The organism is Clostridioides sp. ES-S-0006-03 (genome assembly GCF_020662275.1).
Lineage (GTDB): Bacteria > Bacillota > Clostridia > Peptostreptococcales > Peptostreptococcaceae > Clostridioides.
Genome location: NZ_JADGMM010000005.1, coordinates 173,015 through 230,685 on the forward strand (window position 1 = coordinate 173,015; position 57,671 = coordinate 230,685).

The following is a 57,671-nucleotide window of genomic DNA, read 5'->3' on the forward strand; positions in this document are numbered from 1 at the left end:
TAAAGAGTTCATAGAAAATCAAGGTGGAAATAAAGATATAGTTGATGATTATTCTCTATTTAAAGAATCAAAGTATAAGTATCCAATCAAATCAGATAAATCTGGGTATATAAGTAAGATTAAGGCAGAAGATATAGGCATATCAGCTATGATTCTTGGAGCTGGTAGAGAAACTAAAGATGATATTTTAGATTTATCAGCAGGAATAATTTTAGAAAAAAAAGTTGGAGATTATGTAAAAAAGGGTGAAGTTTTAGCACATATGCACTATGATGATGAGAAAAAACTTACATTAGCAAAGGATAGATTCGTCAATTCATATTCTATTGTAGATGAAGAAATAGAAAAAAATAAATTAGTATATGGTATTGTAACTAAAGATGAAATTAAAAAATTTTAGAAAAAGTGATTATAAAAAGCCTAACATGTTAAAAATAGTGTTAGGTTTTTTATTTTTTTGAAAAGTTTGAGAAGTATTAAATATATAATAATAAAAATATATTTTAAAGTATTTTTTTATAATATAAATAAGTTTATTCGACAAGATGATTGAAAATTACAGTGCTTAGTTTTATAATAGAAAATGGACAAATATACATAAGGAGTAGATTATATTATGAATTTTAAAAAAAATAGATTGAAAATAGTAGCATTAATAGTTGTTATTTTAATTGTTGTGGTAGGTATATTTGTGTCTATGCAAATAGGTCCTTATGACAAAAATAACAAAGAAGATGTAATTATTGACATTCCAAGTGGAGCATCAGTTGGAAAAATATCTGACACACTATATGAAAATAAATTAATAAAAAATGAATTATTGTTTAAATTGATAGTAAAAATAAGTAATAAGGCACCATCTATAAAATCAGGAACATATTTACTTAATCAATCGTATTCAAATAATGATATAATAAGCCTTTTAGCTTCAGGAAAAATATATCATGATGGTGTAAAAGTAACTATTCCAGAAGGGTCTACATCTAAAGAAATTATATCAATATTAGTAAATAAAAACTTAGGAGATAAAACTACCTTTGAAAATCTAATAAAAAAACCTCAAGAGTTTTATGACAAGTTTACATTCTTAAAAGAAGATGGAATAACTTCTTTAGAGGGATTTTTGTATCCAGAAACATATTATTTTAATTCAAAGAAACAATCAGAGGAAGATATTTTAAATGAAATGTTAAACGTATTTGATAGTAAATATACAGACAAATTTAAAAAGAAACAAAAAGAATCAAAGATGACTCTTCAAGAAGTAATGGAGATGGCTTCAATAATTGAAAAAGAAGCTGTACTTGATAAAGATAGACCAATAATTGCAAGTGTATTTTACAATAGACTTAAAGTAGGTATGCCTCTTCAATCAGATGCAACAATACAATATATATTTGAAGAAAGAAAGAAAATTGTAACTTATAATGATTTAAAAATTGATTCACCATATAATAGTTACAAAAATAAAGGATTACCTCCTACACCAATATCAAATCCTGGTATAAAATCTATTGAGGCAGCACTTTATCCAGATAAAACAGATTACTTGTATTTTGTAGCAAAGATTGATGGAGGAAATAACTATAGTACAAACTATCAAGACCATTTAAAATATGTTAAAGAGTACAAGGAAGCGAGAGATAAACAAGGTAAAGATACAAAAACAACAAATAATGAAAATACCACAAAATAAACAATGATTATAAAAAGTCTAACAGGGTAAGAATAATGTTGGGCTTTTTTATTGAAAATTGTTATTCTTAGATTTATAATAAAGAAAGTGTAAATATACAGAGCAATATGAATTTAAAAAATAATAAATTAAGACAAAATTTTGATGTTTATTATTTTAGGGAGTGTTTTTATGAGTAATATAGTTAATGACTTGGTTGAAGATTATATAAGAGTAACATTAAAAGAAAAAGAAGGACTTTTAAAAGATTTGGAAATTTATGCTGAAGAAAATAGTGTTCCTATAATACACAAAGAAGTTTCAGACTTGTTAAAAGTTTTATTAAAGATTCAAAAGCCGAAAAGAGTTTTAGAAGTAGGATGTGCAATTGGTTATTCTTCTATTTTCTTTGCAACAATCATAGGAAAAGGTGCAGATATAATAACTGTTGAAAGAAGCGAAAAAATGATAGAAAAAGCAAAAGAAAATATAAAATTAGCTGGATTTGAAAATAACATAACTATACTAGAAGGAGATGCAGAAGAAAAATTGAGTCAAATCCAAGGTGAATTTGACCTTATATTTATAGATGCAGCAAAAGGTCAATACAAGCTATTTTTTGATTTAGTTATAGATAAGCTAAAAGATGGTGGACTATTAGTTTCTGATAATATTTTATATAAAGGAATGGTTGCACATGATGATTTTGTTGTAAGAAGAAAGAAAACCATAGTAAAAAGAATGAGAAATTATTTAGATTATATATGTAATTGTGATTATTTGAGTACATCATTGATACCAATCGGAGATGGTGTGGCATTAAGTTATAAAGAAAGTAAAAGAGGTGACGTAGATGGAATTAAATAAAGTTGAACTTTTAGCTCCAGCAGGTGATTTGGAGAGATTAAAAATAGCTATAACATATGGAGCAGACGCTGTCTATATAGGTGGAGAAATCTTTGGAATGAGGTCTGCTGCAAAAAACTTTAGTAAAGAAGATATGGCAGAAGGTGTAGCTTTTGCACATGAGAGAGGGAAGAAAGTCTTTGTAACAGTAAATATAATACCTCACAATGAAGATTTCCTACAATTAGAAGCTTATTTATTGGAGTTAGAAGAGATAGGAATAGATGCAGTTATAATAGCTGACCCAGGTGTTCTTAGTGTAATTAAAAAAGTAATTCCAAATATGGAAATACATTTAAGTACACAAGCAAATACAACTAATTATCTTAGTGCCAATTTTTGGTATGAACATGGAATAAAAAGAGTTGTAGTGGCAAGAGAATTATCATTTGATGAAATATCTGAAATAAGAGCTAAAACACCTTTAGATATGGATATAGAAGCTTTTATGCATGGAGCTATGTGTATCTCTTACTCAGGAAGATGTTTGATAAGTAATTATATGACTGGAAGAGATGCAAACAAAGGTTCTTGTGCTCAATCTTGCAGATGGCAATATCATTTAGTTGAAGAAAAAAGACCTGGTGAATATTTCCCTATATATGAGGATGAAAGAGGTACATTCTTTTTTAACTCAAAAGATTTGTGTATGATAGAATACATACCAGAATTAATTAAATCTGGTATAACAAGCTTAAAAATAGAAGGAAGAATGAAGACATCGTATTACGTAGCAACAGTTGTAAGAGCATATAGAATGGCAATAGATGAATTTTATAAGGACCCTGAGAACTGGAAATTTAATCCTATGTGGATGGAAGAGTTGAAGAAAGGGAGTCATAGACATTTCACATCAGGTTTTTACTTGAATAAGCCAACAACAGAAGACCAAAATTATCAATCAGCATCATATGTTAGAAACTATGATTTTATAGGTATAGTTAGAGAGACAGAGGATGAAAATGGGCTTATTGTAGTTGAACAGAGAAATAAAATGTGTGTTGGTGATGAAATAGAAGTTATGGGACCTTATAAAGAAACTATGTTTACTAAAATAGAAAAAATGTACAACGAAGAAGGAGAGCCTATAGAATCAGCTCCTCACCCTAGACAGATAGTTAAGTTAAAACTATCTGTAAAAGTTGAGAAAGATTATATGCTTAGAAAAGTTATAGAAGAAAAAGTTGAAGAGTAATAAAATTTAATAAAAATAGTATTAGCCCCTTAGAAATTGTCAATAATGAAATTATCTAAGGGGTGATTTCATGTCAAAAAAAAAGACTCCATTTTTTAAAAAAGTGGGAAAGAGAAGCTGGTATATATTTACTATAATTTTAATAATTTATAGTGGTTTAATATATAGGCTAGTTGATATACAGGTATTAAAAGGTGATAAGTACAAAAAAAATGTTGAATCTCAGAGTGTTGAGAAAGTAGAGTTAAATAGTGGACGAGGCATAATTTATGATAGAAATAATAAGAAACTTACAGATACAAGTAAAGTTCAGATTTTAGTTGTTGAGAAAGAAAAATTAAATAACAACTATAAAATACTGGAACTTGTTAAGAAGGCTACGAAGATGGATGATTTGGAAATATATAAAATTATACAAGAACAATTGGCACATCCTATAATACAAATTCAGACCGAAAATATTGATAAGAGCATGAAAAAACAACTTGAGAAGAATGGTATAATGTTAGAAGAAAAGACTATGCGATATTCACAGGATGGTTTATTATCACATACAATAGGTTATATAAAAGATGATGATAAATCAGGTCAATTGGGGATAGAAAAAAGTATGGATAGTGTGCTTAGAAACTCAAATGAAAAATATATAAGTGCCTTTAAAGCAGGAGATGCGGGAAACGAAAAATCTCTAAATATTTTAAAGGGAAGTGTAAAAACAATTGATGAAAAAGATAAAGATAAACATTTAAAAACTACTATTGATTATGATATTCAAAAAAATTTAGAGCAAATACTAAATAAAGAAGAAAATCCAACAGCAGCAGTGATTTCAGACGTATCTACAGGTGAAATTCTTGCTATGTGTTCTAGACCTAATTTTGACCAAAATAACATAGCAAAGAGTTTAAAGAGTAAAAATGGAGAATTTGAGAATAGAGTCATAAAATCGACATATCCGCCAGGTTCTGTGTTTAAGATGGTAGTGCTATTTTCTGCGCTTGAAAATGGAGTTGTAGATGAGAATTATACCTATAATTGCAAAGGTAAAACTAAAGTTGGAAATAGTAATGAAATATTGCGATGCAATAAACTAGATGGACATGGTCTTCAATCCTTACAGCAAACTTTTTCTAATTCATGTAATCCAGCATTTTTAGATATAGCAATGAAAGTTGGTAAAGAGAAGATATTAAAATCTGCTGAAAAATTACATTTATTTGAAAAGGTTGATATTGGTCTTGATGAAGAACGAATTAGAGAAGCTCCAAAAAATATATCAATACGTAATTTAGCTATAGGTCAAGAAAATATAGAATTTACACCACTCCAAATAAATCAAATGACCCAGATAATAGCTAATAATGGAACATTTGAACCATTATATTTATATAAAAGTCTTGTAAATAATGATATGGAGACAGTAAAAACCTATAAGTCTTCAAAAAAAGAAGAAATTATTTCTCCTTATGTATGCACACAAGTAAAAGAAATTATGAAATCTGTTTCTAAAGTTGGAACAGCTAAAGTCCTAAAGGATTTAGAAGGAGGATGTGGGGTAAAAACTGGTACAGCTCAAAGTAGTCTGAATAAAAAGCCAATAGATCATGGTTGGATAACTGGATTTTATCCAGAGAAAAGACCTAAGTATGTAATAACTGTGCTAGTAGAAGGAACTCAAAAGGAAAGTAAATCAGCAATACCTATATTTAAAGAAATATGTGAAAGTATAAAATAAAGTCATGTATTATAAAATTTAAGGATATATCGTAATTTTAATTTTTAGGCAAGTTGTTTTGTCTAATGTTATACGATATATCCTTCTAAAAATATAATATTAATTTTCTTGAACAAGCTCTTTTTCTAGTTTTTTAAGAGCTTTTTTTTCGATTCTGGACACATATGATCTAGAGATATCAAGTCTTTGTGCTATTTCTCTTTGAGTTTTATACCCATAAGGAGTTAACCCGTATCTTAACTGGACAATTTCTCTTTCTCTAGGAGTAAGGATTTTGTTAAGTTGTTCATATAGTTTTCCAACTTGAACTTTTAACTCAACTTCGTCAAGAACATAGTTGACATCTGTACCAAGTATATCCAAAAGACTTATTTCATTACCTTCTTTATCTGTTCCGATAGGGTCTTGTAGAGATACTTGTGATTTGTTTTTTTTGTTAGATCTGATATTCATTAAAATTTCATTTTCAATACATCTAGAAGCGTATGTTGCCAATCGAGTTCCTTTATCTATATTATAAGTTTCTATAGCTTTTATTAATCCTATTGTACCTATAGATATTAAATCATCTTGATCCTCTGTCGAATTGTTATATTTTTTTGCGATATAAGCTACTAATCTCATGTTTCTTTCAATCAATATATCTTTTGCACTTTTATCATTTTCTATTTTAAATTTAGTTAAATACTCAATCTCTTCTTCAGGGGTTAAGGGTTTTTCAAAAGATTTAAGCGCTGCCAATAAGTCACCCCCCTTTTTAACGGTCACTTTAAATTATATGAAGGAGACTTATCCAAGTTGACTGTTATTCAATAAAATAATATGTATACTGTTAGAATTTAAAACATATATTTACAAACTTTTGGCTGTAATATAACATTAAAAAGAAGAATTTAAGTTTGATTTTTTGTTGAATATATAAAAAATAAGACGGATAAATTATTAGTTTATTTGGTATAAATTGAATTTTAGATGTCAATAAATAAAAGGGAGAAAGATATGATTATAAATAGCGAAACAAAGCTTATATGTCTTTTAGGACATCCAGTGAAACAAAGTTTTTCACCAATCATGCATAATTACTTATTTGAAAAATACAAACAAAATAATGTTTATGTATGCTTTGATGTAGAGTCAAAAGACTTATGGAAAACAGTAGAGTCCATAAAAAGTATGGGTGTAGAGGGTTGTAATGTGACAATACCTCATAAGGTAAATATAATTAAATACTTGGATTATATTGATTACAAAGCAAAATTAGTTGGAGCAGTTAATACGATTAAGAATGAAGGAGGTAGATTAAAAGGATATAATACTGATGGAGTTGGATTTGTAAAAGCTGTAATTGAAAATGGGTTTGACCTAAAAGACAAAAAGGTCATGATATTAGGTTGTGGAGGTTCGTGTAGAAGTATTGCTATTGAACTTGCATTTAACAATGTAAAATCTATAGAAATAAGAAATAGAAGTATAGATAAAGCAAGGGAAATATCAAATATAATAAAATCCAGTTTTAAATTAGATGTAGTCTATAGCACTAAAGAAGTTGATAAAAATGATTTAAGCAAAATTGATATACTTATAAATACTACACCAATAGGTATGGGGAATAACTTATGTCCAATAGATGAATCATTGATTCCAAGCAAAAAAATACTAGTATGTGATATAGTATACAAGCCTCATGAAACAAGCCTTATAAAATGGGCGAGAAAATACAATTTAGATGTTATATTTGGAATTGATATGTTAATAAATCAAGGTCTAAGTGCATTTTGTATATGGACTGGAATAAAGTTAGATAGTAATGAAAATAGTTGTATAAAAGAGCTTTATGAAAAGAATTTATAACTAAATCCTTAAGATTTAATCTATAGAATAAAAATATTAATGAGAGGTTTTTTATTATTGAAAACGAAAAAGAATGGTTTTATATCAATTGAATGTATAATGAGTATCGCCATATTATATGTAGCTGTGTATTTGGTATCTACATCTTTATATAACTGCTATAGTTTTATTAGTAAAAATGTATCCAATAGAGAAATGTTAAATATTGCAAAGAAATACTTGGAAGATGAGAAATATAAAATAAAAAATAATGAATATCAATTGACTGAGGATGAAATAAATAAAAACTACATAAAAGGTTATGAGATAAATAGCACAGTGAAACAAATTTTAAACTATTATCAATGTTATGAGATAAATATGGAAATTAAGAGTGATTTAAAACAATTAAGATTTAAGAGTTATGTTACGAAATAATAAAGGTTCTATATTAATAATAACATTGATAATATTTTCTATTATAAGCACTGTATGTATTATGTGTATAGGTTTAATTTATAGTAATGATAACTTATTTGAATTAGAATATAAAGATGCTAAGTTAAGGGAAGTTTCTTTAAGTGGTATAGAAATATCAATAAGTAATGTTCTTTGCTGTGTGGAAGAAGCTATTAATATATCTAATAATGAAGAAGAATTTAGAGACTATTTCTTAGGAAATAATATGATTGATTGTATAAAAAAAATAAAAGATATATCTTATAGTAATTTAGAAGAAGTTCATTTAAAAATAGAAAACAATACTATATATGACAAAGGAGATTTTTTTGAATTTGACATAACAAGTACAGCTAGAGAGAAAGACTTTTTAAAAGTAATAAAAGTGAGCGTGAAAATTAAAAATCCATGGGTAGGAGTTGATATTAAAGATTATACAGAGGCTGATTATAGTGATAAAGATTTTATTGAAACATCTGATGAGTCTAAATCGTTTGACCAAATAGAACTTTCAACTATATTTGAGACTGACAGTAAAGATTTTGATAATCAAAACACTAATGGAGAAGAAGAAATCGACCAAGAGATAATAGAAAATATAAAAAAGAACTTTGATGAAAAAAACTTAGTATATATATATAAGTATAGGGGTGTATAACTTTGAAAAAAGAAGGAATGTGACTGTAATAGAATTAGTAGTATCCATAAGTATAATACTATTGATAACTACAATATGTTTTCCAAAAGATAATCTTGAAAATCATAAAATAAATTTATTTGCACGTCAACTTTGTTCAGATATAAGGTATGTTAGACGAATTAATATGTTTAGCAACTACAATACATATATATACTATATAAAACAAAAGGAACAAGAAGGATATGTATTGAGAAAAGATGGCAAAGATGTTAAATCCATAGTACTGCCTAGAAATGTAAGAATCGCAAGAAGTATTGAAACTATAAAATTTAAATCTGATGGCTCACCTCAAAGAGCAACTACAATAGAGATATATAATGGTAGATTAAATAAAACTATAACAATAACACCTGTAAGTGGAAGAGTACTTTTGAAAGAGGGAAAATATGAAACGTAAATGTGGATATTTACTTTTAGAAAGTGCAGTATCTTTAACTGTAATTGTAGTACTGGTGATAACTTTATATTCTATATTTATACTTACAATGAATTTAAAAGTTAAAATAGAAGATAAAATGGAGTTACAACAACAAAGTATTGAAATTACAAAATCTATAGAAGGAATCATTGGTAATTCTAAGGGTATAATAAACTTATCTTCTAATGATGAAGGTTTAAAAAAAATGACATCCATAAAATGTAGATATATAGATGAAAATACAACTTATAATGAAGCATATACAAGCAACAAAGAAATTATATTAAATGAGAGACGAAATAAGTTGTTTGTAAATTCTTTAAATGGTGAAAGTAGTCAAGCTGGTGGATATGAAATTGGTGATTATGTAGATGAAATGTATGTCTCAATGTCTAATAATGGAGAATATATTAATATAATCTTGAAATTATCAAAACGTAATCAAAGATATGAAACTGAGTTTAAAGTAAAAATATGGAATTTTATTAAAAATGTATAATTTTAAGTAACAGTATAATTTTTAGGTAACAGTATTATTAATGAAGAAAAATGTTTTAAATTTTCATAAAAGTTATTCTGTAAAAATCTAAAAAATTATGTTTATCCATTGTTTTTAAATAAAAAGTAATGAGTAATAGTGGAAAGTATAGTTGTAGAGATAAATAATATCAACATATAAAATGTATAAAGTGTGATTATAGATGTAAATAATAAAAATATAGGATAAGTAATCTGCCAAATACTTGTTTATATTGTATAACTTATGATATTATGATATTAGTAAAAATTTGTAATCCTGACTTGACAGAATTCAAGTAAGAGATATAATTTTAAAGGCATAGTAATGTAAAATTTACTAAAAAATAAGAAATTTATTTTAATATGGAGGAACAAAAAATGGTATCAGCAGGTGATTTTAGAAAAGGTGTTACATTTGAAAAAGATGGACAACCATGTTTAGTAGTTGATTTTCAACACGTTAAGCCAGGTAAAGGAGCTGCTTTCGTTAGAACTAAATACAGAAATTTAAAAACAGGAGCTATAAGAGAAGAAAGTTTTAATCCAAGTGAAAAATTCCCTAAAGCTGTAATAGATACAAGACAAATGCAATATCTATACAATGATGGTGAGTTATATTATTTTATGGACCAAGAAAATTTTGAACAAATACCATTAAACTATGATCAAGTTGAAGATGCAATTAAATTCTTAAAAGAAAATGAAGTTGCTACAATAAGATTTTATCAAGGACAACCATTCCAAGTGGAAGCTCCGAACTTTGCAGAGTTAGAAGTTGTAGATACAGAGCCAGGAATAAAGGGTGATACAGCAAGTAATGTAACTAAAGCAGCTACAGTTGAAACTGGTGCAGTTGTTCAAGTTCCATTATTTATAAATACTGGAGATAAAGTAAAGATAGATACTAGAACAGGTGAATATTTATCAAGAGTATAAAAATTTATGTATATAAAAGCTTATATGTCTTAATAATATAAGATATATGAGCTTTTAGTTTATATATTAAAAAGAAAGCGAGGGGTGTTACATGAAACATTTATATGAAGAAGTTGCATACTTAAAAGGTTTAGCAGAAGGTTTAGAAATAAGCACTGAAAGTAAAGAAGGGAAAATGATACATAAAATAGTTGATGCATTAGAAGTATTTGCAGAAGCTATTGTAACATTGGATGAAGAACAGGAAGAACTTCAAGATTTTGTTGAATCTATAGACGAAGATTTAGCAGATTTAGAAGAAGATATTGCTGACATGGAAGATGACCTTTACGAAGAAGATGAAGAAAATGATGACGATGAGGACTTCAGCTATATAGAAATGGAATGCCCAAATTGTGGAGAATTAGTAGAAATAGACGAAGATTTATTATATGATGATGACGTAGATGTTGTTTGTCCTGATTGTAAGGCTGTAATATTATCATCAGAAGATGATTATGATGATGATGATTGTACATGTGGTGGTTGTTCGAATTGTGATGATAGAGAATAAAAATTCATAAGAAATAAAACTGCCTATGATGCCTATGAGATATTTTGTTTCATAGGTAGTTTTATTTTTATGAGGACAAGTATTTTAGATTTTGGTTTTGCAATAGTTGCACAAAAATAGTACACTAGAATTTATAGAATAGGATTTTGGAGGGATGTAATAATGAAGATAAGTAAAAAATTACTAGATAATATACAAAGATTTGAAGATGTTATAAATTATAAATTTAAAAATAAAGAATATATACTAGAAGCTCTTACACATAGTTCATATTCTAATGAAAATAAGAGATATAATTTTAATGAAAGATTAGAATTTTTAGGAGATTCAGTTTTAGGCATAGTGATAAGTGATTATTTATTTAATGAAGAATCTAATCTGCCCGAAGGGGAATTGACTAAGCTTAGAGCAAATATAGTTTGTGAGGATTCATTAAGTGAAGTTGCAAATGATATAAATTTAGGGGTTCATATGTTACTGGGTAGAGGTGAAGAAGCTACTGGAGGTAGACATAGAACTTCAATATTAGCAGATGCATTTGAGGCTGTAATAGCAGCAATATATCTTGATGGAGGATTTGAAAGTGCAAGACAATTTATATTACACCATATGGAAAATATAATTTACGATTCAAGAAAGGGAAATATATTTAGAGACTATAAAACACATCTTCAAGAAGTATTACAAGGAAATGGAGAAAATAATATTTGGTATAGGCTTATAGAAGAAAAAGGACCAGACCATAATAAAAGGTTTGTTATGGAAGTGGGAATTAATGAAGGTGTTTTGGGGATAGGAGAAGGTAAAAGTAAAAAAGAAGCAGAACAATTGGCTGCTAAAGTAGCTTTAAAGAAAAAATTATGGGAAAAATAAATATAATATGTAAAAATATAAAAAGAAATATTTAGATTAGAAGGATGTTGTAGATGAAAAAGAGAATTATACCTATATTTGTTCCTCACAAAGGTTGTCCTCATGATTGTATATTTTGTAATCAAAAAAAAATAACAGGTGTGAGTACTGATGTTACTAGTGAAGATGCAAGAAATATAATTGAAGAATGTCTAAAGACTATAGATAAGGATGCTGATGTAGAAATAGCATTTTTTGGTGGAAGTTTTACTGCTATAGATGTAGATATACAAAAAAGTTTATTAGCTGTTGCCAAAGAATATGTAGAAAAAGGTTTTATAAAAGATATTAGAATGTCCACAAGGCCAGATTGTATTAGTGAAGAAATATTGGAAATGTTAAAAGAATATAAGACAAGTATAATAGAGCTTGGAGTACAATCCTTAGATGAAAAAGTATTGTTAGATAGTATTAGAGGTCATCAGTCAGAAATTGTATATAAGAGTTCAAAGTTGATAAAAAATAGTGGAATTAAACTTGGTTTACAAATGATGGTTGGGCTTCCAGCTGATACAGAAGAAAAATGCATATTTACAGCCAAAAAATTTGTAGAGCTTAGACCAGATTGTGTAAGAATTTATCCAACTTTAGTGGTAAAAGAGACTGGTCTGGAAAAATTGATGGAGCAAAACGAATATAAGCCATTTACACTTGACGAGAGTATAAGAATAGTAAAAAAAGTACTTGTATTATTTTATGTTAATGATATAAATGTAATAAGAGTCGGGCTTCAAGCTACTGATGATATACAAATGGGAAAAGCTGTCTTAGCGGGTCCATATCACCCTGCTTTTAGAGAATTAGTAGAAGCTGAGATGATAAAAGATTATTTAGAATTTCTTATTTTACAAAATAAAAATATAAATAACGTGTTGGTGAAGTCTAATAAAAAGAATATTTCTAAAATAATAGGAAATAAAAAAACAAATATTAAATATATGAAAGAAAATTTTGGTGTGATTTTAAAAACACAAGAATCAGATTTAGATATAAATCAATTAGAAATTGTGTTAGATGGGAAAAGTTTAATTATTGCTAATATGAGAGACATCCATAGAAAATTGTATGACATTTATAACCTTTAGTTTTAACAATGAAGGGAGAGAAACGATTTGTATTTAAAGAGACTAGAGTTAAAGGGATTTAAATCCTTTCCAGTAAAGACAGATATTATTTTTAAAGAAGGAATAACAGCGATAGTAGGACCAAATGGAAGTGGAAAAAGTAACATATCTGATGCCGTAAGATGGGTATTAGGAGAACAAAGTATCAAAAGTCTTAGAGGAGACAAACTTGAAGATGTAATATTTGCAGGTACAGATACAAAAAAACCCATGAATTACTGTGAAGTAGCTCTTACTATTGACAATTCTGAGAATCAATTAGAATTAGACTTTACAGAAGTGACTATAAGAAGAAGAGCTTATAGAAATGGAGAAAGTGAATTTTTTCTAAATAATAAGAGTTGCAGATTAAAGGATATAAAAGAAGTCTTTTTAGATACTGGTATTGGAAAAGATGGTTATTCAATCATAGAGCAAGGAAAAGTAGATGAAATATTGAGTAATAATCCTTTAAGTAGAAGAAAAGTTTTTGATGAAGCTTGTGGTATATCAAAATATAGATATAAAAAACAGGAAGCAGAAAGAAATTTAAGTAATACAAAAGAAAATTTAGAAAGAATAGATGATATATATATAGAAATTGAAAATCAATTAAAACCTCTTTTTAATCAACAAACAAAAGCAAAAAAGTATTTAGAAATAAGTGAAAAATTAAAAATATTAGAAGTCAATAATTTTATAAGAGAAATTGAAGGAATAGAAAAAGAACTGAGTGAAGTTGATGAGCATAGTAAAGTTCTTGAAAAAGAACTTAAAGAAAAAGAAGAACAAAAAAATGTTGTAGAGAAAAAACAAGAAGATGTTGATAAGGAGATAGAGGTACTACAAGATGTAATTGAAAAATCTGTAGATTATATAAATTCAATTAAAGGTGTTATATCAAAAAAAGAGTCACAGATAAATTTAATTAAAGAAAGAATAAAAAACTTTACAAATGAAATTCATAGAAAAAATTCTGAAATAAACAATATAAAAGAAAAGCTAAATGAAAATAAGGTATACATAAAAGAATTAGAAAGTAATAAGTCTTCAAATAGCGAAGAGTTATCGATATTACAAGAGAATATAAAAAAGTTAGAATCTAGTAAAGAAAATCAAAGGATGAAGTTGGAATCTTTAAATAATGATATAGAATTATTTAAAGAAAATATAATAGATATATTAAATAAGAAGCAAGAATTTAGTAATAAGTTATCTGCTTTAAATGCAAATAAAGAAAATATGAATATCAGAGATGAAAACATAAACTCAGAAATAGCAGAGTTAAACCAAAATGTCCAAACAAAATCTTCTGAATTAGATAGTATAAATAAAGAATTTAATATGAAAAAAGAAAATTTAAACAATGTGAATAACAGAAATAAAAAATTAACTGCTGATTTACAATATTCTATTAATGAACTCAATAAGGTAGAAGATGAAATACAGAAAAGTAAATACAATCTAAATGGATATAACTCAAAGTTAAATGTTTATATAGATATGGAAAATCATTATGAGGGATTTAATAGAGGTGTAAAAGAAGTATTAAAAAATAAGGATTTAAGAGGTATTCATGGAGCGCTAGGACAGATTATAAATGTTCCTGAAAAATATGAGAAATCCGTAGAAGCAGCACTTGGTGCTTATATGCAAAATATAATAACTGATGATGAGTTTAGTGCTAAATCTGCAATAAACTATTTAAAGAAGAATAATTTAGGAAGAGTAACATTTCTGCCATTAAATATAATTAAATCAAATAAAATAAGTTTGGGAAATTTAAAAGCAAATACTAAATTTATAGGAATAGCAAGTGATTTAATTACGTTTGATGAAAAATATAGAAATATAATTGAAAATATACTTGGAAGAACGATATTTATAAATAATATAGATGAGGGGATAAAATTTGCAAAAGAAACTGGTCATAGATTTAAAATAGTAACTTTAGATGGTGAAATCTTAAATCCAGGAGGTTCTTTAACAGGAGGTAGTTTAAAAACTAACGGAAATATATTATCAAGAAAAAGATTTATTAACGAATATACAGAAAAAATAAATGATGTTAAGGTTGAGATTTCAGGTCTAGAAATTACAAAAGAATCTCTAAATAAAAATATAAAAAATATAAAAAGTGAAATTGACTTAGTTGAAAATGAAGTAAAAGATTTAGAAAAAAGTATTATAATAAAGAGTACAAGTATAGAAAATATCGAATCTGAGATTGAATCTTTAAAATCTAGCATTACTAGATTAAATAATGAGAAAAGTGATTTGGGTTCTAACTTGAATTATACTCTCGAAAAAAGTGACATTGTTAAAAAAGAGATGGAAGCACTAGAAAATACATACAATCAAAATAAAGAAAAAATTGATATATTAAGTGATGAAATAAAAAAATATAATGATTTGTATGATAAAGAAAAATCTGAATTTGATGAATTAAACCTAACTTTAGTAAAGAAAACAGAAGCTTATAATAGTATAGTTAGAGATATAAAAAGAATATCTGGTGAAAATTGTGAGTTAGAAGAAAAAACCAAACAATTAGATGAATCATTAAATTATGAAGAACAAGAAATAGTTAAGTTACAAGACTCTATAGCTATTGAAGAAAAAGAAAAAGAAAACTTAATTAAGCAATTAGGGGACAGCAATAGAAATCTTGAAACTAGAAAAATAGCTAAAGATGACTTGAAAAATAACTTTGATGAAATTGGTAAAGAGTTAAAAATTATAGATAGACAACATATAGAACTTAAAGAAAGTTTATTTAAGGTTGGTGGAAGATTAGAAAGATTAAAAACTAGTCAAGACACATATATAAATAAGTTATTTGAACAATATGAAATGACTTTAGTACAAGCATTGGAAATCAAAGATGAAAATCTAGAGATAGATAGAAAATTCTTAGAAAATTTAAAGAGAGAAATAAGAAGTCTTGGGAATATAAATATAGATTCTATCAAAGAATATGAAGAAATAAAAGAAAGATATGATTTTTATAGTGAACAAAAACAAGATTTAGAAGAATCTATGGAGGAAATAGAAAAACTTATACATACATTAGAAGAAAATATGAAATCTGAATTTGAGGTTAAATTTGAAGAAATAAGTAAAAACTTTAAGTATGTGTACAAAAGACTATTTGGTGGTGGATGTGGAGAATTAACTATTTTAGATAAAGAAAATTTATTAGAAAGTGATATACTAATAACAGCTCAACCACCTGGTAAAAAAATGAAAAATTTAAATCTACTGTCTGGTGGAGAAAAAGCTCTAACTGCAATAAGCATATTATTTGCAATATTAATTACAAAACCAACACCATTTTGCATATTAGATGAAATTGAGGCTCCACTTGATGATGCAAATATATTCAGATTTGGAGAATTTTTAAAAGATTTATCTAAAGAGACACAATTTATATCAGTAACTCATAGGAGAGGAACTATGGAAGCTGCTGATTATATATATGGGGTTACAATGCAAGAAAAAGCTATTTCAAAAGTTATTAGTTTAAAACTAAAAGAAGCTCAAGAGATAACTGATATTATATAACTTAGATTGACATGGGAGGAAGAATAGTGTTAAAAAAATTATTTGGTTTTGGCAAAGACAAGGATAAGGAATTAGAAAAAAAAGATGTTGGCTCAGAAGAAGAAATAGAAACTGGTGCTGACAACTTAGAAAATGTAGAAGAAACAATTTTTTCAGGGTTTGAGGAGGAAGTTGTAGATAAAGTAGAAGATATTCCAGAAAAAACTGAAGAAGAAGTTGTTGATGAAAGTGCTGAAGAAGATAGAGAGATAGAAGATAAGATAGATACTAATGAACAAGATGTAGAAGAGATAATAAATAATGATTCTCTAGATAGTGAAATAGAAGCATTAAACAATGATAATAATGATGAAGAAACTGAACATGAAGATTATGAAAATAAAGAAGAGAAATATGAAGAAAAGAAAGTTAATTTGTTTGAAAGATTAAAACAAGGATTAACAAAGGCAAAACAAGGAATAACTGATAGAATAGATGAGGTTTTAAAATCATATACAAAAATAGATGAAGAATTGCTTGAGGATTTAGAGGAAATTTTAATAACAGCAGATGTTGGTGTAAATACAACTATGGACATAATTGAGAAACTAAGAGATAAGATAAAGCAAAAGGGAATTACTGAACCAATAAAGGTAAGAGAAGAACTTAAATCTATAGTTGAAGATATCCTTACAAATGAAAACTCTACATTAGACATAGAACCAGCTCCATGTATAATTCTAATGGTGGGTGTAAATGGAGTGGGTAAAACTACTACGATAGGAAAATTGGCAAATAGATATAAAAAAGATGGGAAAAAAGTTTTATTAGCAGCAGCAGATACATTTAGAGCAGCAGCAACAGAGCAATTAGAAATCTGGGCAAATAGAACTAATGTAGACATAATAAAGCATCAAGAAGGAGCAGATCCAGGAGCAGTAGTGTTTGATGCCATAAAGGCAGCAAAAGCTAGAAAGGCAGATTTATTGATATGTGATACAGCTGGAAGGTTACACAACAAAGCTAATCTTATGAATGAACTTGGAAAAGTATTTAAAATAGTAGATAGAGAATTTCCAGAAGCAAAGCGTGAGGTACTTCTTGTAGTAGATGCCACAACAGGTCAAAATGCAGTTGTTCAAGCTAAAACATTTAAAGAAGTTGCAGATATAACAGGTATAGTACTTACAAAACTTGATGGAACAGCAAAAGGTGGAGTAGTGCTTGCAGTAAAGTCAGAAGTAGATGTACCTGTAAAACTTATTGGAGTTGGAGAAAGAGTAGAAGACTTACAGGATTTTGATGCAAAATCATTTTCAGATGCATTATTTGGTAACTAGCATTCTTTTAAAAATAATGGTTGACAAGAGTGTTTATATGATATAAAATACAATAGTGTAAAGTAAATAACCTTTACAGTATACTGCTAGGAAGTGTAAGATATGAATATAGAAAAAATGGTCGAAATTGGATTGTTATTTGAACAGTATAAAGAATTACTAACTGATAAGCAAAAAGAGATAGTAGCTCTATACTATGAAGAGGATTACTCTTTAGGTGAAATCAGTGAGAATTTAAGTGTATCAAGACAAGGTGTATATGATACATTGAAACGTTCAGAAAAGATACTAAGAGATTATGAAGAAAAGCTACATTTAGTATCTAAGCTTCAAGAACAGGAAAAAAATATTAAATTTATAAGAAATAAAATTATTGACATTAAAGAAGATTTATTGCACAATAGAGATTGTTCTAATTTAATCCCTAAGCTAGAAAATATAGAAGATGTATGTAGGGAGATGATAAAATGATATTTGAAGGATTGTCGGATAAACTACAAGGGGCATTCAGTAAGTTAAAGTCAAAAGGAAAACTTACAGAAGCAGATGTAAAAAATGCTATGAGAGAAGTTAAACTTGCTCTTCTTGAAGCAGATGTTAACTTTAAAGTAGTTAAAGATTTTATAAAAAAAGTTCAAGAGAGATGTGTTGGACAAGAGGTTATGCAAAGTTTGACACCAGCTCAACATGTAATAAAAATTGTAAATGAAGAACTTACAAGTTTAATGGGGGATGTACAAAGTAAAGTAATGATTTCCTCAAAACCTCCTACAATCTTAATGATGGTTGGATTGCAAGGTGCAGGTAAAACTACGACAGCAGGAAAACTTGGAGGATATTTTAAAAAGCAAGGCAAGAAGCCTCTACTGGTGGCTTGTGATATTTATAGACCAGCAGCTATAAAGCAACTTCAAGTTGTTGGTGAAAAATTGGATATACCTGTATTCAATATGGGAGATAAAGAAAGTCCAGTAAATATTGCCAAGGCAGGTTTAAGTCATGCAATTAAAAATGCTAACGATTTGGTTATTATAGATACTGCTGGTAGACTTCATATAGATGAAGTGCTTATGGATGAGTTAAAGTCAATTAAGTCAGAAGTTAAGCCACATGAAATACTTTTAGTTGTAGACTCTATGACAGGGCAAGATGCAGTAAATGTTGCAGAAAGCTTCAATGAAGCACTTGGTGTTGATGGAGTAGTATTAACTAAATTAGATGGAGATACTAGAGGTGGAGCTGCACTTTCAATAAGAGCAGTAACACAAAAACCTATAAAGTTTATGGGTATGGGAGAGAAACTAGATGATATAGAACCTTTCCACCCAGACAGAATGGCATCAAGGATATTAGGTATGGGAGATGTATTAAGCCTAATAGAAAAAGCACAAGAAAGTATGGACTTAGAAAAAGCTAAGGAATTAGAACAAAAAATCAAAAAACAAGAACTAGATTTTGAAGATTTTTTACAACAAATGGAACAAATACAAAATATGGGACCTCTAGACAAGATACTTGGTATGATGCCTGGTATGGGAAATATAAAAGACCAACTTGGAGATGTAGACTTGAATGGTAAAGAAATGAATAGAACTAAAGCCATAATTCAGTCAATGACTACATATGAGAGACGTAACCCAGGAATATTAAATGCTTCTAGGAAAAAAAGAATAGCTAGAGGTAGTGGAACTACTGTTCAAGATGTAAATAGACTTATAAAACAACTTAATGAAATGAAAAAAATGATGAAGATGTTTGCTGGTTCACAAAAAAGTATGAAGAAAAGGGGCGGCTTAGGCGGTTTACCTTTTTTTAAATAAAATATAAAAAATAGTAAAAATTATTCGGAGGTGACTGTAATGGCAGTTAAAATAAGATTAAAAAGAATGGGAGCTAATAAAAAACCTTTCTACAGAATAGTAGTAGCTGATTCAAGAGCTCCAAGAGATGGAAAATTCATAGAAGAAATAGGATACTATAATCCAATTTCTGAACCTAAACAAGTAAGAATAAATGATGAAAAAGCTATAAAATGGTTAGCTACTGGTGCTCAACCAACAGAAGTAGTTAAAAAATTACTTGTAAAAAATGGAGTAATAGAAAAATTCGAAGCTTCTAAACAAGCAAAATAATTTTCTCTTAGCAATTAGTATAAGTAAATACTTATTGTTGAGGTTACTTTAGGAGATGAAATATATGAAAGAGCTAGTTGTAGATATAGCTAAGGCTCTAGTTGATAATCCTGACTCAGTTGTTGTTGAGGAATTTAAAGACAATGATGGTATCGTCTTAAAGCTTACAGTTGCTCAAGATGACATGGGTAAGGTTATTGGGAAGCAGGGAAGAATAGCTAAAGCTATAAGAACTGTCGTAAGATCTGTTGCAAATAGAGAAAACATAAAAGTTTCTCTTGAGATAGTGTAAAGAGGAGGATTAGGTATAGTGCCTAGTCCTTTTTGTATAACTGTGTACAGTTTTGAGAATTTATGATGATATGGTAACATAAGATTAAATTTTTTTGAGAAGGTGATAACATGAATGAAAAATTAACTCATTTTAAGGTAGGGCAAATAGTAAACACACAAGGTCTAAAAGGTGAGGTAAGAGTTTATCCACTTACTGATGATATAGATAGATTTGATGAATTGAAAGATTTTTATTTAGGAAAAGATTTAAACAACAAGTGGACTGTAGAAAATGTAAGATATAAAGGTTCTATGGTTATAATGAAGATAAAAGATATAGACACTATAGAAAAAGCAGAAAAGCTAAAAAATAAATTTATGTATGTGTCTAGAGAAGAGAGTAGAGACCTTGAAGAAGGCGAGTTTTTTATAGCAGACATGATTGGTTTGGAAGTTTTAACTATAGAAGGAAAGTATGTAGGAGTCTTGGAGGATGTACTTCAATATTCTGCAAATGATGTCTATGTAATAAAAGGTGAAGAAGATAAAGAATTTATGATACCAGCTATAAAAAAATTTGTACCTACTATAGATATGGATGAAAGAAAAATGATTATAGACCCTATTAAGGGTATGATAGATTAGGTGGTAATATGAGATTTCACATAATGACGCTTTTTCCAGAAATATTTAATTCATACATGAATGAAAGTATAATGAAAAGAGCAGTTGAAAAAGGCATAATTGATGTGCATATATATAATATAAGAGATTTTTCTAATAATAAACATAAAAAAGTAGATGATTATCCATTTGGAGGAGGAGCTGGTATGGTGATGACTCCTCAACCTATATATGACACATATAAGCATATAATAAAAACTCATAATATAAACAATCCAAGAGTAATTTATTTAACTCCCAAAGGTAAAGTATACAATCAATCTATAGTCAAAGAGATGTCTATCCAAGAGGATATAATACTTTTATGTGGTCACTATGAAGGAATAGATGAGAGAATTATTGATTTAATAGTAACTGATGAAATTTCAATTGGAGATTATGTACTAACTGGAGGAGAACTGCCTGCACTTATAATGATAGATTCTATATCAAGGTTAATTCCAGGAGTATTAAATCAGGACGAGTCATTTGAAGAGGAGTCATTTAAAGATAATCTATTGGAGTATCCTCATTACACAAGACCTAGAGAGTTTGAAGAGTTAAAAGTACCAGAAGTGCTTTTATCAGGAAATCATAAAAAGATAGATGAGTGGAGACGAGAAGAATCTATAAGAATAACTAAGGAAAGACGATTAGACTTATATAAAAAATCTCAAGAAAAATAAAAACATATACAATAAAATTTAATATACATGTATACAATAAAGTGGGTATAAATGGAATTAAAAATATAAAAATGCTTGTAATAACTATAGAAGTATAGTATAATATAAAATGTTGAAAATACGGGCGTTCCTCTGTTTACACTGGTCGGGTAGTTAAGAACGTCTATGATATTTAGGAGGAAGAAAGATGAATGAAATGCTAAGAGCAATTGAGCAAGAACAATTAAAAAATGAAGTTCCTAATTTTGGACCTGGGGACACAGTTAAAGTACACGTTAGAATTATAGAAGGTAAAAGAGAAAGAATACAAATATTCGAAGGTGTAGTATTAAAGAGACAAGGTGGAGGAGCAAGAGAGACTTTTACAGTTAGAAAAATGTCTTTCAATGTTGGTGTAGAAAGAACTTTCCCAGTTCACTCTCCAAAAATAGAAAAAATAGAAGTAACTAGAAAAGGTAAAGTAAGAAGAGCTAAACTAAACTACTTAAGAGGTAGAGTAGGTAAAGCTGCTAAGATAAAAGAAGCTAGAAATAGATAATTAAAAACTTTACTTATAAATGGGGGGCTGATTTATCAGTCCTCTTTCTATTTTAACTGAAATCATAACAAATAATTAAATTGTAAGCAGATATGATTATTTGTTGAAAATATACTATTTATTGATAGATTTAGGAATTTTAAAATTGAAAATAAAATCAATAAATATTGGATTATATTTTGAAATAATACTAAAAATAAGAAGATAATATTATGTAAAGTATGATGTTAAAAGGGTGACAATGTAAGGTTTTAAGTAGATATATTTTTTAGTAAAATTAGGTAATAATAACATACTATTTTAAAGGAGTGATATACATGTCAAATGAATATGAAGAGTATCTTATGGATAATAATCTACATATAAACTGGTATCCAGGCCATATGAAGAAAACCAAAGAATTAGTAAAAAATAACTTAAAACTAATTGATGTAGTGGTTGAACTTTTAGATGCTAGAATACCATTTAGTAGCAAAAATCCAGATATAGATATGCTTGTAGGAGATAAGCCTAGGGTAGTTGTATTAAATAAAAGTGATATGGCAGATAGAGATAAGTTAAATCAATGGATTGAGTACTACAAAAAGAATAACATAAAAGCTATACCAGTAGATACATTAAAAGGTGTAGGTGTAAATAAGATAGTAGAAGAATGTAAGAATGTAACTAGAGAAAAAATGAGTTCTTTAAAAGATAAAGGAAGAAAAGAAAGAGCTATAAGAATAATGATAGTTGGTGTACCAAATGTAGGAAAATCATCTCTTATAAACAAATTAACAGGTAGAAAAAGCACTCAAACAGGAGATAAACCAGGAGTAACTAAAGGTAAGCAATGGGTTAGATTAAAGGGAAATCTTGAACTTTTAGATACACCTGGAATACTTTGGCCAAAGTTTGAAGACCAAGAAGTTGCTTTAAACTTAGCATTTAGTAGAGCTATAAAAGATGAGATTTTAGACGTTGAGACCTTAGCTTTAAGACTTATAGAAAAACTTATGATAATAGAGCCAGAAAAGTTGAAAGCTAGATATAAATTAGATTCTTTAGGAGAAACTCCAATTGAAACAATGGATATGATTGGTCATAAAAGAGGATTCATAACAGGTGGGAAAGAACTTGATTATACACGCATAGCTGTAACTGTCTTAAATGAGTTTAGAGATGGAAAGATAGGCAATATAACACTAGAAGTACCAGAGAGTGTTAAAAGATAGATTTTAAAGCTGGGTTAAAAAATTAATATTATGAGTAAAAAAAAACCTTTTTTTAAAAGGTTTTTTTTCTTTTCTGAAATATAGACAAAAATTGTCACATGAAAGTATAAATTAGATTAGAAAACTTTCAAAAATATTAATTTAAGACAAATATACCTAATTTTTTGAAAATTAAAATCAGTATGATAATTTGCAATTTTGGTATATTGACGTGCTTGTTTCATATAATATATAATAAGCACAAATAAATACAATATATTAAAAATTTAATTTATTTAATTTTATTAATTTAATAATAGATTCTTATTGTTTTAGTTAATTTATTTATGCAAACGTGAACAATTGAGAAATTTTGTTAATTTAATAAGGTTAAAAAGGGGGATTTTATAATGGGTAAGACCAAAGATGTAATAGTATTTGGATTTGCATTATTCGCAATGTTCTTTGGAGCAGGTAACTTAATATTTCCACCATACTTGGGAATAATTACAGGTCCAGAATGGTTAATTGCCTTCTTAGGATTTACATTTGCCGATGCTGGTTTGGCACTTCTAGCAGTAATGGCTACAGCTAAATTCGATGGAAACGTAGTAGAAATGTTTAAAAGATGTGGTATGAAATTGGGAATTCTTATAGGTTGTGTAGATATTTTATGTATAGGACCATTCTTAGCTATACCAAGAACAGGTGCAACAACTTATGAGATGGGTATGATGCCTTTATTTGGAAGCTCAATTCCAGTGTTATTATTCTGTATAGTTTATTTTGCGATATCATATGTATTAACAGTAAGACCATCTAAGGTCGTAGATATAGTTGGACAGTTTTTAACTCCAGCTCTTCTAATAGCTTTAGCATTTATAATTATAAAAGGTGTTATATCTCCTCTTGGAGAGGTAATAGATAAACCTATGATACCTAATGTATTTGCAGAAGGTATTGGTCAAGGTTACCAGACAATGGATGCATTTGCAGCAATAGCACTTGCATCAGTACTGATAGTATCTCTAAATGAAAAAGGATATACTAGTATTAGTGAAAAGTTAAAGATGATTGGTAAAGCAGGTATTCTTGCTTGTGGAGGATTGGCACTAGTTTATGGTGGATTATGTTTCCTTGGAGCAACTGTATCAACAATGTATGGAACAGATGCAGTACAATCACAAGTAATAGTAAATATAACACAAGGATTACTTGGAAATGTTGGAAAAGTTATTTTAGCAATAGTAGTATCTCTAGCATGTTTAACTACATCTATAGGTCTTACATCTGCAACAGGGCAATATTTTTCTAGACTTACAAAAGGTAAGTTAAGTTATGAAAAAATAGTATTAGCCGTATCTGTATTCAGTGCAGTAGTAGCATCTTTTGGTGTTGGAACTATAATAAAGATAGCATCTCCTATACTAAGTATAGTTTATCCACCATCAATTGTTTTAATAATATTGGCTTTCTTTAATGAAAAAATTAAGAATGATAATGTATACAAAGGAGCAGTATATATGTCATTGCTTGTAAGTATATTAACAGTTATATCTAGTTATGGAGTAAGCGTTCCAGTAGTAAATTCGTTACCTCTTCATACATTAGGATTTAACTGGGTAGTTCCAGTTATAATAGCTGGAATAATTGGTAATTTTATACCATCAAAGAGTCAATCTAATACACTTGGTACAAATTAAAACTTATTTAATTGAAATATAAGCATCTGAAAATAAAAGAGTTATCTATAATAAATGAAACTATTTATATAGATAACTCTTTTTATTTTTGAGTATATACTAATTATTTGCATTTAATATAGTAAAAATTAGCTAGAAGTATTAAAAAAAAATAATGTTTATTTTTTAACAATAATGAGTATTTATAAAAGCTATTTAAAGGAATATTAGAAGTTCAGATATGTGTATTAGTTGACTTTTACAAAAATATTATATAAATAAAATTGTGACAATAATAAAATAATAAAATAAAATTTAAGGCATTTGAACATATAAATAACTTATGTAAATTACTAAATTGTTTTTTAATTGGATTATATTAAGATTATTTAGTAAATTCTAAAAAATAAGTAAACTAAGATGAATACTAGCAACTGCAAAGTTTTAACAAGTTGGAACTTATAATATAGTTTCTATGAAGAAAAATAAATCAACAAATCATAATAAAAAATTTTCAGAAAAAATGATTTGGAAGCACTCTAGCAAGTAAAAAGTCTATAAGCGTAGAATTGGAATTACGTAAAATTAATAGTGAATTTAGCAAAATAAATACAAAATACTACAAGAATTAACGTAAATAGAAGTTATGACAAAAGGAAAACGATTTTCTAAGTATCATAATTTTGAAAATTAAAAAAATTAAAAATCATATTGACTGCTTTTTTTTCAGATTATATAATAAACACAAAATATTTAAAATTTAAATTGAAATTAAAAGATTATACAAAACAAAAAGGAGAGTGATGTATACATTAATATTGTCTATAAAGCAATATAAATTGGAAATAATGCAAATAATTGAAAAAGTCGCACAATTAAGATGATTTAAAAGTTTTAATTTTGTCAAGAAAAATTAAATAAAAATAAAAAAAGCATATATGTTTAAAGTATACATGTTAATTTTATTTAATTAAGAAAGTTGTACTAAATATTGCGAAGATTTTATAAATTATGAAACATAATTGACAAGTTTAAGTCAAAAATGTATAATTAAATAAAATCTCGTCAAAAGGTTTTCATTTAAGAAGAGATTGGACTTATTTTTTGGTAAAATGTAATAAAAAGTAGTAAAATTCAAATGGGGGTGCTTTAAATGGGTGAGAAACAAATCAAGTTTAAAGATGTAATTGTAATTGGATTTGCACTATTTGCAATGTTTTTTGGTGCTGGGAACTTAATATTCCCTCCATATCTAGGAGTTTTATCCGGAGGTAGCTGGCTAGTAGCTTTCATAGGATTCCTTTTCGCAGATGGTGGTTTGGCATTATTAGCAGTTATAGCAGCAACTAAGTTCAATGGAGACACATCAAAAATGTTTTCAAGAGCTGGTAAAGGATTAAGTGTTGTATTAGGATGTGCAATGGTAATCTGTATAGGGCCACTTTTGGCAATACCTAGAACAGCAGCAACAACTTATGAAATGGGTATATTACCTACAATAGGTTCAGGAATAAGCCCAGTAATATTCTCTATAGTATTCTTTGCTATAGTATTGGTTTTAACAATAAGACCATCAAAAGTTGTAGATATAGTTGGATCAATTTTAACTCCAGCTTTACTTATAGCTTTAGCAGTATTAATAGTTAAAGGTATTGTATCTCCACTAGGAGACATAAGAGATACTTCTTTAATACAAAATGTATTTGCAGAAGGTATAACTCAAGGATATCAAACAATGGATGCATTGGCAGCTAGTGTATTTGCATCAATTATAATCATGTCAGTAATAGCTAAAGGTTATACAGGTGAAAAAGAAAAGATGAAAGCTACAGTAAGTGCAGGTGTTATAGCGGTAATAGGTATGGCACTAGTTTATGGTGGACTATGTTACCTTGGAGCAACTGTATCTAAGATATATGGACAAGATGTTCAACAAACAGCTTTAATAGTTTCAATAACAGCATCATTACTTGGAAATACAGGTAAAATTCTATTGGCTATTATAGTTGCATTAGCATGTTTAACAACAGCTATAGGTCTTTCTTCAGCAGCAGGTCAATATTTCTCAACACTTACAGATGGAAAATTAAAATATGAGCATATAGTTATAGTAGTTTGTGTATTTAGTGCAATCATATCAAACTTTGGAGTAAGTACAATAATAAAATTCTCTTCTCCTATATTAAGTATGGTATATCCAGCAACTATAACTCTAGTTATACTAGCATTATTTAGTAATAAAATTAAAAATGATAACGTATTTAAATGCGCTGCATATATGGCATTGTTAGTAAGTGTATTAACAGTTGCAACAAGCTTTGGTATAAATATACCTTTAGTTAATAGCTTACCACTAGCTTCATTAGGATTTAACTGGGTAGTTCCAGTTGTAATAGCAGGGATAATAGGAAACTTTATTCCATCTCAAAGTAGTAAAGCTGTACAATAATAAAGAATAATTCATACATATAGGAATTGCCTTAAAGTGATTAAAATCATTTAGGAGGCAATTCCTTTTTGATATGTAAAACTTTATATGTATTTATATGTAAATGGATATTAAATTAAGTAGATTAAAGATAGATTATTGTTAGGTTGAATTTTGTTATATATATTTACAAATAATATTTATGGGATGTAGCATATTTGTATGGAAAATATAAAGAATTTATTAATAATTTCAATGGAAAATAATGGAACAATAAGGATAAAATTTATAAAAAAATAAAGTATATAAGAGTATAATTACACTTTTATATACTTTTTTATGTTATTTTTAAGTTTTTAATAGAAGATATTTAGAATATAAAAAATTCATTTACTTAATTGAGAAAACTATAAAGCGTGTTATATTGAATATAAAATAGTATAATATATATTGTGTAAGATAATTAATATGAAAACATGCAAATATAGAAAAAAGTTTGTTTAGAATTACAACTAATAGGTGTATTAATGTAATACTAATTTATTGGAGGTCTAAAAATGAAGTACATAATAAAAAGAGATGGGACAAAAGAACTTTTTAGTAAAAGTAAGATTGAAGATGCTGTCTATAAAGCTAGTATAAATAGTGAAGGTGGAGTAGATAGAGATTTAGCATATGATATATCAAGAAAAATTGCTAATGATTATAATTCTATGGAAAAATGTTTATCTGTAGAAGAAATCCAAGATATAGTTGAAGTATTACTTATGGAATCAAATAGAAAAGATATAGCAAAACACTACATATTATATAGAGAAAGACGTTCAGAAATAAGACATAAGGCTTGGGAGTTTGATGAATTACAAAAATCAATATGGAAAAATAAGTATAGACACGATGGAGAAAGTTTTGATGAATGGATAAAGAGAATTTCAAATAATAGTCCAAGAATATCAAAGTTAATAAGACAAAAGAGATTTTTATTTGCAGGTAGAATTTTAGCAAATAGAGGTTTACATAAAGAAGGTAAAAAAGTAACTTATTCTAATTGTTATGTAATAGAGCCACCAAAAGACAGTATAGAAGATATTTTTGACACTGCAAAAAAACTTGCTAGAACTTTTAGTTATGGTGGAGGGGTTGGAATTGATATTTCAAAATTAAGACCCAAAGGTGCAAAAGTAAATAATGCTGCAAAATATACAACTGGAGCAGTGTCTTTTATGGAACTTTATAGCATGACGACAGGTTTGATTGGTCAAAGAGGTAGAAGAGGAGCTCTTATGATTTCTATGGATGTAAATCATCCAGAAATAGAGGAATTTATAGATATAAAAACTGATTTGGAGAAGGTTACTAAAGCAAATATTTCTGTAAGAGTAACAGATGAGTTTATGCAAGCTGTAAAGGAAAAAAAGCTGTATAATTGTACTTTTGAAGTTGAAACTACTGGAGAAAAAATAGTCAAAATAGTAAATGCATATGATTTGTTTAATAAGTTTGTTAAAAATAACTGGGATTATGCAGAACCAGGAATATTATTTTGGGACAAAATAAAAACATATAACCTTATGAGTGAAGATAAGTCTTTTTGTTTTTCAGGTGTAAATCCTTGTGCAGAAGAGCCACTTCCAAGTGGAGGAAGCTGTTTGCTTGGCTCAATAAACTTATCAGAGTTTGTAATACAACCATTTGGGGAACATGCTACCTTTGATATTAATAAGTTAAAATCTTGTGTTAGAGAAGCTGTGGTAGCTTTAAATGATGTATTAGATGAGGGATTAAATTTACATCCATTACAAGAACAAAGGGATAGTGTCTATAAATATAGACAAATAGGATTAGGTGTAATGGGTATTGCTGACATGCTTATAAAGATGGGGATAAGATATGGTTCTGATAAATCTTTAGAATTGTGTGATTTAATTGGTAAAACTATGCTTAACGAAGCTGTAAAACAATCAGCTTTAATTGCTAAAGAATATGGTACATTTAGTGAGTATAAATATGAAAATATTTCTAAATCCAGATTTTTTATAGAAAACCTAAACGATGATATTAAAGAGATGGTTGAAAAGTATGGGCTTAGAAACTCACAACTTTTAACTATACCTCCTACAGGTTCTATATCTACAATGATAGGTATTAGTGGAGGAATAGAACCTATATTTAATCTTTCATATATAAGAAAAACTGAAAGTTTGCATGATGAAGATGTGTATTATAAAGTATATACTCCAATAGTTAAAGAATATATGGATAAAAAAGGCATTACAGATGAAGAATGTTTACCAGATTTTTTTGTTACTGCTATGAATATAGGATATGAAGAAAGAATAAATATGCAAAAAGTATGGCAAAAGTATATTGATGCTTCTATATCATCTACAATAAATATACCTTTTGAAACTACAATTGAAGATGTTTTCAACATATATGTTAAGGCATGGGAAGCTGGTCTTAAGGGAGTAACAATATTTAGAGATGGATGCAAAAGGAGTGGAATCTTAATAAATGAAAAAAAAGAAGATAATAAAAAAGAAAATAACAAAAAAGAAGATAATAAAAAAGAGTCTCATAAAAATAATAAAGAAGAAAAAGATAATAAAGAAGAAAAAGCCAAAGAATTAAAAAGTAAAAATTTTGAAGAAGATGAAAAGTTTGTATGCCCTGAGTGTGGTAGTGAAGGAATAGCACATACAGGTGGATGTAGTATATGTTTAAAATGTGGATATAGTGGATGCAATTAAATTCTAAGTTAGTGAGTTTTTAATATATTTAAGAGAAGAATATTTTTACAGGTGAAAGATGAGGGGATAGCATGCAGAACAAGAGTGTGAGGGAGATTAAAGAAATAATTGAGGCTTTAGAAGTTGAAAAGTATATGGAATATATAGAAATATTAAGAGTGGACGAAAGAAAATCTGTTCAAAGTTTGGCTATAAAACTTGCTAAGAAACTAGATAATATTAGAAAAGAAGCAGAAAGATTAGAAACTATAAATACGTTTGAAAATGAAGGATATAGTAAAGGATATTTATATATTGGAGGAATTGATGAAGCTGGAAGAGGACCACTTGCAGGTCCTGTTGTAGCTTCTGTTGTAGTGTTTAAGAAAAATACAAAAATAGAAGGCGTAAATGATTCTAAGAAACTAAGTGAAGCAAAAAGAGATGAGCTTTTTGAAGTAATAAAAAAAGAAGCATTAGATTATGGAATAGGGATAGTAAATAACGAAGAAATAGATGAATTTAACATATTAAATGCCACGTATATGGCAATGAAAAAAGCAATAAATTGTTTAAAACAAACACCAGATTACTTACTTGTTGATGCAGCGACAATACCAGGAATTGATATAGTTCAAAATCCAATTATAAAAGGAGATTCAAAATCTATATCAATAGCAGCAGCAAGTATATTAGCGAAAGTTACTAGGGATAGTATAATGTATCAATATGATAGAGTATATCCAGAATATGGATTTAAATCTCATAAGGGATATGGAACAAAAGAACACTATGAAGCTATTGAAAAACATGGGATAACTCCTATACATAGAAAAAGCTTCTTGAAAAATATACTATAAACATAATATGATATAATATATATTATATAAATTACTATAATTAATGGGGGATTAGAGATGGATTATAATGAACTATTAAAAAATGCTAGAGAAAATTTAAATGGAAGTTGTAAAGTTTGTAAAGTTTGCAATGGAGTTGTCTGTGCAGGTGAAGTACCTGGTATGGGAGGTAAAGGAAGTGGTTCTTCTTTTATAGAAAATAGCAAGAGTTTAGAAAAAGTAAAAGTAAATATGAGAGTAATACATGATGTTTCAAATCCTGATACATCTATAGAAATGTTCGGAAAAAAAATGAGTGCTCCTATATTTGCAGCTCCAGTAACAGGAACTACTTTAAATATGGGTGGAAAAATAAATGAAAGAGATTACATAGAACCAGTAGTTGCAGGATGTGTCAATAGTGGTATCTATGCAATGGTTGGAGATACAGCAGTAGATGCATTTTTAATGGAAAATTTAGATGTAGTTAAAAAGTATAATGGTGCTGGAATTGTATTTATTAAACCTTGGGACAATGAAAATATTATAAAAAAAATAAGATTGGCTGAAGAAGCTGGAGCATTTGCAGTTGGAGTTGATATAGATGCTTGTGGTTTAGTAACTTTATCACTACATGGAAAACCGGTACTTCCTAAAAATGTTGACCAAATAAAAGAATTAGTTAAATCTACTAAATTACCATTTATATTAAAGGGAATAATGACTGTAGAAGATGCGTTAATGGCAGTTGAAGCAGGTGTAGATGCAATTGTTGTATCAAATCATGGAGGAAGAGTACTTGACTGTACTCCAGGAGCATGTGAAGTTTTACCAAAGATTGCTGAGTCTGTTAAAGGTAAAGTTACAATACTTGCAGATGGTGGAGTTAGAACAGGGTTGGATGTATTAAAAATGATAGGTCTAGGGGCAGATGCAGTATTAATAGGAAGACCTTTTGTAACAGCTTCATTTGGTGGAGCAACTGATGGTGTAGAAACTTATGTAAATAAACTTCAATCAGAATTAAGTGGTTCTATGATATTAACTGGATGTCAAACTATAAAAGATATTGATGGAAAAGTTATATACAAATAAATTTTTATACAAAAAAGAGGAAAAATCATTTTAATGTAGAACAATTATACAAAGGGGGAATTTATATGAGTAAAAAAGCTTATGAAGAAGCCTTAGTAGAATTGGAAAAATTTATTGATGAGAGAAAGCAAATAGTTAAAAGTGCGGAGGAATGTATCGATAAGTACATAGTTGACAGAACGCTACCTTTTGATTACAAAGATAAATGTGTGGAATGGCAACAAGAGTTACTTGACATTGCAGAAGCACAGATTTTAGAAGCAAATGAATTGAATGTATTATTGGAAGAAAAAAAGGAACTTGAGGAAGATTAGATTTTGTTGACCAAGTGTAAATCATATTACTGACTTACACTTGGTTTTTTGTTGTATAAAATATATTCTAGTTAAGATGGCTTTATAAACACTAGATTATGAACACTAGATTATGAAATCTAAAGTAAAATATGGTAATAAATATGATTAATCTAAAAAATAAAACCAGTCTTAAAGACTGGTTTAATTATTATTTTTCGGATTTAGAATATGTTTTTTCATTTCTTCTAATACGATTGTATAGGATTTACATTGAGCAGCAGCTAATTCCGATAAAGCAAATCTCTGAGCTTTATTTAAAAAGTCTTTATCTGTACTACATAATTGTTTTGAACAATCTTGTATCATAAGCATCTTAATTAATTTTACAATCTCAAAGATATCTCCTGAATGAAATTTATCGTGGTATAATTTAAGCCGCTTCTTTCTATCAAAAATCCATATAGCATCTGTTTTGTTAATAGATTGGATAAAATTATCAATTTCATTTTCGTTCATAATTGGACGGACACCAATCTTGTCAGCATTCAGAACAGGAATAGAAATTTTAAGAGTACTATTGAAAATGACAGTTAATTCGTAGTATTTCTGCATATGTTTATTTATTTCCTTGGTTACAATATCACTTACATAACAGGCTCCCTCTTTTGGATACATCACACTTTCACCGATATTATACATATGTTAGTTATACCTCCAAACTGAATTTTAGATATTGCAATTTGGGTACAATGCTTTAATTATCTAATAATTAATATTATATCATAAAACTATTGACAAGTCAAAAATATTAATATATAATACTAAGTTTAGCATCAAAAGTGGTTAAAACCAACTATAAAACTAACTATAAAAATATAATATAAAATAATTTAACATCTTGAAATATTATGTTAGTATTGTATAAAATTATAGACTAACTATATTTAGTAATCATTAGTTTTTTGCAAAATCTCTTAATTTAAAACTTCCAGCTGTTACAAATACTATTCCAATAAGTATTAGAACGATTACATTTATTAAAATGCTATCATTGCTTTTAATAGCGTTTATAGTCCAGTAAAAAGGTGTAAGCTTTGATAGATTAGCCATAAATGATAATTCACTCATTGATGGTATCAGACTAGATATAGATATAGCTAAACCTATTAAAGAATAAAATGTAGTTACAAGGCTTATAGAGTTTTCATTTTTGAATACTCTAGCTATACAAAATACAAATCCAGTGGAAACAAAACTATTTGCTAGTACAATCATTAATACATTTAGAGTTAATTTAAAATCTCCAACAAATGTAAGGCATCCAAGTATTAAAGTGTATACAATTGCTTGAATAAAAAATAAACCTAAGAGTATGCTAAAAATTATTTTTATATCTTTATGTTTTGTAGAAATAAGCCTTCTTAAAACATTTGATTTTTTTAATGAAAATAAGTCAGAAGCAAGATGCGCTGCGTTAATATACATAAAATAACATATTAAGAAAACTGGTAAAAATAAATTTGTGTTTTTATCAGGTTTGCTATCAACTATAGTTGTTTTAGTTAATTTTTCATCCAGATTTCTATCTATTTTTGATTTTAAAGAATTATTGATAAAAGATTCTATTTCTGATTCCGCCCAAAGACTACCACCACCATTTTCAGTTTTAAAACATTTAACAGCAGGTCTTTTTAAGTTATCTATATCAGTTGAAAAATTTTTGTCTAAAACAAATACTGCAGAAACTTTATTATTTTTTAGTAAGTTCATAGCTTTATCTTCTTCATTTAATCTAAATGTGTTTTCCTTTAACTTTGAATTATTTATCAATTTATGTTCATATTTTCCTGAAGAGTGAGATACAACTGCTACTGGAGAAAAGTACATAGATTGATTGTCTGATTTACTAGAAAAAAGGTTAAGAGAAACAACTAATATAATAGGAATCATAACCATACTAGCTAAAAGAGAAGGATTTTTTATATATCTTTTTATATTTGCAAGAATTAATCTAATCATTATTAAATCTCCCTCCATTTATATTTTTCTTTTACAATAGAGAATATAATCAATATTGTAGAGGCAACTAAGCATGTTACAATTAAATTACTTATTGAACTTAAAGTATTGAAGCTTTCATAGTCACTATATAGAGCTCCTATCAAATAAGTTGGAGATAAACTAGTAAACTTAGTAAAAGTTTCACTTATCATGTTAAAAATACCTCCAAAAATTGTCTGTAAGAAAAGTAACATATAAACTATGAATGTACCATATTTTTTACTAAAAAAACTAGTTACAAAAATAGATATCGAAGTCATAAAATATGATGATAAAGCACATAGTAAGGTCAATATGGCAAGATTACCTTTAAATGTTATTCCTAGTATTCTAAAAAATAAAACATATAATAATAGAAATATAAATGAGTAAATCCATAAACCTACAAAGTCGTAAATTAAATACTGCACTCTAGTTATAGGCATAGAATAAAGTCTTTTTGAAAGCCCTTTTGATTCACTTATATAATTTGACAAAATATTATTCATTATGAAAATTATTACAAGGAATCCCAATGAAACTAAAGCAAAGTATTCATATGAGTTTTGTTCGATATCGCTTTTTATTATAGAAGTAGCAATAGAACTTTTATTAAACAACTTAGAAAAATCTTCTGAACTTAGTTTTTGAGAATTATTTAAATATAATTTTTCATGATAAGTATCTAATATGTTTTGAAGTAGTATTGCTAAGTCATCATTAGTTCCAAGTTTTTCTATATTTAAAGTATTTGATTTTTCATTTAGAATATTGTTTTCGTATCCCTTAGGTATTGTAAGTTTTAAATCTGCATCAGAATCATCTTTGTTTATTTTTAGTACAGAAGATAAATCACCTTTTAAAAAGTTTGTCAAATTACTTGATAACTTGGAACTATCTTTGTCATATACAACGATTGATATAGGTTCTGTTTTTATAGGATTTTGAAACATATCTCCTGTTACCATTCCAAGGAACCAAGCTAAAAGTAAAGGAAGAGCCAAGAAATATAGCAAACTAATCATGAAGGAACTTTTCAGACCTTTTAACATAGTTTTTACACTTATATATAATTTCATAAAATCACCCCCATTAGTCTCTTAAATTTTTACCTGTTAGATTTAAGAATACATCTTCTAAACTAGGTTCTTCATAAGATATACGTACTACTTTTGAATTGTTTTTATCAACAGCAGAAAGTGCATCTGTTAGCAGAAAGTTTTTATCTACATCTAATGCTATTACTGAAGTATTTTCTAAAACAGATATAACTCCTTTAGTATTTTTTAAATCAAATATAAGTTGAGCATTTATATTTTTTATTTCCATAATTAATTTTGTACTTGTAGATACTATTGATTTTAGATAATTATTATCCCCAAAAGCAACTTCTTTACCTTCATCCATAATAAAGATTTTAGAACAAAGATGTTCAACTTCTTCCATATAATGAGATGTATATATAATAGTAGTTTTTTGTTTTTCAGATATATCTTTTATAAAATTAAAAATGTGATTTCTTGATTGAGGGTCAACACCTACAGTTGGTTCATCTAATATTAATATTTTAGGGTGGTTTAAAAGTGCTATCCCAATATTTAATCTTCTTTGCATACCACCAGATAATTTTTTTACTTTTTTCTTTTTAACTTCAGCTAGACCTGTAACTTCCAAGGCCTCATTGATTCTATCTTGAAGTAACTTGCCCTTCAATCCATAGAAAGCTCCAAAGTATTCTAAGTTATCAAAAGGAGTTAGTGTTTCCATAATTGCTAATTCCTGTGGAACTAATCCTATTATAGATTTTGCACTCATAGGATCTGCCGACAAATCTATACCATTTATTTGAATATTACCACTATTTGGTAAAGTAAGATTGGTAATTATACTTATAAGTGTAGATTTACCAGCACCATTTGGACCAATAAGTCCAAATATTTCCCCTTCTTTAACAGAAAAGCTAATGTTATCAAGTGCTAACTTATCATTAAATCTTTTTGTTATATTATTTACTTTAACTATATCCATAAAAATCCCTCCCAAAATATTTTTGTGTAATTTAAAAATCTATAATATTATAATAAAGAATTAATAGGTGTATTTCTATTACTATAAGTCACTAAAAAAAGTGACTTAAGTCACTTTATAGTTTTATATTTATTATAAGTTAAGTTTTTTAAAATTTTGTTTATAGTTTAGCTTTTTTATTGACATATTATATTACAATTTTATTTTTGAAAGCAAATATAGCCAATTGAGTCCTATCTCTAAGTTCCAATTTACCTAAAATATTAGTTATATTATTTTTTATGGTACCCTCAGATAAAAATAATTCTTGACTTATTTCTTTATTACTAAGCCCATCTGCAATTAACTTAATTATGGATATTTCTTTTTCAGTTAAATTATATATATTAGAAATATGTTCGTGTTCGACAGTTTTTTCAACTGACATAATTTTTTCAATTACATTTTTGTCAAGTACAACATTGCCAAAAAATGAAGAGCGTATTCCCTCATGTAACACTTCATCAGAGCTGTCTTTTAAAAGGTAACCTGAAGCTCCAAATTTCATTGCATCCTTTATATATTCATCATCATTAAATGTAGTTAAAATTAATAGTGCTATTGACTCATCATATTCTTTTATAAGTCTTGTACCTAAAACACCATCACAAATATTCATTCTAATATCCATAAGAACAACATCTACCTCATTTGACTTACAAAATTCTAAAGCCTCATATCCATTAGAGGCATCTCCAATTATCTCCAAATCATCATAAGATGACAATATAATCTTAAGACCTTTCCTAATTAGTTTTTCATCATCAACTATAAGAACTTTGATTTTACTCAAAAAAATCACCCCCTAAAAATTTGGGAAAAGAAGCTCTAATTGTAAATCCATCATTGTGATTATCAAATTCAACTTTTCCATTTAGTTCATATATTCTTTCGCTAATACTGTTAATTCCATTTCCTTTTTTTATATTTTCACATCCTATACCATTATCACTAATCGTAACTATAAGATTTGAAGGATTAAATGTTATAAAAATTTTGATTTTACTTGCTTTTCCATGTCTTGATGCATTGGAAAGCGATTCTTGAATAAGTCTATATAAAGCTATAGACTGAGCTCTAGATAGGTTCCAAGTGTTTTTTGATATAGTTAGTCTTACATTAATATTTGTAAGCTTAATAAAGCTTTTAATTAGTTCTTTAATTTTAAATAAATTTTGATAATTTTCATATTCAATAGGTTTTAACTCAGATATAGCTCTTCTAACATCTTGAAAACTTTCATTTACGAATTCTCTGAGTTCATGTACTAAATCAGATACTTCTGGCTTATCAGTTAAGAGCTTTTCTATAGCACTTAGCTGTATTATTGTTGTAGAAAGAGAATGTCCAACACTATCATGTATTTCTCTAGATATTCGGTTTCTCTCTTTTAAAATGGCTAGTTCTTCTATAGAACTTGCATAAATTTCTAAATCAGAATTAGATTTTTTTAATTTATCTTTAGAAATTCTAAGTTTATCATAAAGATTTTGATTGTATAATTTAGATATATTTTCACTTTCTATATATATAGAAAGTATAGATATAATCAATAATATTGAACTTGATTCCAACGCTAGATACAAGTTTTTGTCTAAACTAATAATAAAAGAAGATACTATAATGAAAAATAATAATATGTATTTGTATTTTTCATTTATAAAAAATGATATGTCCAAAATTAAAGGAACAAAGTAAACTGAATTAAAAGTCTTTGTACAATTATATAATATGAAAATTAAAGCAAATTCTAAAAAATAAGAAATAAGTACAAGTCTACTATTATTTGATAAAGAAAAAAATCTGACTTGATTATTTATTATAATTAGAAATAATATTATTATGGTTATAACTGGATACAATATATTTTCAGTAGTGTTTAAAGAACTTACAAGTACTATAAATAGGGACAAATATCGTATAAAAGTAACTAATTTTTTTCTATTCATTAAAAGGACTCCTCCATAAAAATAAACTTTCCTTATGAAAACTAGGATAATATCATAAAAGAATAAAGTCAATAGAAGTATCTATTAATATTAATAGAAATAAAATCAATCTAAAAAATTTGAATAGTTAAATCGTATACTGACCATAATCAAAAAGTAAAAATTTAATGTATTGGAGTAAAAAATGAATAACAAAGAAAAAGGTGATTTTGGAGAAGAAGTAGCAATTAATTATTTATTGTCAAAAGGCGCAAAACTATTAGAAAAAAACTACAGATTAAAGATTGGAGAGGTCGATATAATAGTAAGGATAGATGATGAGATTGTATTTGTAGAAGTAAAATCAAGGTCTAGTTTAAGGTATGGTTATCCTTGTGAATCTGTAAATTTCAAGAAGAGAAAAAAGATAGTTGAGATTGCTAAATACTATATCACAAAAAATAATTTACATAATATTCCCATAAGATTTGATATTGTAGAAGTTTATTTATCAGAAAAAAGAGTAAATCACATAATGAATGCTTTTTAAGAAAGATAAAGGTTTGGAAAGGATTATTATATGTTAAGTATTATTAACTCAAGTAATTTAATAGGAATTGAAAGTTTTCTAGTAAAGGTTGAGGTGGATACAAGTAATGGTATACCTAGCTTTAATATTGTCGGTCTTCCAAGTAAGGAAATTAAAGAGGCGAGAGAGAGAGTTAAATCAGCTATTATAAATAGTGGATATAAATTTCCAAATACAAGAATTGTTGTAAATTTATCACCAGCAGATATAAAAAAAGAAGGTGCTTTTTTAGATTTATCAATAAGTATAGGTCTTTTAAGAGGGTTAATAGAAAAAGATGAAAATTATATAAGAGAAAGTATGTTTATAGGAGAATTATCACTAGATGGAAAAATAAGAAAAGTAAGAGGGATATTACCAATAATTATAGGTGCAAAAACCCAAAATATAAAGCGTATTTTTATACCAGTTGACAATATAAGAGAAAGTTTATTTATAGAAGAAATTGATATAATACCTATTAAAAGTTTAAAAGAATGTATAGGTTTTTTAAATGGAGAAATAAAAGTCGATAAAGAAAAAATAATGTCTTTTTTAAATGAAGAAATAGAAACAAATGGGAATTATACATATTGTAAATATCCTGAGTTTTATGATACAAAAGAAAGCAAACATGATGAAGATTTTAAGGATGTTAGAGGAAATTATTTTATAAAGAGAAGCGCAGAGATAGCCGCTGCTGGAAATCATAATATGCTTATGATTGGGCCTCCAGGTTCAGGTAAAACAATGATTGCAAAACGAGTAATAACAATTTTGCCAGATATAAGTATAGAAGAGATGGTAGAAGTAAGTAAGGTTTATAGTGTATTGGGTATGATAGATGAAAATAAAGGCATAATCGATAAGAGACCTTTTAGAGCGCCTCATCATACAACTACAAAGCAGTCTTTAATTGGTGGAGGAACAGATGCAAGACCTGGAGAAGTAGCACTAGCACATAGGGGGATTTTGTTTTTAGATGAAATCGCTGAATTTGATAGGAAAATACTTGAGACTTTGAGACAACCTATAGAAGATGGGTATGTAAATATATCTAGAGTAAAGTATAGTACAAAATATCCCTGTAGAGTATTACTAATTGCAGCTATGAATCCATGTCCATGTGGTTATTATATGTCAAATACAGAGTGTAGATGTAGGAGCAATGAAATTAATAAATACATAAATAAAATATCAGGACCATTATTAGATAGGTTTGATATTTTTGTAGAAGTAAATACTGTAAAATATGATGATTTAAATTCATCAAAACAAGAAGAAAGTTCTCAAAAAATAAAGACGAGAGTAGAAAATGCTAGAAAAATACAAATAAATAGATTTAAAGAAGATAATATAAAAAATAATAGTGAAATTAAGGCTTCTAATTTATTAAAATATTGTAAATTAGAAAAAGAAGCTTCAAAAATGGCTAAAGTAATATTTAATAAATATAATTTAAGTAGTAGAAGTTATACAAAACTTTTAAAGATGGCAAGAACAATAGCTGATTTAGAAGGAATAGAGTTGATAAATTCACAGTGTATTATAGAAGCTTTTTCATTTAGAAGAGCTTATTATAGCTATTTTAAATAAGTTTTTGAGGTGTATTTTATGGAGAAAAAAGATATCTATTTATGGTTAAAATCAATTAGTGGAATAACAACAAAAACAATTGAAATAATAGAAAATAATATAGTAAATATTGAAGATATATTTGATTTTTCTGAAAAAGAAATATATAATTTAAAAAATATAAGCTTGAATATTAGAAAAAATATAGTAAAATATAGAGGTCACGCTTATTTAGAAAATATAAAAGAACTACTTTACAAAAAAACAATTAAATATATTTGCCAATATGATGAAGAATATCCTGAAAATTTGAAGAATATATACAATGCTCCAAAGTTATTATTTTACAAAGGTGACATAAGTTTAGTTAATAATAATTTTAATATAGCTATAGTAGGTTCAAGAAAGCCTACAGCTTATGGAATTAATTGTGCAAAAACAATGAGTTGTCAATTGTCTCAATATGGAGTTAATATAGTAAGTGGATTAGCCATAGGAATAGATGCATATTCACATATAGGTTGTATGAATGGAAAATCTAAGACTATAGCGGTTCTTGGTTCAGGAGTAGACAACCCTCTTCCAAAACAAAATTTACATTTATCAAATAAAATATTAGAAAATGGGGGACTATTATTATCAGAGTATAATATTAACTCAACAGTAGCTCCATATCATTTTTCTAATAGAAATAGAATTATTAGTGGATTAAGTGATGGAGTAGTGGTTGTAGAAGCAGCAATACGAAGTGGTGCATTAATAACAGTAGAGTTTGCTCTTGAACATGGAAAAAATGTTTTTGCAGTACCTGGTAATATAAATTCTCAAATGAGTAGAGGATGTCATAAAATTATAAAAGAAGGTGCGAAATTAATTGAAAATATAGATGATATTTTGAATGAGTATAACATATTTAATATTATCAATAAAAAAATAAATCAAAAATATGATAATATAAGTTTAAATGCCAAGTCTAAGCAAATAATTGAAGCTATAAAAAGAGAAGGAAGCTTGCATATAGATAGTATTTGTGATTATACTGGTATAGAAATAAAGTATGTAAATTCAATAATCAATGAATTAGTACTAAATGAGTTAGTAATAGAGATGAATAATAAAACGTACAGTTTAAATGTATAAATTAAGATTAGGTAGTGGGGGTGTGTGGTTTTATGGCCAAAACATTAGTCATCGTAGAATCGCCTGCAAAAGCTAAGACCATAGAAAAATTTTTAGGTAAAAGTCATTATACAGTAAAAGCATCAGTTGGTCATGTTAGAGATTTACCTAAAAGTAAATTAGGTGTAGATATAGAAAACAATTTTGAACCTCAATATATAAATATACGAGGAAAAGGCGATGTAATAAAGGAATTAAAAAAAGAAGCTAAAAAATCTAAACAAGTGTATCTAGCAACTGACCCTGATAGAGAAGGTGAAGCTATATCATGGCATTTAGCTCATATACTAAATTTAGATGAATCTGATGATTGTAGAATTGAGTTTAATGAAATAACTAAAGATGCAATTAAAAAAGCAATTAAGCATCCTAGAAATATTGATATAAACTTAGTAGATGCACAACAAGCTAGAAGAGTATTGGATAGACTTTTAGGATATCAAATAAGCCCTATATTATGGCAAAAGGTTAGAAAAGGTCTTAGTGCAGGTAGAGTACAATCAGTAACAACAAAATTAATTTGTGATAGAGAAAAAGAGATAAAAGCGTTTATTCCAAAAGAATATTGGACAATAGATGTTGAAGCAAAGACAGCAAAAGATAAAGATATAACTTTAAAATTTTATGGCAAGAACGATGAAAAAATTGAATTAGAAAATGAAGATGCTGTTAATGAAATACTAAAAGAAATGGAAGGAAAGGATTTAAAAGTTGAAAAGATAGAATCTAAATCAAGACGTAAATCAGCTCCAAAACCATTTACAACAAGTATGCTTCAACAAGAAGGTGCAAATAAGTTGTTTTTTACTACTAAAAAAACAATGATGATAGCGCAAGAACTATATGAAGGTATAGATATAGAAGGTGAAGGCACTGTTGGTCTTATATCATATATAAGAACTGATTCTAAGAGAATATCTGATGAAGCAAAAGAAAAAGCTAAGAATTATATAATAAGTGACTTAGGTGAAAATTATTATAAAAACCCTGTAGAAAAAAAAGAAAAACCAGACACTAAAAAGGTTCAAGATGCACATGAGGCAATAAGACCAACTTCCGTTGATAGAACTCCTGATAGCATAAAAGCTTCATTGAGTAAAGACCAATATAAGCTGTATAATTTAATTTGGAGAAGATTTATAGCAAGTCAAATGGAGGATTCAGTATTCGATATACTAAATGTAGAATGTAAGGCTGGAGATATTGTATTTAAAGCCACTGGTTCAAAAATGAAATTTGATGGATATACTAAGGTATACAATTTTTCAGAAAGAGAAGATAAGATTCTACCAAGTATAGAAAAAGGAGATATATTAAGTATAGAAAATATATTGCCAGACCAACATTTTACACAACCACCAGCAAGATATACAGAAGCCAGTTTGGTAAAAACATTGGAAGAACTGGGAATTGGTAGACCAAGTACGTATGCTCCAACAATAGCTACTATATTAAATAGAGAATATGTTGAAAAGCAAGGCACAAGTCTATGCCCAACAGAACTTGGAATAATAGTTACTGATATTTTAGAAAATAATTTTCATAAATTTATAGATGTAGATTTTACTGCTGATATGGAAAGTAAGCTTGATGTCATAGAAGAGGGAAATACAGATTGGAAAGAAATTGTATCTGAAGCATATGCACCACTTAAAGAAGCCATTGAAGAAGCACTTGAGAATATAGAAAAAATAAATATGGATGAAGAAACTGATGAAATCTGTGAAAACTGTGGCTCTAATATGGTTATAAAATATGGTAGGTTTGGAAAGTTTATGGCTTGTAAAAACTATCCTGATTGCAAAACGACTAGACCAATTATGAATAAAATTGGTGTTAAATGTCCAAAATGTGAAGAAGGAGAAATTATCCTTAGAAAATCCAAAAGAGGGAAAGCTTTTTATGGATGTTCTAATTATCCAAACTGTGACTTTGTAGCTTGGAATAAGCCAACAGGAGAGTTTTGTGAAAAGTGTGGTTCATATATGGTTGAAAAAGTGACTAAATCTGAAACGAAAACAGTATGCTCCAATAAAGAATGTAACAAAGAGTCAAAAGAGCATAATGACGGAAAAGAGTGAAAATTGAAAAAAATCACATAATTATCTTGAAAAAGGTTCCAAACTATGATAATCTTTCAAGTGTGAACAACTAATATAAAAATAAATTTTCATTAAAAGTGAGAATAATATTAGAAAATATAAAGGTTATTAAAAGGCCTAAATTTCATGAGGAGATGATTAAATGGCAAGTGAAGTATTACAAAAAACAAGAAAAATAAATAAAACATTACAAACAAGTGGTGGAAGCAGTGTCTCTTTTGATTTACTGGCCGGAGCATTAGGAGATGTATTAAATTCTAATGTTTATGTAGTAAGTGCAAAAGGTAAAGTTCTAGGGCTTCATTTAAATGATATTGAAGATAGCTCAGTTATAGAAGACGAATATACTAAGCAAAAAAAATTCTCAGAAGAATATACTCAAAACTTATTAAAAATTGATGAGACACTAGAAAACTTAAATGGTGAGAAGATATTAGAGATTTTCCCTGAAGAACAAGGAAGATTACAAAAATATACTACTGTAGTACCAATATTAGGAAGTGGACAAAGACTTGGAACATTAGTACTTTCAAGATATTCAATGTCATTTAATGATGATGATTTAGTGATAGCTGAATACAGTGCAACTGTTGTTGGTCTTGAGATATTAAGAGCAATAGGTGAAGAATTAGAAGAAGAAATGAGAAAAAAAGCTGTAGTTCAAATGGCAATAGGCACTCTGTCCTACTCCGAGCTTGAAGCAGTTGAACATATTTTTGCTGAATTAGACGGTAAAGAAGGCTTACTTGTAGCAAGTAAAATAGCTGATAGAGTTGGTATAACTAGGTCAGTTATAGTAAATGCACTTAGAAAATTTGAAAGTGCAGGTGTGATAGAATCAAGATCATTAGGTATGAAAGGAACTCATATAAGAATACTTAATGATAAACTTACAGATGAATTAAAAAAATTAAAAAACAATCAATAATCTAAATTTTATAGATTGTGATTAGAAAAGGTATCTATTTCAAATAGATACCTTTTTTAGACGGATTATTGGGATAATAATCATGAAATATTTTTTTTGAATAGGAGTGGGAATATGCCTTTAGCAGATAAAATAAGACCAAAAACAATGAATGATGTAATAGGTCAAAGTCATATAATTGGTAATGGAAAAATATTGTCTAAGATATTACAGACTAATTTTTTGCCAAATATGATATTTTTTGGTCCACCAGGTGTTGGAAAAACTACTGTAGCAGAAATTGTCGCAGAAAAAAGCAATAAAAATTTTTATAAAATAAATGCCACTAATTCATCACTAGAAGATATAAAAAAAGTAATAGCAGAACTTGGAAGTATAAATAATATAAATGGGGTTTTACTATATATAGATGAGATACAAAGTTTTAATAAAAAACAACAGCAGTCGATATTAGAATTTATGGAAAATGGTAGTATAACTTTGATTGCTAGTACTACAGAAAATCCATATCATTATGTATATAAAGCTCTTCTAAGTAGAGCGACTATATTTGAATTTAAGCCTTTAGAAAAATTAGATATAGAAAAAGGCTTAAGAAGGGCAATTGAAGTTTTAAATGAAGATAGTTATATGGATATTGAATGTAATAATGATGCTATTGAGGATATAGCTATTATCTCTGATGGAGATATGAGAAGGGCTTTAAATGCTTTAGAATTAGTAGTTTATTCAACTAAACCAAATAAAGATAACATAATCTATATAGATTCAGATGTAGTAAAAAAATCTACATTTAATAAAATTATAAACTATGATAAAAATGGTGATAGTCATTATGATATTTTAAGTGCATTTCAAAAATCTATAAGGGGAAGTGACCCGCAGGCATCCATACACTATTTAGCAAGACTTATAAAAGGTGGAGATTTAATCAGTATCTGTAGGAGACTTTTAGTAATAGCTAGTGAAGATATAGGTTTAGCTTATCCAAATGCAGTTGTTATTGTAAAAGCCTGTGTAGATTCCGCTATGCAGCTTGGATTTCCTGAAGCAAAAATACCATTAGCAGAAGCTACTGTTCTTTTAGCTACATCACCAAAATCTAATTCTGCATGTATGGCAATAATGAAAGCATTAGATGAATTAGATAGAGAGTTTGTTAAAGACATACCAAACAGTATAAAAGATGCTCATTATTCTGGTTCTAAAGATATAGGTAGAGGATGTGGATATAAATATCCTCATAACTTTAAAAATCATTATGTAAAACAACAGTATTTGCCAGATAGCATAAAAGATAGTATTTACTACATACCACAAGAAAACAAAACTGAGAAAAATATAAAGAAATATCTAGAATATTTGGATAGCGATTTTTAAGTTGAATTTTATGTATCGGGGGTAGATATTATGATTATAAAGCTTAACTCAAGTTATCATAGTAGAGTTATGAAATATTTAAAAAAAGAACCTGAGTACAATTTATTTATAATAGGGGATATTGAAAGATATGGATATGGAAATAACTTTTTAAATTTATGGGCAGATATAGGTTTAAATGGTGAAATCAGAGCAGTACTACTTAAATATTTTGAATTTATGATGTTTTATTCAGATGGAGAGTACGATGTTGAAGGCTTTTATGAATTGCTTTGTGACACTGATTACGAAGAAATTTCTGGAAAAATAAGTGCTGTAGATGCTTTAGCAAAGCGATTAGGGCTTGATAATTTAAAAATAGTTGATTTTTGTAAGCTTCGAACTAAAAAATTTTTAGTTGACAATCATTGTAATGAAAAGGTAAAGAGAATTAGACTTGGAAATCTAAAGAAAACAGTTAGGCTTTATGATTTGATAGATGAATTCCACAGTACAACTTTAGATAGTTTAAAAAATGGTTTAAGAACAGGTAGAGGATATTGTATAGAGATTAACAAAGAAGTAGTATCAATGGCAAAGAGTACATCAGAAAACAGGACTCATGCAATGATAATTGGAGTAGGTACACATCCTAAATATAGAGCTAGAGGGCTTGCTACAAAATGTTTAATTAAACTATGTTCAGAACTTTTAAGAGAGAATAAAATGCCTTGTTTGTTTTATGATAATGAAGAAGCTGGAAAGATATATAAAAAATTAGGATTTGAAAACATTGGAAAATGGGGGATTTATTCAAAATAAAAAAATTAAAATTAATCTTGACAAAATTAGTAGGGTATAATAAAATTATGTTGAAAGTAATTCCTACTAAAACAGTATGAATTAGATTTCTATATAGAGGTGATAATGTATGAAGTTGTCTACTAAAGGTAGATATGGACTAAAGGCAATGTTTGAATTAGCACTAAATCAAGATAATGGACCAGTGTCATTAAAATTTATTGCTAAAAAGCAAAAAATATCGGACCAGTACTTAGAACAAATATTTTCATCTTTAAAAAAATCGGGTCTAGTAAAAAGTGTAAGAGGTGCTCAAGGAGGATATTTGCTTTCAAAGAATGCTGAAGACATAACAGTGGGAGATATACTTGTAGTATTGGAAGGTCCAGTTGCATTATCTGACTGTGTACTAGATGAAGATGTCTGTGAAAACTCAAACATGTGTGTAACAAAAATAGTTTGGGAAAAGATGAAAAAGGGTATAGAAGATGTTATAGATTCAATTACTCTTAAAGATATGATAAATGACTATAACAAAAATAAATTAGAAAATGATATAACAAATATAACTAAAAAATAGATTTGGAGATGAATGTAATGGAAAAAAGAAGATTGTATATGGATTATTCTGCAACAACACCTGTTAAAAAAGAAGTATTAGATGCAATGATGCCATACCTAACAGATTATTTTGGCAATGCATCTAGTTTTCACACATTCGGAAGAGAAGCAAAAGATGCTTTAGATAAAGCAAGAGAACAAGTAGCAGCCCTTATAAATGCTGAACCTAGTGAAATATATTTTACAGCGGGTGGTTCAGAAAGTGACAACTGGACATTAGAGGGTGTAGCTTATGCTAATAAAAATAAAGGTAATCATATAATAACTTCAAAAATAGAACACCATGCAATACTTCATACATGTGAATACTTAGAAAAACATCATGGATTTGAAATAACTTATTTAGATGTTGATAGCGAAGGAAAAATTGATTTAAAACAATTAGAAGATTCAATAAAAGATACTACTATACTAATAAGTATAATGTTTGCAAATAATGAAATAGGAACTATACAACCTATTAAAGAAATATCTGAAATAGCTAAAAAACACAGTATATTATTCCATACTGATGCAGTACAAGCTTCAGGTAATATTCCAGTAGATGTTAAAGAATTAGAAATAGATTTAATGAGTATGTCTTCACATAAAATATATGGACCAAAAGGTGTTGGAGCTTTATACATAAGAAAAGGTGTAAGACTTCATAACTTTGTCCATGGTGGAGCACAAGAAAAAAGTAAAAGAGCAGGTACAGAAAATATACCTGCAATAGTTGGATATGGAAAAGCAGCAGAATTAGCTAAAGCAAATATGCAAAACCATGTTGAGACTTTAACTCGTCTTAGAAATAAGTTAATAGATGGTGTTTTAGAAAGAATACCTTATACAAGAATAAATGGTAGTTTAGAAAATAGATTACCAGGAAATGCAAACTTTGCATTCCAATTTATAGAAGGTGAAGGAATACTTTTACTACTAGATATGTTAGGAATTGCTGGTTCAAGTGGTTCTGCATGTACTTCTGGTTCATTAGACCCTTCACATGTATTACTTGCAATAGGTTTACCACATGAAATAGCACATGGTTCATTGAGACTTACAGTTGGAGATTTTACAACGGATGATGATATAGATTATATATTAGAAAATTTACCAAAAGTTATAGAAAGACTTAGAAGTATGTCACCACTTTACGATGATGCAAAGAAACAAGGATTAGTAAAATAGACAAAATAGATAAGACATAAAAAATAGGCATAAATTAATGTAGGAGGAAAAAATAATGCAATATAGTGATAAAGTTATGGAACATTTTATGAACCCAAGAAATATGGGAGAAATTGAAGGTGCAAGTGGTGTAGGTGAAGTTGGAAATCCTACATGTGGAGATATAATGAAGATATTTTTAGACATAGAAGGAGACATAATAAAAGATGTTAAGTTTAAAACATTTGGCTGTGGTTCAGCTATAGCAAGTTCTTCTATGGCAACTGAAATGATAAAAGGAAAGACTATAAAAGATGCATTAGACCTTACAAATAAAGCTGTTGCTGAAGCTTTGGATGGTTTACCACCAGTAAAAATGCACTGTTCAGTTTTAGCAGAACAAGCTGTAAAAGCAGCACTTATAGACTATGCTAAAAAGAATAATATCCATATACCAGAATTAGATGGATATGTTATAGATGATGCTCATGACCATGATATTGAGGAAGAAGAATAAAATAAGGAATAATTTTCCAAAAAAAGTTTAAAATCATTTTAAAAAAGTGTATAATGGTATAGTAAGATGAAAAATAGCCGTTTTAAAGAAAACGGCTATTTTTTATTGTTAAAACTGCCATTCTAGCCCGTTTTGGAAATTAATGAAATAATAAAAAAATATACACATCCATAATATTTAAACATTAAAAAATATAAAAAATCTCAGCAAATCAATCGTTTACGAGGATTTCATATAAAAATATATTTTCAGAAATTTTTACTTAAAAATGCTATTTTCTTTAAAAAGGCACATTTCAACTAAATACAATATTAGGGGGAACAGTTATGAAAATACCAAAGAGGATAGCAGCAATACTTACTATATCATTAGTAGTTAGCAGTGCGACAACAGGCATATCAAGTGCTCAAACAAACAGTGATACACTTAAAGGTTCAGGTAGATGGGAAACTGCCATACAAATAAGTAAAAAAGGATGGGATACATCTAAAAATGTGATATTAGTTAATGATAATACTATAGTAGACGCATTGACTGCAACTCCTTTTGCTGGTTCTAAGAATGCACCAATTCTTTTGACACAAAACAATAAATTAGATGATAGAACTAAAGCAGAAATAATAAGGTTAAAAGCAGAAAAAGTATATTTAATAGGCGGGACAAAAACTTTAGGTTCAGAGGTAGAGACACAATTAAAATCATTAAAAATTGATACAGAAAGAATCTCAGGAAATGATAGATATCAAACTTCTTTAGAAATAGCTAAAAAATTAGATGAGTCTCTTGTAAGAAAAGCAAGTAGTAATATTTCAGAGATAGTTGTAGTTAATGGAGAAAAAGGTCTTGCTGACGCAGTAAGTGTAGGAGCTGCGGCTGCTCAAAATAAAATGCCAATAATTCTTTCTAGTCCAGAAGATGGAATAAAACAATCAAATCAATTTATAAAAGATAAAGGTATAAAAACATCTTATGTAATAGGAGGAGTGCAGTCGATTTCAGAAGCTACAAAAAGCACTTTACCTAGTCCTAAGAGATTATCAGGAAAAGATAGAAATGAAACTAATGCGGCTGTTATAAGTGGATTATATGGTTCAAAAGAGTTGAAAAATGCATATATAACAAAAGATGGTATGAATAAACAAGGAGATCTTATAGATTCATTAGCAGTAGGTTCATTGGCAGCAAAAAATAATTCACCAGTAGTTTTAGTTGGAAATAAATTAAATAAAGAACAAGAAAAAGTATTAAATACTAAAAGCTTAAAAACAGTTACACAGGTTGGTGGTTCAGGCAATGAGAATGCTTTTTCTGAGATAAAAAAATCACAATCTACAACAACATATGAAGTTAAAAATATAGAAGAGTTAAAAATAGCTTTAGATAAAGCTGATGCAAATGATGTTATAAATATTAAGCCATCAGGAACTATGTCAAATGATTTATCATTGAGTACTAATAATTCAATTTCTGTAAATTTAAATGGTACATATACAGGTACGATAGTAGTAACTGCTCCAAATGCAGATATAGTAAATAAAGGTACAATAAATAAAGTTTTGGTTAAGGATAGTAAAGGTGGAACAATAATAAATGAAAGTAGAGCAAAAATAGAAAAAGTAGAAATACAAAATAATTCTAGCAATGTTGTAGTTAAAAACAACGGAAAAATAACAAACATAAAAAATGATGCTACAGGAACAAATATAAAAAATGAAGGAACAATAACTGACAAAGTAGAAGGTTCTCAGACTCCAAGTGTAGATGGCACTAAACCAGGTGGAAGTTCATCTGGAGGCTCTTCATCAAGTGGAGGAAGTTCAAGTGGTGGTTCATCTGTAAAAGATAAATTGATAACATCAATAACAGCACTTGATAATTCAATAAAAGTACAAAATGTAGAAAATGGAACAGAATTAAGTAAGTTAAACTTACCAAAAGAGTTATCAGCAACTGTGTCTGGAGTGGCTAATACAAAAGTAGGTGTAACTTGGAAAAGTACACCAGAATATGCTAGCCAAGTAGCAGGAAAGTATATATTTAGTGCAAGTCTATCAAGTGGATATAAGCTATCAGAAGGAGTATCACTTCCAACTATTACAGTAACGGTAGCTGAACCTGCTAAAGTGGAGACAATAAAGATTACTGATACTGATACATTAGAAGAAGCACTTGCTTTACAAGAAGATGGTCAAGTGTGGGAAATAAGTGGAAAAATAGATGTTAAAAAGCCAGTTGTTATAGATAAAAAAATAGTTATAAATGGTAGTAATAATGCTGAATTGAAAAAAGCTGTAGAATTTACTGATACTAAACCAGGGTACGAAAATATAGTAACAATAGACAGAAAAGATGGTGTAAAAATAAACAATCTAAAAGTAACAGGTTTAGATTCAGACAAATTAAATAAATCAGGAATGCATGTTTATTTATCACGAAATGTTGAATTAAACAATGTAACTTTAAATAATAATAAGGGGGCAGGTTTAATAGTAAATGGTTCATCAGTAATAGCTTCAAATCTTGTAACAAGTGGAAACGGATGGTATGGAGTCAATGTAGAATATGTAAAAGCTGATGGAATTGTAAATGAAACTAATGCAAGTCTAGATTTAATAGGTGATTGTAAGATAAGTGAATATACTCCAATAAAAACTGATAACTATGATAAAGATAAAGTGATTGTTAATGGATATGGAGATTGTACATTATTACAAGATTCAAAAACTGCTACCTGGGGTAAAGCTTCTATAACTATAAATGAAAATAATGATATAGCTAATATAACGAAAGAAAATAAAATAGATGAGGGTGAAAATGGTAGTATACCTAAGTTTGAAAGTGTAGATGGTAGAACGCTTGTAGATATTACACTAAATAAAGGTAAAAATGATTATAATAATGTAAGAGTTCAAATAAAAGCGGAAGAAGATTCAGAAAATTTAGATGGAATACAACTAATTGCTAAGGATAGCAATGGAAACTGGTTTAACATAGTAAAAACAGGATGGGGACCAATGGAAGGTTTTCCATTGCAAGGTGCAACAACAAAAGTTTATCTAGTTGGAAATAAAGAAGGTACTTATAAGGTGAAAATAGAACTAGTTGATGTTAGTAATTCTAATAATATAATAACAGAAACAACAGCGTCAGTAGTGGTAGTTAATAAATAAAAAATTACCCTTAAATCTTTTAAAATTACCTAATAATATTATTTTTTTTAGAAAATAGAGCAAGCTATATTTTAAATAAATACAATGCTTGCTCTATATGGTATAATAATAAGTAATGCAAAAGATGAGGTGAAATTTGTTTATGAATAAAAAAGTAATGATAGGTATGAGTGGAGGAGTAGATAGTTCTGTAGCTGCATATCTTTTAAAACAGCAAGGATACGACGTCATTGGTGTTACTATGAAATTATGGCAAGACGATGACGAAGTTGAAAATGAAGGTGGTTGTTGCTCTTTATCAGCAGTTGAAGATGCTAGAAGAGTAGCAAATAAAATAGGAATACCATTTTATGTTCTTAATTTTAGAGAAGTATTTAAAGAAAAAGTAATAGATTATTTTATAGATGAATATTTAGAAGGAAAAACTCCTAATCCTTGTATAGCTTGTAATAAACATATAAAATTTGACGATTTTTATAAAAGAGCTAGACAAATAGGATGTGATTATGTGGCTACAGGTCACTATGCAAAAATAGAAAAAGATGAAGATACAGGAAGATATTTATTAAAAAAATCTGTTACAGATAAAAAAGACCAGACTTATGCACTTTATAATCTTACACAAGAACAATTAAAACATACACTACTACCAATAGGTGATTATGAAAAGGATAGAGTAAGAGAAATTGCTAAAGAAATGGGAATGGCAGTCCATAATAAACCCGATAGTCAAGAAATTTGTTTTGTTAAAGATAATGACTATGCAAATTATGTAAAAAAACATTCTGAAAAGCGTATTGAAGAAGGTTTTTTTGTAGATACTAAAGGAAATATACTTGGAAAACATAAAGGGATACTATACTATACAATAGGACAAAGAAAAGGTCTTGGAATTACTTTTGGCAAACCAATGTTTGTAGTAGATATAAATCCAATAAATAATACTATTGTCCTTGGAGACAACGAAGAATTATTTAAAAAAGAACTTATTGCAAAAGATGTTAACTTTATATCAATAGACAAACTAGAAGAGCCATTAAGAGTTCAAGCAAAAATAAGATACTCTGCAAAACCATCACCAGCTACTATTTATAATGTTGGAGAAAATACTATTAAAATAGTATTTGATGAAGCTCAAAGAGCTATTACAAAAGGTCAATCTGTTGTAATGTACGATGGAGATATTGTAGTAGGCGGAGGAATAATAGAGAAAAGTTTATAAAAATATCTAAGAAACTTATAAAATAAGTAATATAGTCTATAAATCTAAAACAAAGTTTATAAAATAAATTTATTGTATATGAAAATATAGTATTGATTAATTTTGTAAAATTTAGTAATATAATTATTATATTAATTAAAAACAAATACAGTGATAAGGAATAGTAAAGTATTTGATGTCTTACAGAGAGAGGGAACATGCTGAAAGCCCTTAGAATAAAATATTTGAAGCAGCCTTTTAGTAGCAATTTTGAACAATGTACTTTGAATTAACAAGGTAGATTTAAGTAGAGATTGACGGTAGTTACGTTATAGCTAAGGTTTTCCGAAGATATCATAATTTTTTATGATAATTAGGGTGGTACCGCGATTGTCCTCGCCCCTATAAATTTATTTATAGGGACGAGGTTTTTTATTTAAACGAAAAAATATAATTTATTAGGAGGAACATAATATGGAAAAGATGGGACTAAACGAGATAAGAAGTAAGTTTTTAGAATTTTTTGAGTCAAAAGGTCACTATGTAGCAGATAGCTATTCTTTAGTACCAAACAATGACAAGAGTTTATTGCTTATAAACTCAGGTATGGCACCTTTAAAAAATTATTTTTCAGGTGTAGAAGTACCTCCAAGTTTAAGAATGTGTACATCTCAAAAATGTATAAGAACTGGAGATATAGAAAATGTAGGTATAACTGCAAGACATGCCACTTTTTTTGAAATGATGGGTAACTTCTCATTTGGAGATTACTTTAAAAGAGAATCAATTAAATGGGGATGGGAATTTGTCACAGAATGGCTAAGTATCCCAGAAGATAAAATATGGGTAACTGTATATGAAGAAGATGACGATTCTTATGATATATGGGCAAAAGAAATGAATTTTCCAGAAGAAAGAATGGTTAGACTTGGTAAAGATGATAACTTCTGGGAGATAGGTACAGGTCCTTGTGGTCCTTGTTCAGAAATATATTTTGATAGAGGAGAAGAATATGGATGTGATAATCCAGACTGTAAACCAGGCTGTGATTGTGACAGATACCTAGAATTCTGGAACCATGTATTTACTCAGTTTGATAGAGATGAAGAAGGAAACTATAGTTTATTAGAAAGTAAAAATATAGATACAGGTATGGGCCTTGAAAGAATGGGATGTATCATGCAAGGTGTGGACACTATCTTTGAAGTAGATACTATTAAGTCTATATTGGAAGCTGTTGAAAAGTTAACAGGAGTAAAATATGGAGTAAATCCAAAAAATGATATATCAATAAGAATAATAACTGACCATATAAGAGCTGTGACATTCTTAGTTAGTGATGGAGTACTTCCATCAAATGAGGGAAGAGGCTATGTTCTTAGAAGACTTCTTAGACGTGCTGCTCGTCATGGTAAACTATTAGGTGTAAAAGAATTATTCTTACAAAAACTGATAGATGAAGTTATAAAGGTAAATGATAAAGCATATCCAGTTTTAGTTGAAAAAGAAAGTTATATTAAAAAAGTTGTTGGAATAGAAGAAGAAAAATTCAATGAAACTATAGACCAAGGAACAGAAATATTGAACTCATATATAGAAGCATTAAAGAATGAAGGAAAAACTGTTTTAAGTGGTCAAGAAGCCTTTAAACTGTATGATACTTATGGATTCCCTATAGACTTAACTAAAGAAATTTTGGAAGAAGAACATTTATCTGTAGATGAAGAGTCTTTCAATGAAGAAATGGAAAAACAAAAAGAAAGAGCTAGAAATGCTAGAGGAAATATGGATGGAGAAAGTTGGAAGGAAGACCCTCTATCAAAATTAGAGTCTACTATAGATAGTATGTTTAATGGATATAGTGAATTATATGGCGAAGGAATTATTGAAGCTATAGTTAAAGAGGATGAATTAGTTCAAAATGCAAAAGAAGGTGATAAAGTATCTATAGTACTAGACAATACTACTTTCTATCCTGAAGGTGGAGGACAAGTTGGTGATTGTGGATTAATAACCAACGAAAATTTAGTAGTGGAAGTATTAAATACTAAAAAAGGTGCTAATAATAGTATAAAACATATAGGTATAATAAAATCAGGAAAAATAAGTAATGGAGATAAAGTAAAGACATTAGTAGATAGAGATGTTAGAATGTCTGCTGCAAGAAATCATAGTGCTACACATTTACTTCATAAAGCACTAAAAGAAGTATTAGGAGAGCATGTTAATCAAGCTGGTTCTTTAGTTACTCCAGATAGATTAAGATTTGATATTACTCACTTTGAAGCTATATCAAATGAAGAATTAAAAGTTATAGAAGAAAAAGTAAATAATGTTATTTTATCATCTTTAGACATAAAATGTGATATTATGAATATAAAAGAAGCAAAAGAAAAAGGAGCTACAGCACTATTTGGTGAAAAATATGGTGATGAAGTAAGAGTAGTTTCTATGGGAGATTATTCTACAGAACTTTGTGGAGGAACTCACTTGACAAATACTTCTCAGATAGGAATGTTTAAAATATTGTCTGAAGGTGGAGTAGCAGCAGGAGTAAGAAGAATAGAAGCAATAACAGGAAAAGCTGTTTATGAATACTTAAAAGAAAAAGAAGGAATTATATCTGAAGTTTGTGTAAATTTAAAATCTAAAGAAGATAATTTAATTCAAAGAATAAGTTCTTTATTAGAAGAAAATAAAAATTTATCTAAAGAATTACATGATATAAAGACTAAAATGAGTTTACAATCAGCTGATTCTATTTTTGATTCTAAGCTTGAAGTAAATGGAGTTAACTTAATAACTAATAAATTTGAAGGTATGGATATGGATACACTAAGAGAAACAGCAGATAATTTAAGAGATAAGCTTGGCTCTGGTGTAGTAGTATTGGCAAATGTAGTAGATGATAAAGTTAACTTTGTAGTTACTGCTACTAAAGATGTGTTAGATAAAGGAATACATTCAGGGAATATAGTTAGAGAAGTTGCAAAAATAGCTGGAGGAAAAGGTGGAGGAAGACCTAATATGGCACAAGCAGGAGCTAGTGACATATCTAAGGTTGACCAAGCTCTAAGCTATGCAAGTGAGGTTATTAAGACACAAGTTAAATAACATTCACTTAAGGAGGTTTTTAGTTTGGAAAAAGATTTAGACTACACTATGAAATTTGAAGGAATACCAGAAGATAGAATGAGTGTGGGAGATACGATAGATTTTGTATATAAAGCACTAGTTGAAAAAGGATATAACCCTATAAATCAAATTATAGGGTATCTCCTTTCTGGCGATTCTAGTTATATAACTAGTCATAAAAATGCAAGAGCTATAATTAAAAAATTTGAAAGAGATGAGATACTTGAAGAAGTAATCACGCACTATCTGAATAGAAAGTAGGTCAAATAAATGAGAAAAAAGATTATGTCATTGTTGGCAGTAGTTATTATGATTTTTGTATCAACTGCTAGCTACAGTTCTGCTGAAGAAAAGGGCAAAGTCATATTTATTGATATGAATAGGACCAATCTTGGAAGTATGTTGAAGGTTCCAATCTTAAAGAGTGAGCTAGAAAAGAGAGGTCATATAGCTCTTATGAATATAAGAGGGGATCAAGGTACTGATGATAGAAGGTCTTATGCTAGTATGGGTGCAGGAGTAAGAGCTGATGTAACTACTGAAGACTATATCAATTTTCAAAAAGTAGACCAAGATACTGCTAAAACTTTTGAAGTTGCAACAGGTCAAAAAGCTAAAGAGATAAATAATTTAAGTATTAATAGGTCAATAAATGAAAATCTAGAGTATGGAGAATATGGAGCAACCTTAGGTTCATTGGGAAAAACTTTATCAGAAAATGGACTAAAAACATCCGTAATTGGAAATGCTGATATAATTGAAAATAACCAATTGGTTAAAAATAGAAATTTATGTTTAGTTGCTATGGATCAATATGGAAGAATTGATTCTGGGAATATTGATGATATTAACAAAAAAGATTCTAAGATGCCGTTTGGAATAGTTACAGACTACGATAAGTTATTAGATGAAACTAAAAAGTCTTATAAAAATAGTGATGCTATATTTGTAGA

The 57,671-nt window shown here is 28.1% G+C and carries 52 protein-coding genes and 1 other annotated feature (2 of these 53 running past the window's edge); of the genes, 45 read left to right on the forward strand and 7 right to left on the reverse strand.

All coding sequences use genetic code 11. The annotated features are described in order from the left end of the window. The 5 genes from IR151_RS08795 to IR151_RS08815 all read left to right on the forward strand — a co-directional run. On the forward strand, window positions 1-400 hold the 3' portion of the coding sequence (locus IR151_RS08795) for a pyrimidine-nucleoside phosphorylase (RefSeq protein ID WP_227434145.1). It extends 926 nt beyond the left edge of the window; only the last 400 of its 1,326 coding nucleotides appear in the window; its start codon lies beyond the left edge, outside the window; it ends in the stop codon at window positions 398-400. Window positions 401-616: 216 nt separating this feature from the next. Continuing rightward, window positions 617-1,696, forward strand: a complete 1,080-nt coding sequence (gene mltG, locus IR151_RS08800; RefSeq protein WP_227434146.1) for an endolytic transglycosylase MltG — start codon at window positions 617-619, stop codon at window positions 1,694-1,696. A 171-nt stretch (window positions 1,697-1,867) separates the two neighbouring features. Then, a complete protein-coding gene (locus tag IR151_RS08805; RefSeq protein WP_227434147.1) occupies window positions 1,868-2,542 on the forward strand; it encodes an O-methyltransferase in 675 nt (224 codons plus the stop codon). Beyond that, window positions 2,529-3,776, forward strand: coding sequence for a peptidase U32 family protein (locus IR151_RS08810; RefSeq protein WP_227434148.1), 1,248 nt, complete (start codon window positions 2,529-2,531; stop codon window positions 3,774-3,776). The genes IR151_RS08805 and IR151_RS08810 overlap by 14 nt, the downstream gene beginning before the upstream one ends. Window positions 3,777-3,846: 70 nt before the next feature. Then, the gene (locus IR151_RS08815; RefSeq protein WP_227434149.1) at window positions 3,847-5,511 is read left to right on the forward strand and encodes a peptidoglycan D,D-transpeptidase FtsI family protein; all 1,665 of its coding nucleotides are present in this window, start codon (window positions 3,847-3,849) and stop codon (window positions 5,509-5,511) included. 99 nt (window positions 5,512-5,610) lie between these two features. Here the strand turns inward: IR151_RS08815 and sigK are convergent, their stop codons facing one another. Then, window positions 5,611-6,252, reverse strand: coding sequence for an RNA polymerase sporulation sigma factor SigK (gene sigK / locus IR151_RS08820; RefSeq protein ID WP_227434150.1), 642 nt, complete (start codon window positions 6,250-6,252; stop codon window positions 5,611-5,613). 258 nt (window positions 6,253-6,510) lie between these two features. On the opposite strand from sigK, the gene aroE reads away from it, so the two are divergent. The 25 genes from aroE to IR151_RS08945 all read left to right on the forward strand — a co-directional run bounded on the left by aroE (window position 6,511) and on the right by IR151_RS08945 (window position 32,396). After that, window positions 6,511-7,362 carry a shikimate dehydrogenase gene (aroE, locus tag IR151_RS08825; RefSeq protein ID WP_227434151.1) on the forward strand — a complete coding sequence of 284 codons (852 nt, stop codon included), beginning with the start codon at window positions 6,511-6,513 and terminating at the stop codon, window positions 7,360-7,362. A 57-nt stretch (window positions 7,363-7,419) separates the two neighbouring features. Continuing rightward, on the forward strand, window positions 7,420-7,779 hold the full coding sequence (locus IR151_RS08830; RefSeq protein ID WP_227434152.1) for a hypothetical protein: 360 nt from the start codon (window positions 7,420-7,422) through the stop codon (window positions 7,777-7,779). Further along, the gene (locus IR151_RS08835; protein ID WP_227434153.1) at window positions 7,766-8,458 is read left to right on the forward strand and encodes a hypothetical protein; all 693 of its coding nucleotides are present in this window, start codon (window positions 7,766-7,768) and stop codon (window positions 8,456-8,458) included. The genes IR151_RS08830 and IR151_RS08835 overlap by 14 nt, the downstream gene beginning before the upstream one ends. A gap of 19 nt (window positions 8,459-8,477) precedes the next feature. Next, on the forward strand, window positions 8,478-8,897 hold the full coding sequence (locus IR151_RS08840) for a hypothetical protein (protein ID WP_227434154.1): 420 nt from the start codon (window positions 8,478-8,480) through the stop codon (window positions 8,895-8,897). Further along, complete coding sequence (locus IR151_RS08845) at window positions 8,887-9,417, forward strand: hypothetical protein (protein WP_227434155.1); 531 nt, start codon at window positions 8,887-8,889, stop codon at window positions 9,415-9,417. Before IR151_RS08840 ends, IR151_RS08845 begins: the two co-directional genes overlap by 11 nt. A 398-nt stretch (window positions 9,418-9,815) precedes the next feature. After that, window positions 9,816-10,373, forward strand: coding sequence for an elongation factor P (gene efp, locus IR151_RS08850; RefSeq protein ID WP_227434156.1), 558 nt, complete (start codon window positions 9,816-9,818; stop codon window positions 10,371-10,373). A 91-nt stretch (window positions 10,374-10,464) separates the two neighbouring features. Then, on the forward strand, window positions 10,465-10,926 hold the full coding sequence (locus IR151_RS08855; protein ID WP_227434157.1) for a CD1247 N-terminal domain-containing protein: 462 nt from the start codon (window positions 10,465-10,467) through the stop codon (window positions 10,924-10,926). Window positions 10,927-11,088: 162 nt separating this feature from the next. Further along, window positions 11,089-11,799: a ribonuclease III gene (gene rnc / locus IR151_RS08860; protein WP_227434158.1), complete on the forward strand. Its 711-nt coding sequence runs from the start codon at window positions 11,089-11,091 to the stop codon at window positions 11,797-11,799. Between the two features lie 53 nt (window positions 11,800-11,852). Beyond that, on the forward strand, window positions 11,853-12,923 hold the full coding sequence (locus IR151_RS08865; protein WP_227434159.1) for an elongator complex protein 3: 1,071 nt from the start codon (window positions 11,853-11,855) through the stop codon (window positions 12,921-12,923). A gap of 27 nt (window positions 12,924-12,950) precedes the next feature. Beyond that, window positions 12,951-16,505, forward strand: a complete 3,555-nt coding sequence (smc, locus tag IR151_RS08870; RefSeq protein WP_227434160.1) for a chromosome segregation protein SMC — start codon at window positions 12,951-12,953, stop codon at window positions 16,503-16,505. Window positions 16,506-16,531: 26 nt separating this feature from the next. Further along, window positions 16,532-17,824 (forward strand): signal recognition particle-docking protein FtsY, encoded by a 1,293-nt coding sequence (gene ftsY, locus IR151_RS08875; RefSeq protein ID WP_227434161.1) that lies wholly within the window; start codon window positions 16,532-16,534, stop codon window positions 17,822-17,824. 102 nt (window positions 17,825-17,926) lie between these two features. Beyond that, entirely contained in the window at window positions 17,927-18,295 is a 369-nt protein-coding gene (gene ylxM, locus IR151_RS08880) for a YlxM family DNA-binding protein (RefSeq protein WP_227434162.1), read from the forward strand. Next, entirely contained in the window at window positions 18,292-19,644 is a 1,353-nt protein-coding gene (gene ffh, locus IR151_RS08885) for a signal recognition particle protein (RefSeq protein ID WP_227434163.1), read from the forward strand. Before ylxM ends, ffh begins: the two co-directional genes overlap by 4 nt. Window positions 19,645-19,683: 39 nt before the next feature. After that, window positions 19,684-19,956 (forward strand): 30S ribosomal protein S16, encoded by a 273-nt coding sequence (gene rpsP / locus IR151_RS08890; RefSeq protein WP_003419338.1) that lies wholly within the window; start codon window positions 19,684-19,686, stop codon window positions 19,954-19,956. Window positions 19,957-20,020: 64 nt separating this feature from the next. Beyond that, complete coding sequence (locus IR151_RS08895) at window positions 20,021-20,248, forward strand: KH domain-containing protein (protein WP_227434164.1); 228 nt, start codon at window positions 20,021-20,023, stop codon at window positions 20,246-20,248. Window positions 20,249-20,358: 110 nt separating this feature from the next. Then, window positions 20,359-20,874, forward strand: coding sequence for a ribosome maturation factor RimM (rimM, locus tag IR151_RS08900; protein WP_227434165.1), 516 nt, complete (start codon window positions 20,359-20,361; stop codon window positions 20,872-20,874). An 8-nt stretch (window positions 20,875-20,882) separates the two neighbouring features. After that, complete coding sequence (trmD, locus tag IR151_RS08905) at window positions 20,883-21,578, forward strand: tRNA (guanosine(37)-N1)-methyltransferase TrmD (RefSeq protein WP_227434166.1); 696 nt, start codon at window positions 20,883-20,885, stop codon at window positions 21,576-21,578. A 187-nt stretch (window positions 21,579-21,765) separates the two neighbouring features. Beyond that, window positions 21,766-22,116, forward strand: coding sequence for a 50S ribosomal protein L19 (gene rplS, locus IR151_RS08910; RefSeq protein WP_227434167.1), 351 nt, complete (start codon window positions 21,766-21,768; stop codon window positions 22,114-22,116). 317 nt (window positions 22,117-22,433) lie between these two features. Further along, window positions 22,434-23,330, forward strand: a complete 897-nt coding sequence (ylqF, locus tag IR151_RS08915) for a ribosome biogenesis GTPase YlqF (RefSeq protein ID WP_227434168.1) — start codon at window positions 22,434-22,436, stop codon at window positions 23,328-23,330. A 389-nt stretch (window positions 23,331-23,719) separates the two neighbouring features. Further along, the gene (gene brnQ / locus IR151_RS08920) at window positions 23,720-25,012 is read left to right on the forward strand and encodes a branched-chain amino acid transport system II carrier protein (protein ID WP_227434169.1); all 1,293 of its coding nucleotides are present in this window, start codon (window positions 23,720-23,722) and stop codon (window positions 25,010-25,012) included. A gap of 1,132 nt (window positions 25,013-26,144) precedes the next feature. Next, window positions 26,145-27,440: a branched-chain amino acid transport system II carrier protein gene (brnQ, locus tag IR151_RS08925; RefSeq protein WP_227434170.1), complete on the forward strand. Its 1,296-nt coding sequence runs from the start codon at window positions 26,145-26,147 to the stop codon at window positions 27,438-27,440. Window positions 27,441-27,976: 536 nt separating this feature from the next. Beyond that, a complete protein-coding gene (locus IR151_RS08930; protein ID WP_227434171.1) occupies window positions 27,977-30,169 on the forward strand; it encodes an adenosylcobalamin-dependent ribonucleoside-diphosphate reductase in 2,193 nt (730 codons plus the stop codon). A 71-nt stretch (window positions 30,170-30,240) separates the two neighbouring features. Then, complete coding sequence (locus IR151_RS08935) at window positions 30,241-31,008, forward strand: ribonuclease HII (RefSeq protein ID WP_227434172.1); 768 nt, start codon at window positions 30,241-30,243, stop codon at window positions 31,006-31,008. Between the two features lie 57 nt (window positions 31,009-31,065). Then, a complete protein-coding gene (locus tag IR151_RS08940) occupies window positions 31,066-32,082 on the forward strand; it encodes an alpha-hydroxy-acid oxidizing protein (protein ID WP_227434173.1) in 1,017 nt (338 codons plus the stop codon). Window positions 32,083-32,147: 65 nt separating this feature from the next. Then, window positions 32,148-32,396 carry a hypothetical protein gene (locus tag IR151_RS08945; RefSeq protein ID WP_227434174.1) on the forward strand — a complete coding sequence of 83 codons (249 nt, stop codon included), beginning with the start codon at window positions 32,148-32,150 and terminating at the stop codon, window positions 32,394-32,396. 183 nt (window positions 32,397-32,579) lie between these two features. Here the strand turns inward: IR151_RS08945 and IR151_RS08950 are convergent, their stop codons facing one another. From IR151_RS08950 to IR151_RS08975, 6 genes are all read right to left on the reverse strand, one after another. After that, window positions 32,580-33,077, reverse strand: coding sequence for a CarD family transcriptional regulator (locus tag IR151_RS08950; protein WP_227434175.1), 498 nt, complete (start codon window positions 33,075-33,077; stop codon window positions 32,580-32,582). 255 nt (window positions 33,078-33,332) lie between these two features. Continuing rightward, window positions 33,333-34,397, reverse strand: a complete 1,065-nt coding sequence (locus IR151_RS08955) for an ABC transporter permease (protein WP_227434176.1) — start codon at window positions 34,395-34,397, stop codon at window positions 33,333-33,335. Between the two features lie 2 nt (window positions 34,398-34,399). Beyond that, entirely contained in the window at window positions 34,400-35,497 is a 1,098-nt protein-coding gene (locus tag IR151_RS08960) for an ABC transporter permease (RefSeq protein WP_227434177.1), read from the reverse strand. Between the two features lie 13 nt (window positions 35,498-35,510). Then, on the reverse strand, window positions 35,511-36,446 hold the full coding sequence (locus tag IR151_RS08965) for an ABC transporter ATP-binding protein (protein ID WP_227434178.1): 936 nt from the start codon (window positions 36,444-36,446) through the stop codon (window positions 35,511-35,513). 187 nt (window positions 36,447-36,633) lie between these two features. Then, window positions 36,634-37,278, reverse strand: coding sequence for a response regulator transcription factor (locus IR151_RS08970; protein WP_227434179.1), 645 nt, complete (start codon window positions 37,276-37,278; stop codon window positions 36,634-36,636). Beyond that, window positions 37,271-38,434 (reverse strand): sensor histidine kinase, encoded by a 1,164-nt coding sequence (locus IR151_RS08975; protein WP_227434180.1) that lies wholly within the window; start codon window positions 38,432-38,434, stop codon window positions 37,271-37,273. Before IR151_RS08975 ends, IR151_RS08970 begins: the two co-directional genes overlap by 8 nt. 184 nt (window positions 38,435-38,618) lie before the next feature. Between IR151_RS08975 and IR151_RS08980 the strand changes: the two genes are divergently transcribed. The 15 genes from IR151_RS08980 to IR151_RS09050 form a co-directional block, all read left to right on the forward strand. Further along, window positions 38,619-38,963, forward strand: a complete 345-nt coding sequence (locus tag IR151_RS08980) for a YraN family protein (protein WP_227434181.1) — start codon at window positions 38,619-38,621, stop codon at window positions 38,961-38,963. Between the two features lie 30 nt (window positions 38,964-38,993). After that, on the forward strand, window positions 38,994-40,577 hold the full coding sequence (locus IR151_RS08985) for a YifB family Mg chelatase-like AAA ATPase (RefSeq protein ID WP_227434182.1): 1,584 nt from the start codon (window positions 38,994-38,996) through the stop codon (window positions 40,575-40,577). A gap of 18 nt (window positions 40,578-40,595) precedes the next feature. Further along, window positions 40,596-41,696, forward strand: a complete 1,101-nt coding sequence (gene dprA, locus IR151_RS08990; protein ID WP_227434183.1) for a DNA-processing protein DprA — start codon at window positions 40,596-40,598, stop codon at window positions 41,694-41,696. 32 nt (window positions 41,697-41,728) lie between these two features. Continuing rightward, window positions 41,729-43,816, forward strand: a complete 2,088-nt coding sequence (gene topA, locus IR151_RS08995; RefSeq protein ID WP_227434184.1) for a type I DNA topoisomerase — start codon at window positions 41,729-41,731, stop codon at window positions 43,814-43,816. Between the two features lie 163 nt (window positions 43,817-43,979). Beyond that, complete coding sequence (gene codY, locus IR151_RS09000; protein WP_227434185.1) at window positions 43,980-44,765, forward strand: GTP-sensing pleiotropic transcriptional regulator CodY; 786 nt, start codon at window positions 43,980-43,982, stop codon at window positions 44,763-44,765. 114 nt (window positions 44,766-44,879) lie between these two features. Beyond that, the gene (locus IR151_RS09005; protein ID WP_227434186.1) at window positions 44,880-46,145 is read left to right on the forward strand and encodes a replication-associated recombination protein A; all 1,266 of its coding nucleotides are present in this window, start codon (window positions 44,880-44,882) and stop codon (window positions 46,143-46,145) included. 30 nt (window positions 46,146-46,175) lie between these two features. Then, complete coding sequence (locus tag IR151_RS09010) at window positions 46,176-46,946, forward strand: GNAT family N-acetyltransferase (RefSeq protein WP_227434187.1); 771 nt, start codon at window positions 46,176-46,178, stop codon at window positions 46,944-46,946. Window positions 46,947-47,055: 109 nt separating this feature from the next. Next, window positions 47,056-47,505 carry an RrF2 family transcriptional regulator gene (locus IR151_RS09015; RefSeq protein ID WP_227434188.1) on the forward strand — a complete coding sequence of 150 codons (450 nt, stop codon included), beginning with the start codon at window positions 47,056-47,058 and terminating at the stop codon, window positions 47,503-47,505. A gap of 17 nt (window positions 47,506-47,522) precedes the next feature. Next, window positions 47,523-48,716: a cysteine desulfurase NifS gene (gene nifS, locus IR151_RS09020; RefSeq protein ID WP_227434189.1), complete on the forward strand. Its 1,194-nt coding sequence runs from the start codon at window positions 47,523-47,525 to the stop codon at window positions 48,714-48,716. 55 nt (window positions 48,717-48,771) lie between these two features. Continuing rightward, a complete protein-coding gene (nifU, locus tag IR151_RS09025) occupies window positions 48,772-49,212 on the forward strand; it encodes a Fe-S cluster assembly scaffold protein NifU (RefSeq protein WP_227434190.1) in 441 nt (146 codons plus the stop codon). A gap of 326 nt (window positions 49,213-49,538) precedes the next feature. Next, window positions 49,539-52,382 (forward strand): cell wall-binding repeat-containing protein, encoded by a 2,844-nt coding sequence (locus tag IR151_RS09030; protein WP_227434191.1) that lies wholly within the window; start codon window positions 49,539-49,541, stop codon window positions 52,380-52,382. A 142-nt stretch (window positions 52,383-52,524) separates the two neighbouring features. Next, on the forward strand, window positions 52,525-53,604 hold the full coding sequence (gene mnmA, locus IR151_RS09035; protein WP_227434192.1) for a tRNA 2-thiouridine(34) synthase MnmA: 1,080 nt from the start codon (window positions 52,525-52,527) through the stop codon (window positions 53,602-53,604). 141 nt (window positions 53,605-53,745) lie between these two features. Next, window positions 53,746-53,990, forward strand: a binding site (T-box leader). A 67-nt stretch (window positions 53,991-54,057) separates the two neighbouring features. Continuing rightward, window positions 54,058-56,697 carry an alanine--tRNA ligase gene (gene alaS / locus IR151_RS09040; protein ID WP_227434193.1) on the forward strand — a complete coding sequence of 880 codons (2,640 nt, stop codon included), beginning with the start codon at window positions 54,058-54,060 and terminating at the stop codon, window positions 56,695-56,697. A 24-nt stretch (window positions 56,698-56,721) separates the two neighbouring features. Further along, window positions 56,722-56,979, forward strand: coding sequence for an IreB family regulatory phosphoprotein (locus IR151_RS09045; protein WP_003419418.1), 258 nt, complete (start codon window positions 56,722-56,724; stop codon window positions 56,977-56,979). A 9-nt stretch (window positions 56,980-56,988) separates the two neighbouring features. Continuing rightward, window positions 56,989-57,671: the 5' portion of a hypothetical protein gene (locus IR151_RS09050; protein WP_227434194.1), read on the forward strand. It continues 1,489 nt past the right edge of the window; the window shows 683 of its 2,172 coding nt (coding positions 1-683); its start codon is at window positions 56,989-56,991; its stop codon lies beyond the right edge, outside the window.

Coding starts and splice junctions, on each gene's coding strand:
- mltG (WP_227434146.1), top strand. CDS start 617: ATGAATTTTAAAAAAAATAGATTGAAAATAGTAGCATTAATAGTTGTT.
- IR151_RS08805 (WP_227434147.1), top strand. CDS start 1,868: ATGAGTAATATAGTTAATGACTTGGTTGAAGATTATATAAGAGTAACA.
- IR151_RS08810 (WP_227434148.1), top strand. CDS start 2,529: ATGGAATTAAATAAAGTTGAACTTTTAGCTCCAGCAGGTGATTTGGAG.
- IR151_RS08815 (WP_227434149.1), top strand. CDS start 3,847: ATGTCAAAAAAAAAGACTCCATTTTTTAAAAAAGTGGGAAAGAGAAGC.
- aroE (WP_227434151.1), top strand. CDS start 6,511: ATGATTATAAATAGCGAAACAAAGCTTATATGTCTTTTAGGACATCCA.
- IR151_RS08835 (WP_227434153.1), top strand. CDS start 7,766: ATGTTACGAAATAATAAAGGTTCTATATTAATAATAACATTGATAATA.
- IR151_RS08845 (WP_227434155.1), top strand. CDS start 8,887: ATGAAACGTAAATGTGGATATTTACTTTTAGAAAGTGCAGTATCTTTA.
- efp (WP_227434156.1), top strand. CDS start 9,816: ATGGTATCAGCAGGTGATTTTAGAAAAGGTGTTACATTTGAAAAAGAT.
- IR151_RS08855 (WP_227434157.1), top strand. CDS start 10,465: ATGAAACATTTATATGAAGAAGTTGCATACTTAAAAGGTTTAGCAGAA.
- rnc (WP_227434158.1), top strand. CDS start 11,089: ATGAAGATAAGTAAAAAATTACTAGATAATATACAAAGATTTGAAGAT.
- IR151_RS08865 (WP_227434159.1), top strand. CDS start 11,853: ATGAAAAAGAGAATTATACCTATATTTGTTCCTCACAAAGGTTGTCCT.
- ylxM (WP_227434162.1), top strand. CDS start 17,927: ATGAATATAGAAAAAATGGTCGAAATTGGATTGTTATTTGAACAGTAT.
- ffh (WP_227434163.1), top strand. CDS start 18,292: ATGATATTTGAAGGATTGTCGGATAAACTACAAGGGGCATTCAGTAAG.
- rpsP (WP_003419338.1), top strand. CDS start 19,684: ATGGCAGTTAAAATAAGATTAAAAAGAATGGGAGCTAATAAAAAACCT.
- IR151_RS08895 (WP_227434164.1), top strand. CDS start 20,021: ATGAAAGAGCTAGTTGTAGATATAGCTAAGGCTCTAGTTGATAATCCT.
- rimM (WP_227434165.1), top strand. CDS start 20,359: ATGAATGAAAAATTAACTCATTTTAAGGTAGGGCAAATAGTAAACACA.
- trmD (WP_227434166.1), top strand. CDS start 20,883: ATGAGATTTCACATAATGACGCTTTTTCCAGAAATATTTAATTCATAC.
- rplS (WP_227434167.1), top strand. CDS start 21,766: ATGAATGAAATGCTAAGAGCAATTGAGCAAGAACAATTAAAAAATGAA.
- ylqF (WP_227434168.1), top strand. CDS start 22,434: ATGTCAAATGAATATGAAGAGTATCTTATGGATAATAATCTACATATA.
- brnQ (WP_227434169.1), top strand. CDS start 23,720: ATGGGTAAGACCAAAGATGTAATAGTATTTGGATTTGCATTATTCGCA.
- brnQ (WP_227434170.1), top strand. CDS start 26,145: ATGGGTGAGAAACAAATCAAGTTTAAAGATGTAATTGTAATTGGATTT.
- IR151_RS08930 (WP_227434171.1), top strand. CDS start 27,977: ATGAAGTACATAATAAAAAGAGATGGGACAAAAGAACTTTTTAGTAAA.
- IR151_RS08935 (WP_227434172.1), top strand. CDS start 30,241: ATGCAGAACAAGAGTGTGAGGGAGATTAAAGAAATAATTGAGGCTTTA.
- IR151_RS08940 (WP_227434173.1), top strand. CDS start 31,066: ATGGATTATAATGAACTATTAAAAAATGCTAGAGAAAATTTAAATGGA.
- IR151_RS08945 (WP_227434174.1), top strand. CDS start 32,148: ATGAGTAAAAAAGCTTATGAAGAAGCCTTAGTAGAATTGGAAAAATTT.
- IR151_RS08950 (WP_227434175.1), bottom strand. CDS start 33,077: ATGTATAATATCGGTGAAAGTGTGATGTATCCAAAAGAGGGAGCCTGT.
- IR151_RS08955 (WP_227434176.1), bottom strand. CDS start 34,397: ATGATTAGATTAATTCTTGCAAATATAAAAAGATATATAAAAAATCCT.
- IR151_RS08960 (WP_227434177.1), bottom strand. CDS start 35,497: ATGAAATTATATATAAGTGTAAAAACTATGTTAAAAGGTCTGAAAAGT.
- IR151_RS08965 (WP_227434178.1), bottom strand. CDS start 36,446: ATGGATATAGTTAAAGTAAATAATATAACAAAAAGATTTAATGATAAG.
- IR151_RS08975 (WP_227434180.1), bottom strand. CDS start 38,434: ATGAATAGAAAAAAATTAGTTACTTTTATACGATATTTGTCCCTATTT.
- IR151_RS08980 (WP_227434181.1), top strand. CDS start 38,619: ATGAATAACAAAGAAAAAGGTGATTTTGGAGAAGAAGTAGCAATTAAT.
- IR151_RS08985 (WP_227434182.1), top strand. CDS start 38,994: ATGTTAAGTATTATTAACTCAAGTAATTTAATAGGAATTGAAAGTTTT.
- dprA (WP_227434183.1), top strand. CDS start 40,596: ATGGAGAAAAAAGATATCTATTTATGGTTAAAATCAATTAGTGGAATA.
- topA (WP_227434184.1), top strand. CDS start 41,729: ATGGCCAAAACATTAGTCATCGTAGAATCGCCTGCAAAAGCTAAGACC.
- codY (WP_227434185.1), top strand. CDS start 43,980: ATGGCAAGTGAAGTATTACAAAAAACAAGAAAAATAAATAAAACATTA.
- IR151_RS09005 (WP_227434186.1), top strand. CDS start 44,880: ATGCCTTTAGCAGATAAAATAAGACCAAAAACAATGAATGATGTAATA.
- IR151_RS09010 (WP_227434187.1), top strand. CDS start 46,176: ATGATTATAAAGCTTAACTCAAGTTATCATAGTAGAGTTATGAAATAT.
- IR151_RS09015 (WP_227434188.1), top strand. CDS start 47,056: ATGAAGTTGTCTACTAAAGGTAGATATGGACTAAAGGCAATGTTTGAA.
- nifS (WP_227434189.1), top strand. CDS start 47,523: ATGGAAAAAAGAAGATTGTATATGGATTATTCTGCAACAACACCTGTT.
- nifU (WP_227434190.1), top strand. CDS start 48,772: ATGCAATATAGTGATAAAGTTATGGAACATTTTATGAACCCAAGAAAT.
- IR151_RS09030 (WP_227434191.1), top strand. CDS start 49,539: ATGAAAATACCAAAGAGGATAGCAGCAATACTTACTATATCATTAGTA.
- mnmA (WP_227434192.1), top strand. CDS start 52,525: ATGAATAAAAAAGTAATGATAGGTATGAGTGGAGGAGTAGATAGTTCT.
- alaS (WP_227434193.1), top strand. CDS start 54,058: ATGGAAAAGATGGGACTAAACGAGATAAGAAGTAAGTTTTTAGAATTT.